General features: G+C 45.1%; 40 protein-coding genes. 31 read left to right on the forward strand and 9 right to left on the reverse strand.

Annotation, left to right across the window (positions count from 1 at the left end; all coding sequences use genetic code 11):
- From hrpA to IBX48_RS02835, 3 genes are all read left to right on the forward strand, one after another.
- A partial coding sequence (hrpA, locus tag IBX48_RS02825; protein WP_296830502.1) for an ATP-dependent RNA helicase HrpA occupies positions 1–3744 on the forward strand: 3744 nt, incomplete at its 5' end.
- Between the two features lie 109 nt (positions 3745–3853).
- Positions 3854–4357, forward strand: coding sequence for a cytochrome c (locus IBX48_RS02830; protein ID WP_296830504.1), 504 nt, complete (start codon positions 3854–3856; stop codon positions 4355–4357).
- Positions 4358–4451: 94 nt separating this feature from the next.
- Positions 4452–4604 carry a hypothetical protein gene (locus tag IBX48_RS02835; RefSeq protein ID WP_296830506.1) on the forward strand — a complete coding sequence of 51 codons (153 nt, stop codon included), beginning with the start codon at positions 4452–4454 and terminating at the stop codon, positions 4602–4604.
- Here the strand turns inward: IBX48_RS02835 and IBX48_RS02840 are convergent.
- Positions 4601–5503, reverse strand: coding sequence for a pyridoxal-phosphate dependent enzyme (locus IBX48_RS02840; protein WP_296830508.1), 903 nt, complete (start codon positions 5501–5503; stop codon positions 4601–4603). The two genes, IBX48_RS02835 and IBX48_RS02840, sit on opposite strands and share 4 nt — an antisense overlap.
- A 277-nt stretch (positions 5504–5780) precedes the next feature.
- Between IBX48_RS02840 and IBX48_RS02845 the strand changes: the two genes are divergently transcribed.
- Positions 5781–8195, forward strand: a complete 2415-nt coding sequence (locus IBX48_RS02845) for an ATP-binding protein (RefSeq protein WP_296830510.1) — start codon at positions 5781–5783, stop codon at positions 8193–8195.
- Between the two features lie 83 nt (positions 8196–8278).
- Here IBX48_RS02845 and IBX48_RS02850 read toward each other — a convergent pair whose 3' ends face one another.
- On the reverse strand, positions 8279–8866 hold the full coding sequence (locus IBX48_RS02850) for a DUF2062 domain-containing protein (protein ID WP_296830512.1): 588 nt from the start codon (positions 8864–8866) through the stop codon (positions 8279–8281).
- On the opposite strand from IBX48_RS02850, the gene IBX48_RS02855 reads away from it, so the two are divergent.
- The 8 genes from IBX48_RS02855 (at position 8865) to IBX48_RS02890 (ending at position 16986) form a co-directional block, all read left to right on the forward strand.
- Positions 8865–11285, forward strand: coding sequence for a DNA internalization-related competence protein ComEC/Rec2 (locus IBX48_RS02855; protein WP_296830514.1), 2421 nt, complete (start codon positions 8865–8867; stop codon positions 11283–11285). The two genes, IBX48_RS02850 and IBX48_RS02855, sit on opposite strands and share 2 nt — an antisense overlap.
- Positions 11286–11441: 156 nt before the next feature.
- Positions 11442–13112: a cation:proton antiporter family protein gene (locus tag IBX48_RS02860; RefSeq protein ID WP_296830516.1), complete on the forward strand. Its 1671-nt coding sequence runs from the start codon at positions 11442–11444 to the stop codon at positions 13110–13112.
- Complete coding sequence (locus tag IBX48_RS02865) at positions 13105–14058, forward strand: universal stress protein (protein ID WP_296830519.1); 954 nt, start codon at positions 13105–13107, stop codon at positions 14056–14058. The genes IBX48_RS02860 and IBX48_RS02865 overlap by 8 nt, the downstream gene beginning before the upstream one ends.
- A 149-nt stretch (positions 14059–14207) precedes the next feature.
- Positions 14208–15218: a tetraacyldisaccharide 4'-kinase gene (gene lpxK / locus IBX48_RS02870; protein WP_296830520.1), complete on the forward strand. Its 1011-nt coding sequence runs from the start codon at positions 14208–14210 to the stop codon at positions 15216–15218.
- A gap of 9 nt (positions 15219–15227) precedes the next feature.
- Positions 15228–15434, forward strand: a complete 207-nt coding sequence (locus tag IBX48_RS02875; protein WP_296830523.1) for a Trm112 family protein — start codon at positions 15228–15230, stop codon at positions 15432–15434.
- A gap of 37 nt (positions 15435–15471) precedes the next feature.
- Complete coding sequence (gene kdsB / locus IBX48_RS02880) at positions 15472–16257, forward strand: 3-deoxy-manno-octulosonate cytidylyltransferase (protein WP_296830525.1); 786 nt, start codon at positions 15472–15474, stop codon at positions 16255–16257.
- 10 nt (positions 16258–16267) lie between these two features.
- The gene (locus tag IBX48_RS02885; RefSeq protein WP_296830527.1) at positions 16268–16483 is read left to right on the forward strand and encodes a hypothetical protein; all 216 of its coding nucleotides are present in this window, start codon (positions 16268–16270) and stop codon (positions 16481–16483) included.
- Entirely contained in the window at positions 16480–16986 is a 507-nt protein-coding gene (locus IBX48_RS02890) for a hypothetical protein (RefSeq protein WP_296830528.1), read from the forward strand. The genes IBX48_RS02885 and IBX48_RS02890 overlap by 4 nt, the downstream gene beginning before the upstream one ends.
- A gap of 77 nt (positions 16987–17063) precedes the next feature.
- Here the strand turns inward: IBX48_RS02890 and infA are convergent, their stop codons facing one another.
- The 7 genes from infA to aat all read right to left on the reverse strand — a co-directional run bounded on the left by infA (position 17064) and on the right by aat (position 21684).
- Positions 17064–17282: a translation initiation factor IF-1 gene (gene infA / locus IBX48_RS02895; protein ID WP_029934638.1), complete on the reverse strand. Its 219-nt coding sequence runs from the start codon at positions 17280–17282 to the stop codon at positions 17064–17066.
- 90 nt (positions 17283–17372) lie between these two features.
- On the reverse strand, positions 17373–17630 hold the full coding sequence (locus IBX48_RS02900) for a succinate dehydrogenase assembly factor 2 (protein WP_296830532.1): 258 nt from the start codon (positions 17628–17630) through the stop codon (positions 17373–17375).
- Entirely contained in the window at positions 17627–18328 is a 702-nt protein-coding gene (locus tag IBX48_RS02905) for a succinate dehydrogenase iron-sulfur subunit (RefSeq protein ID WP_296830534.1), read from the reverse strand. The genes IBX48_RS02900 and IBX48_RS02905 overlap by 4 nt, the downstream gene beginning before the upstream one ends.
- A gap of 16 nt (positions 18329–18344) precedes the next feature.
- On the reverse strand, positions 18345–20138 hold the full coding sequence (gene sdhA / locus IBX48_RS02910; protein ID WP_296830536.1) for a succinate dehydrogenase flavoprotein subunit: 1794 nt from the start codon (positions 20136–20138) through the stop codon (positions 18345–18347).
- A complete protein-coding gene (gene sdhD, locus IBX48_RS02915; protein ID WP_296830539.1) occupies positions 20135–20476 on the reverse strand; it encodes a succinate dehydrogenase, hydrophobic membrane anchor protein in 342 nt (113 codons plus the stop codon). Before sdhD ends, sdhA begins: the two co-directional genes overlap by 4 nt.
- Positions 20473–20868, reverse strand: a complete 396-nt coding sequence (sdhC, locus tag IBX48_RS02920) for a succinate dehydrogenase, cytochrome b556 subunit (RefSeq protein WP_296830541.1) — start codon at positions 20866–20868, stop codon at positions 20473–20475. The genes sdhD and sdhC overlap by 4 nt, the downstream gene beginning before the upstream one ends.
- A 93-nt stretch (positions 20869–20961) precedes the next feature.
- Positions 20962–21684 carry a leucyl/phenylalanyl-tRNA--protein transferase gene (aat, locus tag IBX48_RS02925; protein WP_296830543.1) on the reverse strand — a complete coding sequence of 241 codons (723 nt, stop codon included), beginning with the start codon at positions 21682–21684 and terminating at the stop codon, positions 20962–20964.
- A 147-nt stretch (positions 21685–21831) separates the two neighbouring features.
- On the opposite strand from aat, the gene dnaE reads away from it, so the two are divergent.
- The 19 genes from dnaE to IBX48_RS03020 all read left to right on the forward strand — a co-directional run.
- The gene (dnaE, locus tag IBX48_RS02930; protein WP_296830545.1) at positions 21832–25311 is read left to right on the forward strand and encodes a DNA polymerase III subunit alpha; all 3480 of its coding nucleotides are present in this window, start codon (positions 21832–21834) and stop codon (positions 25309–25311) included.
- Positions 25308–26828 (forward strand): diguanylate cyclase, encoded by a 1521-nt coding sequence (locus IBX48_RS02935; protein WP_296830547.1) that lies wholly within the window; start codon positions 25308–25310, stop codon positions 26826–26828. Before dnaE ends, IBX48_RS02935 begins: the two co-directional genes overlap by 4 nt.
- A gap of 92 nt (positions 26829–26920) precedes the next feature.
- Positions 26921–28876, forward strand: a complete 1956-nt coding sequence (gene acs, locus IBX48_RS02940; RefSeq protein ID WP_296830549.1) for an acetate--CoA ligase — start codon at positions 26921–26923, stop codon at positions 28874–28876.
- Positions 28877–29100: 224 nt separating this feature from the next.
- A complete protein-coding gene (locus tag IBX48_RS02945; RefSeq protein ID WP_296830551.1) occupies positions 29101–29328 on the forward strand; it encodes a universal stress protein UspA in 228 nt (75 codons plus the stop codon).
- A gap of 1 nt (position 29329) precedes the next feature.
- On the forward strand, positions 29330–30946 hold the full coding sequence (locus IBX48_RS02950) for a cation acetate symporter (RefSeq protein ID WP_296830553.1): 1617 nt from the start codon (positions 29330–29332) through the stop codon (positions 30944–30946).
- A gap of 77 nt (positions 30947–31023) precedes the next feature.
- Entirely contained in the window at positions 31024–32856 is a 1833-nt protein-coding gene (locus tag IBX48_RS02955; protein WP_296830555.1) for a putative nucleotidyltransferase substrate binding domain-containing protein, read from the forward strand.
- Positions 32856–33476 carry a 3'-5' exonuclease gene (locus IBX48_RS02960; RefSeq protein ID WP_296830557.1) on the forward strand — a complete coding sequence of 207 codons (621 nt, stop codon included), beginning with the start codon at positions 32856–32858 and terminating at the stop codon, positions 33474–33476. Before IBX48_RS02955 ends, IBX48_RS02960 begins: the two co-directional genes overlap by 1 nt.
- A gap of 190 nt (positions 33477–33666) precedes the next feature.
- Entirely contained in the window at positions 33667–34122 is a 456-nt protein-coding gene (gene rimP / locus IBX48_RS02965) for a ribosome maturation factor RimP (protein ID WP_296830559.1), read from the forward strand.
- Between the two features lie 12 nt (positions 34123–34134).
- Complete coding sequence (gene nusA / locus IBX48_RS02970; RefSeq protein WP_296830561.1) at positions 34135–35622, forward strand: transcription termination factor NusA; 1488 nt, start codon at positions 34135–34137, stop codon at positions 35620–35622.
- A gap of 23 nt (positions 35623–35645) precedes the next feature.
- Complete coding sequence (gene infB, locus IBX48_RS02975) at positions 35646–38138, forward strand: translation initiation factor IF-2 (protein WP_296830563.1); 2493 nt, start codon at positions 35646–35648, stop codon at positions 38136–38138.
- Between the two features lie 218 nt (positions 38139–38356).
- Positions 38357–38713 (forward strand): 30S ribosome-binding factor RbfA, encoded by a 357-nt coding sequence (rbfA, locus tag IBX48_RS02980; protein ID WP_296830565.1) that lies wholly within the window; start codon positions 38357–38359, stop codon positions 38711–38713.
- 2 nt (positions 38714–38715) lie between these two features.
- A complete protein-coding gene (truB, locus tag IBX48_RS02985) occupies positions 38716–39648 on the forward strand; it encodes a tRNA pseudouridine(55) synthase TruB (protein WP_296830567.1) in 933 nt (310 codons plus the stop codon).
- A complete protein-coding gene (locus tag IBX48_RS02990; RefSeq protein ID WP_296830569.1) occupies positions 39638–40471 on the forward strand; it encodes a methyltransferase domain-containing protein in 834 nt (277 codons plus the stop codon). Before truB ends, IBX48_RS02990 begins: the two co-directional genes overlap by 11 nt.
- Positions 40468–40959 (forward strand): cyclic nucleotide-binding domain-containing protein, encoded by a 492-nt coding sequence (locus tag IBX48_RS02995; RefSeq protein WP_296830571.1) that lies wholly within the window; start codon positions 40468–40470, stop codon positions 40957–40959. The genes IBX48_RS02990 and IBX48_RS02995 overlap by 4 nt, the downstream gene beginning before the upstream one ends.
- A gap of 113 nt (positions 40960–41072) precedes the next feature.
- A complete protein-coding gene (gene rpsO / locus IBX48_RS03000) occupies positions 41073–41339 on the forward strand; it encodes a 30S ribosomal protein S15 (RefSeq protein WP_296830573.1) in 267 nt (88 codons plus the stop codon).
- 257 nt (positions 41340–41596) lie between these two features.
- Entirely contained in the window at positions 41597–43681 is a 2085-nt protein-coding gene (gene pnp, locus IBX48_RS03005) for a polyribonucleotide nucleotidyltransferase (protein WP_296830575.1), read from the forward strand.
- Positions 43682–43816: 135 nt separating this feature from the next.
- Complete coding sequence (locus IBX48_RS03010) at positions 43817–46714, forward strand: insulinase family protein (RefSeq protein WP_296830577.1); 2898 nt, start codon at positions 43817–43819, stop codon at positions 46712–46714.
- 178 nt (positions 46715–46892) lie between these two features.
- The gene (locus tag IBX48_RS03015; protein WP_296830579.1) at positions 46893–47183 is read left to right on the forward strand and encodes a GIY-YIG nuclease family protein; all 291 of its coding nucleotides are present in this window, start codon (positions 46893–46895) and stop codon (positions 47181–47183) included.
- A gap of 138 nt (positions 47184–47321) precedes the next feature.
- On the forward strand, positions 47322–48574 hold a 1253-nt coding region (locus IBX48_RS03020; protein ID WP_296830581.1), incomplete at its 3' end, for a HipA domain-containing protein.

Genomic DNA, 48574 nt, shown 5'->3' on the forward strand with positions numbered 1-48574 from the left:
GCGTTGGTGCCGAATATTCAATATGATACGGCTTTACCGGTGGTCGGGCGGCGGGCTGAGTTGGTGGATTTGATTAGCAATCATCAAGTCGTGGTGATTGCGGGTGAAACCGGCTCGGGTAAAACCACTCAGATTCCTAAGCTTTGTTTAGAAGCAGGGCGCGGTGTGTTAGGGCGCATTGGTTGTACGCAACCGCGTCGTTTAGCGGCGCGCAGTGTGGCTGAGCGTTTGGCGGAAGAACTCGGTTCGTCGCTGGGTGAGCTGGTGGGGTATCAGGTGCGTTTTCACGATCAGGTACACGAAACCAGTTTGATTAAGGTGATGACCGACGGTATTTTGTTGGCGGAGATTCAGAATGATCGTTATTTAAGCCAGTACGACACCATTATTATTGATGAGGCGCACGAGCGTAGTATCAATATTGATTTTCTGCTGGGTATCCTCAAAAAGCTGTTACCTAAACGGCCTGATTTAAAAGTTATTATCACCTCGGCCACCATTGATACCACGCGCTTTGCCGAGCATTTTAAACAACCAGGCCTGGTGGTGCCAATTGTTGAGGTGTCGGGGCGGACTTATCCAGTTGAAACGCGTTATCGGCCATTAGGTCAGGCAGAAATGGACGATGGCACGCTGATTGAGCAGGATTTAACCAGCGGTATTATTGATGCGCTGGAAGAATTGGCCGAACACGATCCGCACGGAGATGTGTTGGTGTTTCAGGTGGGTGAGCGCGATATTAAAGAAACCGCCGAAGCTCTGCGTAAACAAAACCTCAAAAACACCGATGTGATTCCGCTTTATGCGCGTTTGTCGGTGTCGGATCAAAACAAAGTTTTTCAAACCTCGCCCAAACGCCGGATTATCTTATCGACTAACGTGGCGGAAACCTCACTTACGGTGCCGGGTATTCGTTATGTGGTTGATCCAGGCCTGGTGCGTATCAGTCGTTACAGCGTGCGCTCGAAAGTGCAGCGTTTGCCGGTCGAGAAAATCTCGCAAGCTTCGGCCAACCAACGTAAAGGCCGCTGTGGTCGTGTGGCGGATGGTATTTGTATTCGCTTGTATGCCGAAGATGATTTTAATTCTCGCCCTGAGTTTACCGATCCGGAAATTCATCGCACCTCGTTAAGTTCGGTGCTGTTAAATATGGCGCAACTCAAGCTCGGCAAGGTGGAGCAGTTTCCGTTTATTGAGCCGCCGTTAGAAAAAGCCGTTAACGATGGTTATCGTCAGTTGATGGAAATCGGCGCGCTCGATGATAAAAAACGTTTAACCGAATCGGGTCGAGATTTGGCGCGTTTGCCGTTGGAACCGCGCATTGCCAAGATGGTGCTGGAAGCGGATAAAAACAATGTGTTGGCGGAAGTATTGATTATCGCGGCGGCGATTAGTATTCAGGACCCGCGTGATATCAACGAACAAACCATGCAAGCCGCCCGCAAAGCTCATAAGGCGTTTGAAGATGCACGCTCGGATTTTCTGTTTTTCCTAAATCTGTGGCGTTTTTACGAACATCAGCAACGTCACCTTAGCCAAAACAAACTGCGCAAATTGTGCAAAACCAATTACCTGTCGTATTTACGCCTGCGCGAATGGCACGATTTGTATCATCAGTTAAAAGTTAGTTTAAAGTCGATTGGTTTAAAAGTCGGCGAATTGCATTTGTACGAAGAGGTCACCGAAAACGGTCAAACCCTAGAACGCCTGAGTGATTTACATGGCATGAATGTGCATCGCTCATTATTGGCGGGTTTGTTGGGGCAGGTGATGATGCGCGACGACGAAAACGCCTATATGGGCGCGCGCGGCACCAAGTTGTTTCTTCACCCGAGTTCGGTGCTGTTTAAACGCAAACCCAAGTGGGTGATGTCGGCGGAAATGGTCGAAACCAGCAAGTTGTATGCGCGCACCAATGCGGAGATTGATGTGCATTGGGTTGAGCAGTTAGCGCCGCATTTAATCAAACATAGTTATGCCGATCCGCATTGGCAGAAAAAACGCGGGCAGGTGGCGGCCTATGAGTCGGTGACCTTATACGGTTTGCCGATTGTGAATCGCCGAGTGTGTAACTATGGGCCAATTAATCCGAAAGAATCGCGTGGTATTTTTATCCGAGCTTTGGCGCAAACCGAGGTGAATACACGCGCGGCGTTTTATTTGCATAACTTAGAGTTAATTAAGCAGATTGAGCGTTACGAGCAAAAGTTAAGACGGCCGGATTTTTTGGTGGACGAAACCGTGTTGCAGGCGTTTTATGAAGAGCGTTTGCCCGAACATATTTACAACCAACCGGCGTTAGAGACCTGGCTTAAAAAAGCCGATGCCAAAACCCAGGATAGCTTAAAACTGACGGAATCCTTGTTGTTAAAACAAGATTTGGATCGGCAATATGAGCAGGATTTTCCTGACCAAATTCAGCTGAGTCAGCGCATTCCGCTGCAGTTGGATTATCGGTTTGAACCGGGTCAACAACAAGATGGTGTGGTGTTTAAGATTCCGTTGGCGGGGCTGAACTTAGTTAACGCTGAGCAGTTTGAATGGCTAACGCCGGGCTTTTTAAAAGAAAAGATAACCTGTTATATCAAAGCCTTACCTAAACAACTTCGCAAACAGTTTGTGCCCGCACCGGCGGTGGCTGACAAGGTGTTATCGCAAATTGATGCAAGCCAAGGCGAGTTTGTACCGCAGATGATTACGGCGTTAAATCGCCAAGCCAATCAAAAAGTCCGCGTAACGGATTTTGGCGCGGTGGATTTGCCCGCGCATTTAAGACCTTGGTTTCAGTTGTTGGATGATAAAGGCAAATGTATCGCTGAAAGTGCCGATTTGGATGAACTGAAATCGCGTTATCAACATTTGGTGGAAGCGCAAATTCAGCAAACCCAAACCGAACCGAAACAAGCGATTACCGAATGGAATTTTGGCGATTTGCCGCATGAAGAATCGATTAAGTCGCAAGGTAAAAACCTGATGGCGTATCCAGGCCTGGTGCTTGAGAAAGACCAGGTGTTTTTAACCCGCAGTGGCGATGAACGTTTGGCGCAAAAACAACACGGTTATGCGGTGTGGTTTTTATTAAAGAACCAGTTAAACGACAAACAAAAATACTTGCAGAAACATTTGGCGTTAAAACAGGCCTGCTTGTGTTTTGCGCCTTATGGCAGTTGCGCGCATTTAACCGAACAGGTGATTGAAAAGGCGTTACGTCGATTAGTGCCCGAACCTCAAACGATTCGCACTCAAGCGGCTTATGAAGCGGCGGTAACTTGTTTACAAACCGACTGGGTGAAAGAAGCGCAAGCGATTGCGAGCCTAGTGAGTGAGATTTTGCAAAACCACCAAAGTTTGGCGAAGCAAATTAAAGGAAAACTAAATCCACGTTGGTTGGCATCACTAGACGACATCAAAACTCAGTTGGATGATTTGGTGAACCTGAATTTTGTGTTGGATACGCCTGATATTTGGTTGGCGCAGATTCCGCGTTATTTAAAAGCTTTGCAGATTCGGTTGGAAAAACTCGATTTAGACCCGCAAAAAGATCAGCAGGTTCAAAGGCAAATGCAAAGTTTGCTAAATGAGTTTACTGAATTGAAAACGCATGAATCGCTACGATTAAACCCTGATTTTATTGAATTACGCTGGATGTTGGAAGAGTTGCGCATCTCTTTGTTTTCTCAGCCAATGAAAACCCTCAAGCCAGTTTCTGTCGAGCGTTTGCAGAAGTTAATTAAGACACTTTAATCAAGGTGTCCATTGTGTTTAAAGCGATTTAATTTACCTGTGAATCACGTTTGAATTTGCCGGCTATCGTGCCATAATAAAACCGACTTTTTACCTAAGGAGGGTTGTCATGCAGTTTAGAACCATAATGACGGTTATGTTAGTTAGCGGCGCGAGTTTACTGGCCGCTTGTGGTGATTCATCGGATAAGGAATCGCGTTCCGGCATGGATACTCGCGAAGTAACCAAACAATCTACCCCTCAAACCCCCAGCCTTGATCAACGCTTTGAAGCCACAGCGCCCGCGCAATTCTCAGCCAAAACGAGCGAGCCAGCGGAGGCTGAAACGTCTATTGCTAAAAAGCCCGCCGAAGTAGAAGCGGCGAATACCACTGTGGCGGTGGCTTCAGGTCAGTCTTTGTATTCGACTTGCATGGGTTGTCATGGCGCGACGGGTTCGGGTGGGGTTGGGCCTCAGTTAACCGGAAAAACCAAAGACTTTTTGGTTGAGCGTATGAAAGCCTATCGCGCGGGCGAACAAGTCGGGCCAATGACTGCGATGATGGCGCCGATGGTTTCGGGCATGACCGATGAACAAATCGACCGAGTTGTAGATTATATTTTGACCTTTTAAACTCGTTTTAAGCCATTTCAACGACTTAAAATACCCCGTATGTATATGCATGTCGGGGTTTTTCTTCTGATGATTTCTTGATGGATGCTCAAGCATGACTCAAGATCAGGTGCCCATCTTATTTATTTCAGCCGCGAGTGTGATGATGGTGGTGCCCTTTATTGATTATTTAAAAATTGGCTTGCCATTGATGTTGATGATGTTTGTGGTGACGATGTTGTTAATGCCAATTTGCTGGCCGCTTTAATCAGCACAACCCTGTAAACCGCCGCTGTGATACAGAATGATTTTTTGACCTGACTTAAAGTGGTTTGTTTCAAGTAAGGTGTTAAAAGCGAATATGAGTTTGGCGGTATAAATTGGATCAAGTGGAATTTGAAATTGAGATTCGAACTGTTTGGTTTTTAACACAATTTCTGAGTTGGATTTAGCATAACCGCCGCCATGAAACTCGGTTAAAAGGCGCCAGTTTTGCTTAGAACTTCCAATCCAGTTTTGGATTTGGGGTTTTAGATAGTCGGCATTTTTTAAGCTAGCCACCCCCCAAATGGTTTGGTTAATTGAGGCATATTTCGCTAAACCCGCAAGGCTGCCACCTGTACCCACCGCACAAAATAAATCGGTCCAGCCTTTGCATTGTTGGTTGAGCTGCTTAATGACACTTTCAAACCCCGCCACCGCCAATTCATTACTGCCACCTTCTGGCAATAAATACGCATTAGGAAAACGTTGCTGTAAATGATCTAACCAGGCCTGGTGGTGTCTGAGGCGATAGCTTGGGCGATCTAAAAACTCAAACTGCATACCATGGCGTTGGGCTTGTTTTAAGGTCGGCGACCAGGCCTGGTGGTTGGTTGCCAATTCATCACCGCGAATAAAGCCGATACTTGGCCAGCCGCGTTCGTAACAAGCGGCGGCGGTGGCGGCTATGTGATTGGAGTAAGCACCGCCAAATGTGAGCAGTTGACTTTGGCCTTGCTGTTCGGCTTGTTGAAGATTCAAACGCAGTTTATGCCATTTATTGCCTTGAATCAGTGGATGATTCAGATCATCACGTTTAACCCAAACCTCAATCCCAGCCTGTTCAAAACGTTTATCCGCCAGCTTTTGCAGCGGGGTGGTTATTTCTGCTTGGTTCGAAGTCATATTTGGTACAATTGCGGCCTTATTTATTTTAATGTCTCGGCACACTTTGTTCGACAGTCAAACTGGTTTGAACAGTGCTTTAGAGCGATACGAAACATATTCTAGTGTAATTGGATCGGTTGGCGTGGCTTTTTAACGCGCTTGCAGCCCGATCTGATCAACATGAAAATTGACTGAAGACAGGCCTTTCGGTTGACAGGATAGATCGGTTTTTTTTGTACCAGAATGTTGAGCCTTTAAGGCGTTTCTGGGTATTTTTGGTTTTTTCGGAATAACTATGCGCAAACTTTCAGCTGACCAGCTTTATCGCTTTACTCACATTGATTCTTCGGCTTTTGCCAGTCATACGTCGGATATTTATAACTTTATGCAACGCTTTCATCCGCGTGCCTATCAGTCGTTAAATTTTGGCTTGCACCTAAAGCGTAATCATAATCATATATTTATTATGGGTGAACCTGGCGTTGGCCGTATTGGCATGACGAAAGCGATGTTGAATAAAGCCGCTGAAAATAAGCCCATGCCCGATGATGTCGCATTGGTATCTGACTTTAAAGAAAGCCCTAAAACCAAATATTTATATTTTCCGGCGGGCAAAGGTTATCGCTTTAAAGCCGCGATCGAAAGCTTTATTACGCAGCTTAAAAATCAGTTACCGGTGGTGTTTGATGGCCATGCCTATCAGTTGCGTTCACAGCAATTGGAGCGCAAGCTCAACGCCCGCCAGGAAGAAGTACTCGCTTCGGCATTTGAGTTGGCGGAATCACTTGGGGTCGATGTTCAGCAGACCGAAAACAATTTCGTTTTACACGCGATTGTGGATGGCGAAAAAATGCGATTGAGTGAACTTAAGTCGTTAGATGATGAGATACAAAAACACTATACGGATGCGTTGGATAAGGTCGAAGCGGCTTTAAATGAAGGGCTGACCCGTTTTCCGACGATTCAGCATGAGTTTATGGATGCGGGTAAAGAGCTTAACACTCAGGTAGCTAGCGAACACATTGAACCTTTAATCATCAATCTTAAAAAAGATTTTGGCGTTAATGATGAGGTGAATACTTACCTGGATGATCTTGAGCAAGCGGTGGTGGCTAAATTACATTTGTTCTGGGATCAAAGCGCAGATCAAGTGACCACCAGCGGTTCGGCGCAAATGACGATGGATGAAATTTTGGCCGAACAGCAAGGCATGAGTCAGTTTGGCGTAAATTTATTGGTGGATCATCGCGGTTTAAAACATGCGCCGGTGATTTATGAGCAAAATGCGGCCATGCCAAAATTATTTGGTTATGCGATTAATTCGGCGGCCTCGAGTGCGTCGGGCGATACTTTGAGTTTGGCGATGAATCACCAAGCCGGCTTGCTGCAAAAAGCCAATGGCGGTTATTTGATTTTAAGTATTCAGGCGATTTTAAAAGATCCGGAAATTTGGTCGAGCTTGAAAGCTTCGCTTATGTCGCGCCAACTCAGTTTTGAGATTCCATCTTCCAATAGCGTGGTGCCGTATCATTTACCGGATTTCCCATTAAGTTTGACCTTGGTTTTAGTGGGTCAGTCGGCGCACTTTTATGCATTGCAGGAAATTGACGCGCAGTTTGGTCGTTTGTTTAAGGTACAGGTTGAGTTTGAAGTCGAACTGGAGCGTTCGCCAGATCATGAATTGGCGTTGGCACAACAGTTGGCGAGTGAAATAGAGTCTTGGGACGATTTGCCAGTTGATTTGTCGGCGTTTGAACGTTTAATTGAATACGCATCCCGTATGGCCGAAGACGAAAACCGTCTTTATACCAATAAAGCTATTTTGCGCGATGTTTTAGCGGAAGCAAATGCCTTTGCGCGCGCCAATAACGAAGACAAAGTTACACGCGAAACCATTGAAGCCACCTTAACTCAACATGAATTTCATACGGGGTTAATGGAAGAATATTACCACCGTGCAATTGTTGAACAACAGGTGTTAATTACCATGCACGGTGAGCATGTCGGGCAGGTAAATGGCTTGACGGTATTAACGGTCGGCAAACAGTCATTTGGTCAACCGGTTCGAATTACCTCGCAAGCCTCGGCGGGGGATGAAGGCGTGGTGGATATTGAACGTGAAATTGAAATGGCCGGGCCGATCCACTCGAAAGGTATGCTGATTTTGTCGGGTTATGTGCGCGGTCGATATATGCGTTATCGTGCTTTAGGTTTTAGTGCGTCGATTGTTATTGAGCAGAGTTATGAAGGTATTGAGGGCGACAGCGCGTCCTCCGCGGAGCTGTATGCGTTGTTATCTGCAATTGCGCAAGTGCCGATGCGTCAAGATTTGGCGGTAACGGGATCGGTTAACCAATTTGGTGAAATCCAACCAGTGGGCGGCATTAACGAAAAAATTGAAGGTTTCTATAAAGTTTGTGCGGCGCGCGGTTTGACTGGCCAGCAAGGTGTGGTGATTCCAGAAGCGAATACGCGACATTTAATGTTAAATAATGAAGTGCGTTTGGCGGTTGAGCGCGGCGAATTCCATATTTATGCGATCAGCCATGTAGACGAAGGTTTGGCGTTATTCAGCAGTCTTCTAGTGGGCGAAGCGAATGAGCAGGGCGAATTCCCGGATGGCAGTTTCAATGCCAAAGTCATGCAGGCATTAGAACGAATGAATGAAAAAGAGCGTGACGAGCATGATCGTGATCATCACGATCGCTAGTTTTTTCTAACCTTAAGGGCTTAAGACAATTTTTAAATTGGTTAAGCCCTTAAATCACTCACCACCAGGCCTGGTGGTTTTGCTTAATAGTGGTCTTGTTTATGTACGTTATCAGGTGTTTGAAAAAAGCGCGGTTTTTTAAACACGACTTTATTCTTTCGAGACGACAAACGCCGACGCCAACTCAAGTTAACTTGAATGCGCCACAGCACGTGTATGCCTAAATAACCAATACTGCCTAACGCTAACCCCACCACAAAACTGCCAAGCAATAACGGTTGCCAGATCAGGGTAAAGGTGTGCAGAATCCAGTCCCAACTCATCACAAAACTTAAACTTTCATTGGCGCGTTCACCCAATAGCAGTGAACCGATTCGGTAGTTAAAGTACCAAATTGGTGCCATGGTAAATGGATTGCTGATCCACACAAGTGCGACACTTAATGGTAAATTGGCTCTTAGTAAGATCGCCGATACTGCGGCGGTCACCATTTGCCAAGGCATAGGCATAGCGGCCCAGAAGGGGCCAATAAAAAAAGCCTTGGCGACCGAATTTCGGTTTAGATGCCAAATATTGGGGTCTTGAAACCAGTGTGCAATTGAGCTAAACCCCTTGATTTTGAGTAATTTCTTGGGATCCGGTGTCCATTTCTTAAAGAGTTTTTTTGGCATGTTTATCTGGTTTTCGCTTGGGTTTATCGGGGTTATATTTGGCCTATATCAACTGGACGTTTGGCCAAGTTGGTTTTATGGCTTACCTATGGTGTTGATTTTGGGTGTAGCCGTGTGGCGTGCTTGGCCTCGTATAGCACACTTGATTTTAGGCTTTATTATAGGCTGGATTTGGTTAAGTTTGTCTGTATTTTTGACACCCAATTTGCCGGAATCCATGATGACTGAGACCCTTTGGGTAGAGGGGCGTGTAGTCGGATTAGTGCAGAGCAATGCCAGTGAGTCTAACCGCCTGCCGATTCAGCGTTTTGAAATGCGTTTATCTCAACTAGAAAACCTTGATCAAACCTACCACCAGGCCTGGTGGTTTCCCAAACCCCTGATTCGATTAAGTTGTTACCGCTGTGATTGGACGCCTGAACCAAGTGAGACTTATCGGCTGGCGGTGCGGATTAAACCGATTCACGGCAGCATGAATCCTGGCGGATTTGATTACGAAGCCTGGGCGCATCAACAGGGTTTAAAAGCCAGCGGTTATGTGCGAATCAACGAATCCGAACCGATTTTTATTAAACGCGGGTTTGATCATCATCAAATTCGCGCGGCACTCGGTCGGCAGTTAGATTCGGTTTGGGGGGACTCACGTTTTGCCGGTATATATAACGCGTTATTGTATGCGGATCGCCAAGCAATTTCGGATGATGATTGGACCCTGATGCGTGCGACCGGAACCATTCATTTGATGGCAATTTCCGGCTTGCATTTGGCGTTGGTAGCTTTAATGGGTTATGGCATCGGTCGATTGATTTGGCGTTTGCCTATTCGAGTTTTCGAGCGTTATCCGGTGCATTGGTTTGGCAGTGCAGTGGCGTTATTGTTGGCCACGGGATATGGCTTGTTAGCCGGTTTCAGCATTCCGACTCAGCGTGCTTGGATAATGGTGGCGGTAACGGTTGTATTTTTATTGCTTAGGCGTCAGTTTCAACCTTGGTCGGTGTTGTTGCTGGCGGCCTTTTTAGTGGTGGCTTGGCATCCTTCGAGTGTGTTGTCGCAAGGCTTTTGGTTGTCGTTTTTAGCGGTGGGGTTGATCTTTTTGGTCTTAAATCAGTCGGTCATTAAAACGCGACCCGTTTGGCAAAAAGCCGTGCTGATTCAACTCGTTTTGTCGCTAGGATTGGCTCCAGCTTTATGGTGGTTTTATCAGCAAGTACCGCTTTATAGTTTGGTGGCGAATTTAGTCGCGGTACCGTTTGTGAGTTTTGTGGGGTTACCGCTGTTGTTTATCACCACACTAGTGTCCTATGTATCGACTGATTTGAGCGCGATGCTGGTTTGGTTAAATGATTATTTATGGGCGGGTTTATGGTGGTTTTTGAATGCTATTTCGCAATGGCCATTAAGTGAGTGGCGTTTGTGGCCGATTGCTTTATGGCAAGTAGTGTTGGTTTATGGTTTGGTGTTTGGCGGGTTTTTATTTCGGGCGGCTTACGCTAATCATCAGTCTAAAGTCGGGCCGTTTTTAAGTCGATTAAAGCCGAGTTATGCCATTAAAATTCTGGCGCTAGGGTTGGCCATCGGAGTTTTGTTCTGGCCTAACAAAACTGACAAAGTGCCTTATGGCGAATTTTGGTTAAGTTTGTTGGATGTTGGTCAAGGCCAAGCCTTGGTGATTGAAACGCAACATAAAACCTTGGTTTATGACACTGGGCCGATTTTTGGTTCGCGATTTGATGGTGCGCAAATCGCGATTTCACCTTATTTGCATTACCGAGGTCATCAATCCATCGATTTATTAATGGTGAGCCATGCGGATCGAGACCATGCCGGTGGCGCTCCTAGACTAGTCAAGGACTGGCCAATCAAAACTCGCTTAACGGGGCAAGTTGAACGTTTAAAGCAAAGTTTTGGTTTGGGCGATTTTGAGGTTTGTCAGGCGCAACAGACTTGGGAGTGGGATGGCGTGAAATTTGAAGTTTTAGCGCCTGGCTTATTTGTGGCAGCGGATCATAATGATCATTCCTGTGTTTTAAAAGTAACCGCGGGTCAATCCAGCGTGATGATTACCGGTGATTTAAGTTCGAAACACGAAGATAAACTGATTGCGCATTATGGCGCGGACTTTCTTCAAAGTTCGGTGCTGATTGCCGGTCATCATGGCAGTCGCCACTCCACCAACCAGGCCTGGTTACAGGCTTTACAGTCCGACTTGGTGTTATTTAGTGCGGGTTATCGTAATGCGTTTGGTTTTCCGGCCCAACAGACACTTCAACGCCTTGAAACCGAAAAAATAGATTGGTTAAACACTGCGTGTGAAGGGGCGGTTCAAATCCATTTTACCCCTAAGGATTGGCAAGTTTTTAACTTATGGCGGGTCTCGAAAAAGCGTTGGTTCCATCATCAATGTGAGTTGGCGTTATAATGACTACTGGGCACCTCGATTAACGATTGCGGCAAGGTTGTTGGTGCCATTGAATAATGAGCAAATACCGCGTAAATCAGTCTGAGCTGTTGGTTTAATTTCGCTAATTGTTAGAATTAAAGCTTGTTGAGTTTTAATTCATTAGGTCGGTAACTTATGTTTGAAAGTGCGTTTGTTGAGTTTGGTATTTTATTAGCGGTTTCCGCCCTAATTGGTTTTGTTGCGATGCAACTGCGCCAACCTTTAATTGTCGCCTTTATCGCGGTGGGAATTATTGTTGGTCCGGCGGTTTTAAATTTGGTCACCATGAGTGATCAAATTGACTTGCTGGCACATTTAGGCATCGCGATTCTACTCTTCGTTGTGGGCTTAAAGCTCGATTTGCATATCATTCGTACCATGGGTGTGGTCGCTTTATTTACCGGCTTAGGGCAGGTTATCTTTACTTCGGTATTTGGGTTTTTCATCGCTTTAGCCCTGGGTATGTCTCCTATCGTTGCGCTTTATGTCGCGGTCGCTTTAACCTTCTCTAGTACCATTATTATCGTCAAACTCTTATCTGACAAACGTGAGCTGGATGCGTTGCATGGCCGTATCGCAATCGGGTTTTTGATTGTGCAGGATATCGTTGTCGTGTTGGCCATGATAGGTTTAACCGCAATTGGTCAAAACGATGGCAGCACCAACATGGGCGTGGAAGCTTTTATGGTGCTGATCAAAGGCGTGTTGATGCTGCTGGTGGTCGCCTTGTTGATGCGTTATGTGATTCCAGGGCTACTGAATCGTTTGGCGCGCTCACCTGAGCTGTTGATTTTATTTGCGATTGCTTGGGCGGTAATGGGCGCGTCAGCAGGGCAAATGCTCGGGTTTAGCCAAGAAGTCGGGGCTTTCTTGGCGGGTATTTCGTTGGCATCTACCCATTATCGTGAGTTGATTGGTGCGCGTTTAGTGAGTTTGCGTGATTTTTTGTTGTTATTTTTCTTTATCAGTTTGGGCGCGAGCTTAGAGATGGAAACGCTGGGCGCTCAAGTGACTCCTGCGCTGGTTTTATCGGTGTTTGTATTAATTGGTAATCCATTGATTGTAATGGCGATTATGGGTTATATGGGTTATCGAAAACGCACCGGGTTTTTAGCCGGTTTAACAGTGGCACAGATTTCGGAGTTCTCGTTAATCTTGGCCGCTTTAGGCTTCAATTTAGGTCATATTGATCAAGAAACTGTGGGCTTAATTACTTTAGTTGGCTTAATTACGATTTCAGCTTCTACCTATATGATTCTTTATTCACACCCAATTTATGAAAAAATCGCACCTTACATGAGTGTGTTTGAACGCAAAGTACCGTATCGAGAAACCGAGTTTGACCAAGATTTACCGGCTAAATCAACCGATGTGATTGTGTTTGGTTTAGGACGTTTTGGTATGGTGATTGCGCAAAATCTCCAAAAACAAGGTAAAACCGTTTTAGCGATTGATTTTAATCCGGATTTGGTTCGTGAAAAATTAGAGCATGGTGTACCCACCCGTTATGGTGACGCCGAAGACCCGGAGTTTATAGCGAGTTTACCGTTGCGTGAAGCCAGTTGGGTAGTGGGAACCATGCGTGATCGCAATTTAAGTTTGGCATTATACAAATCCTTAAAAGCTGATAATTATAAAGGCAAGGTGGCTTTGGCCGCGACACATCAGAAAGAGGCCACTTATTTTAAAGAACTGGGTGTTGATATGGTGATGGTACCTTATCATGATGCCGCGTTAGAAGCGGTCAACCGATTAACATCGGATAATAGCTCAACAAGCCTGGATCTAGGAGAAAAACATGTTTGAAGTTAATCGTATTTTGTTAGTTTCACAAAATCCGGCAGAAGAACAATCGTTATTCGATTGGACCTTAGCACTTGCTAAACGTAAGCAGGCGAGTATTAAATGTTTGCGTGTATTGCCGACCACGAGTTCGAGTGTCTCGATTCTGTTGGATGATGTCTCCGTTACCGGATTAGTAAATAAACAAACTCAGCACGCTTTAGAATCTATGCAGGCTTGGTCTGACCATGCGAGTGAACAAGGGGTTGAGCTTGAAACACAGGTTGAATTTGGTAAGTTGTTTTATAAAACGGTTCAACAGGTATTAAAAGATCACGTTGATCTGGTTGTTAAGCAAACGGATGAAGAGATAAAGAATTTGGCGCATCACGTGTTTGGTAGCCAAGATATGCATTTACTACGCAAATGTCCATGTCCTTTGTTATTGCATAAACAAGCTTCGCCCATAATTTTAAATAAGGTGATGGCCAGTATTGATGTAGATATTGAATCGGAAACCTTAAAAATCGATCCATTAAACCAAGTGATCTTATCGGTTGCTCAAGATGTGGCTCAAGCCGATAACGCTTTTTTACATATCGCGCATGCTTGGCAGGCGGATGCCGAAAATTTAGTGCGTTATTGGAACAGCGATTTGTCGGATGAAGATATGTTGAGCTTTAGTGAAAAAGTTCGTCAACAACATCTATCTGCCCTAGAGTATGAAATTCGTACTGTGCGTGACGCTATGCCAGCGTTACAAGTACATGCGGCTAAAGGCGATGCAAAAGAGGTTATTCCACAGTTGGTGGCTAACCTCGGCATCGATTTGTTGGTGATGGGTACGCTTGGACGAGTTGGCCTACCAGGCCTGGTGATTGGTAATACCGCTGAATCCATATTGGAACAAGTTGAATGTTCGGTATTGGCGATTAAACCAACCGATTTTGTCACACCGATCAGTGTTTAATACCTTCGCTGTATAAAGCTTGGCTAAGTCCCGCAGAATTCAACCAGGGGTTAATCGAGGTGCCCGGTATTTATTTGTAAAGCACCAGGCCTGGTATTAAGGACGTATTAAAGAATGAACGCCTCAAAAACAAACCAGGGGAATGTAAAATGAGTTGGCCAAGTTTTTGGTTAAAAGCCGATTGGCGTAGTGGTTTATTAAAGCCCTTATCTAATACGGTATGTTGGTTGGCTCGGCGGCGTTTAACTCAGTTTCGTCAGCATCCTCCGCAATCCGAAACATTGGTGGTGGTGGTCGGTAATATTGTGGTGGGTGGCGCCGGTAAAACTCCGTTTATTCAATGGCTAGGCCTTCAGCTTAGCGCGCGTGGATTATCTTACGGGGTGATTAGTCGGGGTTACGGTGGGCAAGCTAAAACCTGGCCACAAATTGTTACGCCGGATTCATCACCAGGCCTGGTGGGGGATGAACCGGTATTAATTGCACAAAGCTTAGCTTGTCCGGTGGTAGTATCGCCGAAACGTGCTGAGGCGTTAGCGTTAATGCAGAACCAATTTGATGTGGATGTGGTGATTAGTGATGATGGCTTACAACACTATGCACTTGCACGTGATATTGAAGTGGTGTTGTTGGATTCAGCTCGCCCAAATAATGGCCTAGGTAATGGGCTGTGTATGCCAGCCGGGCCATTACGCGAACCCAGTCAGCGTTTAAATGAAGTCGATTTTGTGGTATTTAACGGCGAGCAACCAGTTGGTTTTGAATTTAATAAACCCACATTAGGTCAAATGACCCTCAAACCCAATTATTTCTATGCGCTTGCTCAATCCGAAAAACGGGTCGATTTGCAGGCGTTTTCAGGCCAATCCGGTTATGCGATCGCCGGTATTGGCAACCCGGCACGATTTTATCAGAGCTTAGAAAACTTGGCTATAAAGGCCGAACCACTAAACTTTAGCGATCATCATGCTTATCAGCCAGATGACTTTAAATTACTAGACCCTCAAAAACCGGTGTTTATGACCGCCAAAGATGCGGTAAAATGTCGAGAATTTGCAGCACACAATTGGTGGGTGTTGGAAGTCGAACCTCAGTGTTCCTATGAATTCGCTCAGTGTTTATTAGAGCGAATTAGCCAACACCCCAAACTTAAAACATAAGGCAAGCACATGACGTTAAACCCCAATTTATTGGATATTCTGGTGTGTCCTATCAGCAAAACCAAGCTGGTGTATGACAAATCCAAGCAGGAATTAATTTCTACCGCCGCCAATTTAGCGTTTCCGGTGCGTGACGGTATTCCGGTTATGTTAGAAGATGAAGCACGTCAGATTACGCCAGACGAAGCCGAACACTACCGTAAGCTGAAGTCTTAATCCAAGCTTGTTATCCTCTTTTACCTAAGGCTTTATTATGTCTTTTAATGTGATCATACCCGCGCGTTTTGCATCCAGTCGTTTGCACGGCAAACCCTTGATGGATATTCACGGTCATCCGATGATTTATTGGACTTGGCAGCAGGCCCTTAAATCCGGCGCTCAACGTGTGGTGATTGCGACCGAGTCGGAGCAAGTGAAGTCGGTTTGTGAAGCCTTTGGTGCCGAGGTGTGTTTGACTGGCGAACACCATCAATCCGGCACTGAGCGTATTGCGGAGGTGATTGATCAGCTGTGTTTATTGGATAACGAAATTATCGTCAACCTGCAGGGTGATGAACCCATGTTGCCGGAAGACTTGATTCATCAGGTTGCACAAGCTTTAGAAGGCCGGCATGACGTGTTTATGGCGACGCTGTGCGAGCCGATTGAGGATTTGGATACCTTGTTTAGTCCTCATGCGGTTAAGGTGAGCCGTGATGCGCAGAATTTTGCCATCAACTTCAGTCGCGCGCCATTGCCTTGGGCGCGCGATGAGTTTGCGACCGAACCAAAGGTTTTGCCGACGAACTGGCATTATAAACGTCATATCGGTTTGTACGCTTACCGCGCCGGTTTTGTAAAACGCTATGTCGCTTGGCCGGAATGCGATTTGGAGCAGGTTGAAAAATTAGAGCAGTTACGTGTGGTGTGGCACGGCGAAAGAATTCTAGTGGAAGATGCGTTATGTGATGCTGGCGTAGGCGTGGATACTCAAGCCCAATTGGACAAAGTACGCCAGTTGATTAAACCTATTCAAGCTGATAGCCCATCAGCCAATTAAATGGAGACCTATGCTTAAATATATTACGCTGATTGCGGTCGTCATATTTTTAGGCTGGATGTTAAAGCGTCAATGGCGCTTAAAAAAGATGCAGTGGAAAGGCGAACACGTGCCTGAACAAAAAGGCTTGCGCCCGATCACGTTATTAAGTGTGGTGATGGTTGCGTTATATGGCGGTTATATGCTTTGGTATCTGATTAATCAAATGCTGCAAACGGTGACATGAGCCAATCCGAAAAAATAAAACTTGAGCATGGAGCGGCGAAGCTTTTTATGCGGCTGTATGAAGCCAAATACGGCATAAAAATGCGCCATATTTGGCACAATGAACCCCGCAAACCCGATGTAACCTGTTATTTTGACCATCAAAAACTCGACTTAGAAATCGCGCATTTATATGGCAGTGAAGCTGAAGCCATGCATTTTTTAGGGCGAGAATTGAAAGACGAAACTCGCCAAGCTTTAATCCATCTGATTCAAACCCCACCTGATCATCGCTTATTAGAAGCTTTAAATCTTTTACTTAAAAATAAAGGTGATAAAACTTATCACTCAGATCAAACCTGGTTGGTGATTCGCAATGCCAATCCGCTTTGGACACGTGAAGATTTTGAACGTAACTTACATTTGGTGAATTTACCTAAATCCCACCCATTTGAACAAATTTGGTTATTGGGTGATCTACAAGGTGAAACGGGCATTTTGCAGCTTTATGCTGATGATAAATGAGTAGAGGGGGATGCTAGTGTAAACAAAAAAGCCAGCGTTTGATCACTCAATACGCTGGCTTTTTTATGCGCAGACGTTTATTTTCCGCGGTAGGTGATGCGACCTTTGGTTAAGTCGTAAGGTGTGAGTTCAACCTTAACCTTGTCGCCCGCTAAAATGCGGATATAGTTCTTACGCATACGACCCGAAATGTGAGCTAGAATTTCATGTCCATTTTCGAGTTGTACTTTGAACATAGTGTTTGGCAAGGTTTCTAGAACCGTACCTTCAAATTCGATTACGTCTTGTTTTGCCATAAGTCCTTTCTAGGAATTGCCCTTGGATTAAAATTGTTGCGGATTATACCATGTATTTGAGTAGAAAATTTAAAAAATTGTGAAACCGATCTAAGGCGTTAAGTAAGTTTGGCGAATATGGCTTACTAGGGGTTGAAAATCGGTTGGGCAGTCATCTGGGTGCATAAGCCAGTCAAATAAGGTTTGGTCATCTTGTTCGAGCAGTTGTTTAAAATCTGCGATAAGGGCGGGGTTGTGTTGCTGACTTAATACCTTGTCGATATAAGCATTCAACAATAGTTCAGCTTCTAAATTACCGCGTCGAGCCGCGATTCGAATTGGGTTTAACCAGGCCTGGTGATTATTCATAAGGATTTTTTAAGCATCATATGTTTGATTTCAGCAATGGCTTTACTCGGATCTAAGCCTTTTGGACAACTGCTGGTGCAATTTTGAATATTGCGACAACGGAAGGTTTTGTAAGCATCATCTAAGCTTTCTAAACGCAATTCTGTGTTTTGATCGCGGCTGTCTTTTAGAAACCGACTTGCGGCCAGTAACGCGGCCGGGCCTAAAAACTTATCTGGGTTCCACCAAAATGACGGGCAGCTTGTGGTGCAACAACCGCATAAAATGCATTCATAACTGCCATCCAGCTGATCACGTTCTGCGGGGCTTTGCAGATGTTCATGATCCAGGTCTTTAATCGGCGCTTCGAGAGTGGGTTCAACCGCTTGATAGTGTTGATAAAACGTATCCATATCAATCACTAAATCGCGGATCACTGGTAAACCTGGCAGTGGGCGGATGGTAATGGGTTGGCTGAGTTCGGATAAACGGGTGATGCAACTTAAGCGGTTTTTGCCGTTCACGTTCATGCCATCCGAGCCGCACACGCCTTCACGACAAGAGCTGCGAAAGGTGAGGGTGGGATCTTGCTCTTTGAGTTTTTGCAAAGCTTCGAGCAACATCATATCGTCGGTAAACTCAGCCGAATTTAATTCAAACGTCTGGGTATAGGGCGCAGCATCGGTTTCTGGATTAAAACGGTAAATGATAAATTTCATAATGAATTCCTGGCGTTTAATAAACGCGGGCTTTAGGTTCAAAACTCTCAACGCTGAGCGGTTTGAGTTGCACCGGTTTGTAATCTAACTGATGTGAGCCTGCAAAATACAAGCTGTGTTTTAACCAGGCCTGGTCGTCACGTTCTGGAAAGTCAACCCGAGAATGCGCACCACGGCTTTCTTCGCGCGCTAAGGCGCTGTGCAGTGTGGCATAACCAATCGCTAACAAATTATCTAACTCAAAAGCTTGCAAACGTTCAGTGTTAAAGACATTGGATCGATCCTGCAAACCTACTTGGCTTAAACGTTGGCTTAAGGCATCGAGTTTTGGTAAGGCTTGTTGCATGGTGGCACGATCTCGGAATACACCGCAATGCTGTTCCATTACTTGTTGCAAATCCTGCTTGATTTGGCGAATCGAATCGGTACTGGTTGCTGAATTGTTGGATGTTTCTGAGTTTTGCCATTTTTGAATGCGTTGCTCAACCGGTGCTAAATCCAATGCGGGATCAAAGCGTTCGGGCGATTTGGTTTTTAAGCTCTGGTTTAAGTGGCGAGCGGCTTCACGCCCAAATACAATCAAGTCCAATAAGGAATTGCCGCCTAACCGATTTGCACCATGTACCGATACACAAGCGGCTTCGCCAATCGCATATAAACCTGGCACTACGTTAATTTGGCCATTTTGTTTGGTGATAACTTGGCCGTGTAAATTGGTTGGAATACCGCCCATCATATAGTGACAAGTTGGATGAATCGGGATGGGGTGTTCGATTGGGTCTTTGCCAACAAAGGTTAAACAAAGATCACGAATACCGGGCAGGCGTTTTTTGATGATGTCAGCGTCAAGATGGGTTAAATCCAGTTCAATATAATCTTTGTTTGGGCCACAACCACGACCTTGCCGAATTTCAATTGAAATCGCGCGCGCGACCACGTCGCGTGACGCCAAATCTTTCACTTTAGGTGCATAGCGTTCCATAAAGGCTTCGCCATCTGCGTTACGTAGCAGACCGCCTTCACCGCGCGCGCCTTCCGACATCAACATGCCTTTGCCCGCAATACCGGTAGGGTGGAATTGCCAAAACTCCATATCCATTAAAGGCAAACCGGCGCGTAAAGCCATGCCTAAACCGTCACCGGTATTAATCGTGGCATTGGTGTTGGTTCGATAAACCTGGCCAGCGCCACCTGTGGCAATCAGGATATGATGCGCACGCATTAAACGATATTCACCGGTTTGAATATCCAAACACATCAGCCCGGCAATTTGGCCATCTTGGTCTTTAATTAAATCAAGCGCATAGTGCTCAGAAAAAATACTGGTACCGGCTTTGAGGTTTTGTTGATAAAGTGTATGCAAAATCGCATGGCCGGTTCGGTCCGCCGCGGCGCAAGTGCGAGTGGCTTGAGATTGGCCGAACTCTTGGCTTTGGCCACCAAATGGGCGTTGATAGATTTTGCCGGAGTCTAAACGTGAAAACGGCACCCCAAAATGTTCGAGTTCGCGCACAATTTCGCTGGCTTCACGACACATAAATTCAATCGCATCCTGGTCACCTAAATAGTCACTGCCTTTGATGGTGTCAAACATATGCCAGTGCCAATTATCGGCCGAAACATTACCCAGCGCGGCATTAATGCCCCCTTGAGCGGCGACGGTATGCGAACGTGTAGGAAAGACTTTGGAGATGACCGCGACCTGGTGTTTGGATTCCGCCAGCTCTAACGCGGCACGCAATCCTGCGCCACCCGCGCCGATGATAATCGCATCAAAATGAAAATCATCCGTTTGCAAGTTGGTGTTCATAGGCTCGCTCCGATTAGTTGTGTGGTTAACCAGGCTAAATTGGCGATCACAAATAGCCAAACCAACGCCATACTAAACAATAAGCCCATTAAATAACGTCTAGGCGCATAGTCAATTAACACATCACGCAGCCCGACCCAGGCGTGAATTAAGCCTAAAGCGATCGCCACCAGGCCTGGTATAAAGATCGCAGGTGAACTAAGCAATGTGGTTAATTGATTAAATGATTGAATGGATTGGCTCAAACTTAGCCAAGCGACATAAGGAAAAAATAACGCAAGGTAAAATCCACTCAGCATTTGCCCGACATACGCACCTTGACCGCTTAATAATTTCATAACCAAATCCTCGCCAAAATCAGCAGGCCACCCAAGCCCCATAATATGAAACTGCCGAAGGCGGCTTGGTGGGTTCTTAAGGCGTTTTTAATTCGGCTATTTAGGCAAAATTCAATCAGTAAATGTCGAACTCCCGCTAACCAGTGAAACCAAAGTGCCAGCCAAAACAAACTCAAAAATATCTGGCCGCCAACACTCGACAACCAGGCCTGGTGCTTTGCAAAGTCGTCAGGCGCAAACAGCATTTGATTAACAACAAACAGCCAAATAAATAAAGTGAGGATTAAAACCACGCCACTGATGCGATGGCTGATAGAAACGAGGGCGTTGAGCGGAAAATGAAAATGCCACAAACTTAAGTTAACTGGCCGTTTATCGGTGCGCGGTATCATGAGGCTCCCTTAACTAAATGGTGTCGTGGTTTGTTGGTTTGAATCTTATTCTATGACCGTCGTTAAAGCAAATGTAAACCCGTTTTGAAGTTTTCAAATAGCATTGAGTTTCCAGGGGGAAGGGTCGGCAGGCAAGACCGTTTGGCGTTGAATAATGGCCTCAAACTCTTCACGTGGCAGTGTGGTGGCGCCCAAGCTCTTCAGATGGTCGGTTTGCATTTGGCAATCAATCATCGGCCAGTTCCAAGCTTTCAGTTGTTGACATAACGCAACCAGAGCGACCTTGGAGGCATCCGACATTAAAGCAAACATGGATTCACCAAAAAACATTTGACCCACATTTAAACCGTATAAGCCGCCAACCAGTTGTTCTTGATACCAAACTTCAACCGAATGCGCATTACCGGTTTGATGAAGTTGCATTAAGGCTTGCTGCATATCTTGGCGAATCCAAGTGCCATCTTGACCAGGCCTGGTGGTGGTTGCGCAGGCTTTTACAACGTCTAAAAAAGCTTGATCAAAGCTCACTGTGAATTTTTCAGAGTTAATGGTTTTGCGCAGGCTTTTGCTGACCTTAACCTGGTCAGTAAACAACACTGCACGCGGATTGGGTGTCCACCAAGTGATGGGTTCGTCGTCGCCCGACCAAGGGAAGATGCCAAGCGCATAACTTTTAAGCATCCACTCTGGCGTTAAAGCTTCTACCCCAACCGCCAACAAACCATCCGGTTCATCCAAGGCTAAATGGGTGGGCGGAAAATGCGGCGGCAATGAGTCATCAATCCAGATGGGCAGGTGGTCGGGGTAACTTCTCATATAGGGTGTTGGGCTCTCATTCAGTTAAACATATTGGTTAATTGCCATGTTAAAAGTTTTATGTCTGGCATTACCCGTGCATTATATTTAAAATAGCTGGCTTGTTTCGCCATGTTTAACGAGCCCCTCAACCTTTATGCAAATTCTATGAATCAATTTGTTCACCTGCATGTTCACTCAGAATACTCTGTGGTGGATAGTCTGCTGCATATTAAGCCGTTGGTTTCTCAAGCGAGTAGCTTTCAGCAACCGGCTTTGGCTTTGACTGATCAAGGTAATATGTTTGCGCTGGTCAAATTTTATAATGCCGCACGCAGTGCGGGTGTTAAGCCCATTATTGGTGCGGATTTATTAGTAGAACAGGCCAAGGGCGAGGTGTTTCGCATTTCGGTGTTATGTCAAAATCAGCAGGGTTATTTAAACCTGTCTAAGCTAATCTCTAAAAGTTATTTATCCAATCAAAAAATTTGGAATCTACAACAAGTTCCAATCATAGACCAGGCCTGGTTGTCAGAATATAACGCCGGATTGATTGTATTGTCGGGTGCACGTCAGGGTGATGTTGGTTTGGCAATTTTGGCTGAAAAACCCAACTTAGTCGCTAAACGAGTGGAATGGTGGCAAACCCATTTTGCTGGTCGTTATTATTTAGAGTTGGTGCGCACCAATCGAGAAAACGAAGAACGTTATATTCAAACCGCGTTAGAGGTTGCCGAACGGTATGACCTGCCGGTGGTCGCAACCAACGATGTGCGTTTTATGCAAAGCGAAGATTTTGAAGCCCATGAGGTGCGTTGTTGCATCAACGGTGGCTATGTTTTAGACGACCCAAATCGCCCTAAACCTTTTTCAGAAGACCAATATTTGCGTTCAAGTGATGAAATGCGGGCCTTGTTTGAGGATATTCCTGAAGCGATTCAAAACACACTTGAGATTGCTAAACGTTGTAATTTAGAGCTGGTGTTGGATGAATATTTCCTGCCGAATTTCCCGATTCCAGAAGGCATGACAATTGATGAGTTTTTCGATTTAGAATGCCGTAAAGGTTTGGATCAACGTTTAGCGTTTTTGTTTGGTCATTTAAGCGCCGAACAACAGGCCGACAAAAAACAAGAATATGTTGCGCGTTTAGAATATGAGCTTAAAACCATTTTGCAAATGGGGTTCCCGGGTTATTTCTTAATCGTGGCCGACTTTATTCAATGGGCCAAAAACCAAGCGATTCCAGTCGGGCCGGGGCGTGGCTCGGGTGCCGGTTCTTTGGTGGCTTACTCGCTTAAAATTACTGACCTAGACCCAATTGAATACGATTTGCTGTTCGAACGTTTCTTGAACCCCGAACGTGTTTCGATGCCTGACTTTGACGTCGACTTCTGCATGGAACGACGTGATGAAGTGATTGATTACGTGTCCCAGCACTATGGTCGAGATCATGTATCGCAAATTATCACTTACGGCACCATGGCGGCCAAAGCCGTTGTGCGTGATGTGGGGAGAGTGCTGGGTAATGCTTATGGCATGGTGGATGGCGTCGCCAAGCTAATACCTAACGAGCTGGGTATCAAACTGGCGGATGCGCTCGAAAAAGAAGAAGAATTAAAAACCCGTTATAACGACGATGAAGATGTTAAAACCCTGCTCGATTTGGGTTTGAAGCTCGAAGGCACGGTTCGAAATGTCGGCAAACACGCCGGTGGCGTCGTGATCGGCCCAAGACCCTTGGATGAGTTTTGCCCACTCTATTCGGAAGCCGATGGTCGGAGCGTGGTCACCCAATTGGATAAAAACGATGTCGAAACCATTGGTTTGGTGAAGTTCGACTTCTTGGGTTTGCGTACCTTAACCATTATCGATTGGGCATTGCAAGCGATTAACGAAGGCAAGCAACCTAGTGATGAAGGTTTTGTCGATATCGCACGCATTCCATTGGACGACCCTAAGGTATTTGAACTGATTAAAACTGGTCGTACCACCGGGGTATTTCAGCTCGAATCGAGCGGGATGCAGGACTTAATTCGCCGTCTAAGGCCGGATTGTTTTGAAGACATTATCGCCTTAGTCGCCTTGTTCCGTCCCGGTCCGCTAGAATCAGGCATGGTCGATAACTTTATTGCGCGTAAGCACGGCAAAGAAGCCGTGTCCTATCCTGATGCGCAATATCAGCATGAGTGTTTAAAAGAAACCCTAGAACCGACTTACGGCATTATCTTGTACCAAGAACAGGTTATGCAGATCGCGCAGGTTATGTCGGGTTATACCCTGGGGCAAGCCGACATGCTTCGCCGTGCGATGGGTAAGAAAAAGCCTGAAGAAATGGCAAAGCAGCGTGCCGGGTTTGCTGAAGGGGCGGCCAATAATAATATCAACGCTGATTTGGCGATGAAAATTTTCGACCTGGTGGAAAAATTCGCCGGTTACGGCTTTAACAAATCTCACTCGGCGGCTTATGCGTTAGTGTCTTACCAATCGGCCTGGTTAAAAACCCATTATCCGGCGCATTTTATGGCCGCGCAAATTTCATCCGATATGGATAACACCGAAAAAGTCGTGCATATGATTAACGAGTGTTATGCGATGAATTTGAATTTAGTGTCGCCGGATATTAACCAATGCCAAATAAAGTTTAAAGCCCGTTCGACCGACACGATTTTATATGGTTTGGGGGCGATTAAAGGCGTCGGCGAGGCCGCTTTAGTGGGCGTGATTCAAGATCGTACCGAAAACGGACCGTTTAAAGATTTATTTGATTTTACGGCGCGTTCGGGCAAAAAAATTAACCGTCGTTTAATTGAAGCCTTAATTCGTGCTGGTGCGTTGGATTGTTTGCACCCCAATCGCCAAGCCATGTTATCAAGCGTAACGTTGGCCTTGCATCAAGCCGAACAGCAACAAAAAAATGCCGATTCGGGTCAGGAAGATTTGTTTGGCTCGATCAGTTCGGATGAGCCAGATTTAACCCCAAGCGCGAGTTTGGTGGATGTGGCGGAAATGATTGAACGCCATAAATTAAAAGGCGAGAAAGATACGCTGGGATTGTATTTGAGCGGGCACCCAATTGAAGCTTATCGCCAAGAACTGACCCATTATGTGTCACAAACTCTGTCTAAACTCACCCCAAATAAATATGACAAACGTTGGGTTGCAGGCCTGGTGGTGGGGGTGCGTGCTAAAAATACCCGCAGTGGCGATAAAATGGGGTTTGTTACTTTGGATGACCGAACCGCACGCCTAGAAACGGTGTTGCGCCCGGCGGTATTTAGCAGTGCAAAAGACATCATTGAACCTGACGTGGTGTTGCTCATGTACGGTACGGTAGCGGAAGACAACTTTAATGGCGGCATAAAGTTGGATGCCGAGCAGGTCGTGGCCTTGTCGGAAATGCGCATTAAAGAAGCGCGCGCCTTAAAACTTTATACAGAATCGACTAGAATAACTGAATCGACGTTACAAGAACTGATGACCTTGGTCATGCCTTATAAGTCTGAAACAGGTTTACCATTAGTATTGGAATACCAAAACCGGCAAGCGAAAGCTCAACTCAAGTCGAACTGGTGGATTCGTCCAGAGGACGATTTAATTGAAGTCTTAAATGCGCTGGGTTGGCAACCGGAAGTGGTGATGAAATGACGCATAAAATAAAATGGAAATACCTCAGTATTATCTTTGGCTTTATTTTGGTCAGTGTGGTGGTGCAGACCATTAATGCCAATATAAAACACCAGAAACACTTAGAGTCTCAGGTTCAGAGTCTTGGGGTCGATGCGCATTTGTATTTTCAAGATTTGATTGAGGGTCTGACGGATAAGTATTTGATGTTGTCGTTGCATTATGCTTATGAGCCGCACATGACTCCATTAATGCAAACGCGTAATCATGCGGGCTTGTTGAGTTACGTTCAGGCCGATTATGATCGCTTGCGTTCCATGGAATCCAATCTGCACACCATGCATTTTATCGCACCAGATAATCACACTATTTTAAGACTGCATCAACTTGATCAGTATGGCGATGACTTAACAGAAATTCGACCCATTGTACGGGATGTTAATCGCGAAAAAATCGCTATGCATGGGTTTGAAGTCGGAAAAAACGGCATTACCTATCGAATTACCACGCCACTTATTAATCAAAAACAAGAGCATTTAGGTGTGCTTGAGTTTGGTGTTCGCCCCAATTATTTTGTTGAAAAAATGGTGGATCGGTTTAATGTGGAATCGATGATTTTAGTCGAGTCGACTTCGCTGGGTAAGTTACAAACTACTTATGGCTTTGAGGGCCTTAACGGCTTTTCAATTATTCAACAAACGCCGCTATTTAAAGAGTTGGCGAGCCTGGTTAACTTGAAACGACAGTCACAATTGCTGAATTATCAAGGGCGAACCTATTTGGTTTTGACCAGTTTAGATCAACCTAACCATAAAGGCGAAGTAGTGTCAAAAGTGGTGATCGCCACTGATATTACCGATATTCAAAACGAAAATCAGCATTCATTGCTGGCCGAATCCATACTTAATTTATTGGTATTGTTATTTTTGTGGATGGTGATTTATATTATTTTCAGTCGTTATACCTTCGCGCTCGAAAACTCCTACGACACGATTCAGGCCTTGCATTTAAAAAGCCATCAACTTCGCACCCAAGCCAATACCGATGAGTTAACCGGGTTGTATAATCGACGATTTTTCAACGAATCGTTGCAGAAAATGCTCGACTATGGCCAAACTGGCACCTTATTGTTCTTTGATATTGACCACTTTAAACAGCTTAACGATGCGCATGGTCACCAAGTAGGTGATGAGGTATTAGTTGAGTTCGCGCATATGTTGACCGGATTTTTCCGTCAAGACGATTTAATTGTGCGTTGGGGTGGGGAAGAATTTGCGGTATTTATTAATAATATGCCAGAAGCCGAAGCCTACCAAAAAGCCGAGCGGTTTAGGCAATTTGTTGAAACGTCGAGTAACAACCATCAGCCCTACGTGTTTACGATCAGTGGCGGGGTAGCCGCGATCAACTCGACGCGCAGACTTGACGATGCATTTAAGCTGGCTGATGCACGTCTTTATCAAGCTAAAGAAACGGGGCGAAATCAAATTATTGGTTCATTTAATCAAACCACCAGGCCAGCTGATAAAGAAGTTTAAGGCCGATACCAGCTAAAACGCGTTAGAATACGCCAAATTTTGTAGTAATAACCTATTTTTTAAATTTTTAGAATGAGTGACTGGAGGTGCAGATGTCTAACAATATTGAATCAATCCTAACCGAGAGCCGTGTGTTTGAGCCCTCAGAAATGATCAAAAGCCAAGCCGGCATCAATAAACAAATTTTGGATGCCATGTATGCCAAAGCAGATAAAGATCACGTTGGGTTTTGGGCGGATTTAGCGCGCGAAAAACTAAGCTGGTCTAAGCCATTTACTCAAGCATTGGATGATTCTAAAGCCCCGCTTTATCGTTGGTTTAGTGATGGGGAATTGAATGTCTCCTACAACTGTATTGACCGGCACTTAGAAACCAAAAGCGATAAGCTTGCGATTATTTTCGAAGGCGACCAGGGTGATGTACACCATTACACCTACCAAGAGTTGCACGATGAAGTCGCTCGTTTTGCGAATGCCTTAACCACACAAGGGATCAGCAAAGGCGATCGGGTTATTATTTATATGCCGATGATTCCGCAAGCCGTATTTGCGATGCAAGCCTGTGCGCGGATTGGTGCAATTCACTCTATCGTATTTGGTGGTTTCTCGGCGGAGGCTTTAAGAGACCGGGTTGAAAATGCCGGTGCCAAAATGATCATCACCACTGACGGCGGTTTGCGTGGTGGTAAATCCGTGCCGCTTAAAGCGTCAGTGGATGAAGCCTTAGCCAAAGGCTGCGATACGGTTAAAAACGTGATTGTGTATCAGCGTACCAAGCAAGAAGTCAACATGACGGCAGGCCGCGACATTTGGTGGCATGAAGCCGAAGCCGGCATGAGTAACTATCACGATCCGGTGATGGTGAATGCGGATCACCCATTATTTTTACTTTATACCTCCGGTTCAACCGGCACGCCAAAAGGGGTTCAGCATGGTTCGGGCGGTTACTTGCTTAATGCGATGCTCACCAACGAATGGATGTTTGACCTTAAAGACAGCGATGTGTTCTGGTGTACCGCGGATGTGGGTTGGATTACTGGCCATAGTTATGTGGCTTACGGGCCATTAGCGATGGGGCAAACCATCCTAATGTTTGAAGGGGTACCGACTTATCCGGATGCGGGCCGTTTCTGGCAGATCTGTCAGGATCACGGTGTGACCGTATTCTATACGGCGCCAACTGCAATTCGTGCTTTGATGAAGTTTGGTAAAGAGATTCCGGCCAAGTATGACCTATCAAAACTTAGAATTTTGGGAACAGTTGGCGAACCGATTAATCCGGAAGCTTGGATGTGGTATCACGAAGTGATTGGTCGTGGCGAGTGTCCGATTATTGACACCTGGTGGCAGACTGAAACCGGTGCCCATATGATTGCACCTTTTCCAGGTGTCACGCCATTAAAACCGGGTTCTTGTACACGTCCATTGCCTGGCATTGATGCGATTGTGGTGGATGAAGAAGGCCATGAAATTGGCAACAACTCAGGCGGTTACTTGGTGGTTCGTAAACCTTGGCCTTCTATGTTACAAACCGTTTGGGGTGATGATCAGCGTTATATCGACACCTATTATGCCAAGTTCAACAACAAATATTATGTAGTGGGCGACAGTGCTCATAAAGACGAAGACGGTTATATCTGGATTTTAGGTCGTATCGACGATGTATTAAACGTATCGGGTCACCGTTTAGGAACAATGGAAATTGAATCGGCTTTAGTTGCGCACCCAAAAGTCGCCGAAGCGGCGGTGGTGGGTAAACCGCACGATGTTAAAGGCGAATCGGTATTTGCGTTTGTGGTATTAAACCAAGATTTACCAGCGGGTGCTGAGCGTGACGCGATGGTCACCGAACTGCGCAACTGGGTAGCCAAAGAAATTGGCCCGATTGCCAAGCCGGATGATATTCGTTTTGGCACCAACTTGCCTAAGACACGTTCGGGCAAAATTATGCGTCGTTTATTGCGCACCTTAGCAAAGGGTGAAGAAATTACCCAGGACACCTCAACTCTTGAAGATCCAGGTATTTTGAAGCAATTTCAACAGAAATAACATGGGTTTGACCTTGTTCGGTGCACATTTAACCATTTTTTGGGCTTGGATAAAAAAAATCTGGTCAAATTGTGCACTTTTTTATTGCGAATATAACTATGAAAAACCCATAATACGCTGCCAGGTCGGCTCCAACTCTGGCTTTCAACAGAGTGAGTTGGATATTTATCAATCAAGAGAGTTTTAACTATGAATAAAACAAAAAATATCGCGGGAGGTTTCTTGTGAATACAAGTAAAGTGAAATTTGCCGCCATTTTATTGGCGATCTACACCGTCTTATATTTTGGTGTAGCGTTGATGACATCGGCCACTTTTAAAGATGTTGCGGCGCTAGAAATAATTGGTTTACCATTGGCTGTCTGGGGTGGTTTGCTTATTATTATTGCTGGCGTAGTCATTACTGGCCTATATCTTAAAAAAACAGAGCAACTAGAAGAAGGGGCTAACTAGTATGGAAAATATTGTAGCTCTAGGTGTCGTGATATTCGGCATCCTGTTATCACTGTATATCAGTTATTACCACCGCCGTTCAACGGCTAGAACCGCTGATTTTTATGTGGCCGGTGGCGGGATTTCTCCACGTGTAAATGGTATGGCCATGTTTGGTGACTATGCCAGTGCCGCCAGTTTCTTAGGTGTGGCTGGTGCCGTTGCCTTAATGGGGGTTGACGGCTGGTGGCTTGCACTTGGTTTCTTTGCCGCCTGGATTGTGGTTTTACTGGTGATTGCCGGTCCACTAAAGAATGTTGGTAAATTTACGGTTGCCGATGTTTTAAACTCTCGTTATCAGGGTAGTGAACGTGGCATTCGTATGGTTGCGATGATCTCAACTCTAGTATTGTGTGTTATGTATTTGGTTCCACAGATCGTGGGCGCTGGTTTGTTATTTGGTTTATTACTAGACTGGGATTACCTACCGACCGTTATCGTTACCGGTTCGTTGATGGCGATTTTTGTGATCATGGGCGGTATGAAAGGTACCAGTTATAACCAGGCAGTACAGGGCGCGATCCTGTTCGGTGCACTTATTTTCTTACTCATTTTCGGTATAGTTCACTTCTTTGGTGGTAACCCTGTTGGAATGGTCATCGAAGGTAAGGATATGGTGCCTCCAGTTTTAGCCGCGGCTAATTCTGAAGCGGTCGCCGCCATTGCGGGTATGACTAACGCTGAAAGCGCGGTTGCAGTTGAAACGGTTCGTGGCATTATGTCAGAAGCACCTACTGCGATTACACCGGGTGTACAGCTACGTAGCTTGATGGATAATGCCAGTTTGGTTTTGGCCTTGTTCTTAGGTGTGTTGGGTTTGCCACATATTTTGATCCGTTTTTATACGGTATCGAATGCAAAAGCGGCACGTAAATCTGCTCAGTTCACGATTTGGGGCTTAGCCATCTTCTACGGTAGCGTATTCTTTGTAGGTTTGATTGCGATGTATGCGTTGTACCCAACCTTAGTTGAGTTGATCGCTAACGGTCAACGTGGTGTTGCAACCAACATGACCATGCCAATGCTAGGTGAGTTGATGGGGGGTCAATTGCTAATGGGTGTGATTGCAGCCGGTGCGATGGCCGCGATGTTAAGTACCTCAGCAGGCTTATTAATCTCAGCCACAACCAGCTTGTCACATGACTTATATAAAGGTGTTTTGCGTCCAAACTCAACCGATGCGGAACAAGTTCGTTTTGCAAAGTTGGGGGCTGCTGGTCTAGCGATCATCGCGATTGCGATGTCGATTTGGCTAAAAGAGCAAAACGTCGCCATGTTGGTTGCGATGTGTTTTGGTATTGCAGCGAGCACTTTCGCTCCAGCCCTAGTATTTGCTGTTTGGTGGCGCAAGCTGACTAGCCAAGCGGTAATTTGGGGTATGGCGGCTGGCCTTGTATCTTCATTGTTGTTTACCTTTGCACGTTTCTTCGGCGAAGCGTCAATGCTTGGTTTAGATGTACTGGTTAACCCAGCTCTTTACTCTGTGCCGTTTGCTGTATTGGTGACCGTTGTTGTCAGCTTTATGACAAGTGACCGTGGTAATACTGAAGAGTTTATGGCGCAAGCCCATGGTAAATAAGTTTCTTAACTCAGAAATTTAAACCATAACAAGGGGAGCTTCGGCTCCCTTTTTTTGCTTTTTTTTAGGATAAAAGTATGTCAATTATTGAACAAGTCAACTTTATACAAAAAATTCATCCATTTGATCGACTAAGCCAGGATGGGTTAAATGAAGCAGCAGGGGCATTGGATGTGGTGTATTTTCCATTGGAAACAACGATTCCTTTGAATCCAACGGAAAGTGCATTTATCTATATTGTCATTAAAGGGCGGGTGGCTGAGTGCATCGGTGATGAAGGTGACGCACAGTGCGCACTTTATGGAACTCATGCCCAGTTTGGGGCGTCAACTTTATTAGATCAACAAGCAAAACTGAGATATCACACCATTGAAGAAACCGTGGCTTATCGTTTGCCTTTCGCTACTTTTCAGCGATTACTTAAACATAATCCCGAGTTTGAATCCTTCTATTTTAACGATATCACTCAAAAACTTAGTCATTTTCACCAGCAATTACAAATCGAATCATCCAGTGAAGCGATGATGGATGCGGTCAAAATTGCGCCATTGCATGCGCTGGTTGAGATTGCTAGCCAAACCTCGATTAAGCATTGTGTCGAGCAAATGGAAGCTCAAAAAACCGATGCTTGCTTAGTGCGTGATGGTGATCGCCTTGGGGTGATTACGTCGTCTGATCTTTTACGAGGTTTGGCGATTCACGGCTTTGATTTGAATAGTCCGGTTGATGATATGGTGAGTTATCCGGTGATTTCAATTCATCAAAATGATTATTTGTTTAATGCGTTACTCAAAATGACGCGATACGGTGTAGATCGCTTGATGGTGCGTGATAAACAGGGCTTTATCGGGGTGTTACACCAAAAAGAATTGATGAGTCTGTTTGCCAACCAATCTGGTCTAGTGATGTTAACGTTAGAGCGTGCTGAGTCGTTTGACGACCTCAAAAAAGTGACTCAGCAAATTGATGATTTGGTCTCAGGTTTGTCAAATAAAGGGGTTAAAACTCACTATATAGCCAAGCTGGTGAATGAATTGCACCGCAAGTTGCAATCCAGGCTCTGGCAGATTTTGGATGCAGAGGGCCAGTTTTCTGCCACCACCTTTATTGTGATGGGAAGTGAAGGGCGCTCTGAGCAAGTGGTAAGAACCGATCAGGATAATGCGGTGATCCATGCCGATAGTATGGATGCAAATGCGCTGACGGCATTTTGCCAAACCTATTCGGCTAAGTTGATTGAATTGGGTTTTCCGCCTTGTCCCGGTGGTATTATGGTGTCAAATTCACAATGGTGTTTAAGTGAGAGTGCGTTTGAATCACAGGTTATTCGCTGGTTTGAACAACCGTCATTGGAAAGCTTTATGAGTTTGGCTATTTTATTTGATGCCCAGGCGGTGCATGGTGATGAAGCACGTTTAGCACGCATTAAAGCGGTAATGCAGCAACAGGTTCAAAAACGCCAAATGTTTTTAGCGCAGTTTGCACGCAGCGTGTTTCAGTTTGACACGCCCATTAGTTTATTTGGTCGTTTGATTACCGAAAAAGATGATGGCCATTCAATTGATCTAAAAAAAGGCGGTATTTTCCCAATTGTGCACGGTGTACGCTGTTTAGCGATGGAAAAAGAAATTGAAAAAACCAATACACATTGGCGAATTAGAGAATTAATTAATCATAATGTATTCGACGAAGCCTTTGGTGTTGAGTTGGGTGAAACCCTGAATTTCTTAAACACCCTAAGGCTGCAATCCATGCTGGAAAAAAAGGCACGTCGAAAACCCATCGACAATTCAATTGAAACCGATCATTTAAATCATTTTCAACAAGACCTTTTAAAAGATGCGTTTAGCGTTGTACATAAGTTCAAAAAAGTGATTGAGCAACACTTTAAAATGGATGGCGTGATCTGATGTTCGCAAAGTTGCACCAGGCCTGGTTGAAGAAACGACTTAAAGAGCCCGCTTATGAATTTTTACTTGAACCGGCCGCCGATACCGATCTAGTGTGTTTTGATTGTGAAACCACCGGGCTGGATACTAAAACGGATAAAATTGTATCGCTTAGTGCGATAAAAATTCGCGCTAATCAAATTCTCACCAGTCAAAGCTTAAACCTTAAATTTAAGCAGCAGGTTAAAATTAACCCTGAAAGCATTGTTATACACCGTTTACGTAATGTGGATGTTGAAGTCGGTCTGGAAGAAGCCGAAGCGATTAAGCAATTTGTTGAGTTTATTGGTTCACGTCCTTTGGTTGGCTATTATCTAGAGTTTGATGTGGCGATGGTGAATGCGGTGATTAAACCTTGGTTGGGTATTAATTTACCGAATCAAAAAATTGAAGTATCAGAGCTTTACCATAAACAATTTTATCAGGACTGGTTGCAACCTGAACATGAAATTTTCGATCTCAGCTTTAATGCCATAATGCAAAAGCTTAAGCTGCCGAAAGTAGGTCAGCACGATGCGTTTAATGACGCCTTAATGACCGCGATGATTTACGTTAAGCTACAGAATTTAGCTAAGCCATAGATCGGTAAATAAAGGCTTTCATCTTGACAGAATGCGATTCTAGGAGTATTCTTAGCGCAGTTTTTCTGAAATGTATTTTTCAAAAAGCGGTTTATAGGTAAGTTTTAAACTTAATTTAACCGTTTTTTGGCCTTAGAGAACCCCGTTTTTACGGGGTTTTTTGTTGGTTTTTTTTGACTATAGGTGAAGTGTGACGTTAGAACAAAAAATTGAATCGCTTGTCGCGCCCGCGATTGAAGCCCTAGGCATGGACTTATGGGGTTGTGAATATATCCCGGCTGGCAAAGATTCTACCTTACGTATTTATATTGATCGACCTGGTGTCGGTGTAACGGTAGATGATTGTGCAAAAGTGAGCCGTCAGGTGAGCGCAATAATGGATGTTGAAGATCCGATTTCAGCGGCTTACCTGCTCGAAATTTCATCTCCGGGTATGGATCGCCCTTTGTTCAAACCCGAACATTACACACCCTATATTGGTAAAACCGTAAGTGTACGGGCGCGCTCACCTATTATGGGACGCCGCAAGTTTAAAGGGGAATTGATCCAAGCGGATCAAAACCAAATCGAGGTGGAAGTGGATCGTGAAGTTTATGAGATTCCATTTTCGAGTATTGATAAAGCAAATTTAGTCGTAGAACTGTAAGGCGGTTGAATCATGAGTAAAGAAGTATTATCCGTTGTTGAAATCATGTCTAACGAAAAAGGCGTGGATGAAGAAATCATTTTTGAGGCGATTGAAACCGCTTTAGCGATGGCCACCACCAAAAGTTATGATGACAAGATTGATGCACGTGTTGAAATCGACCGTCATACAGGTGACTATAAAACCTTCCGTCGTTGGTTGGTAATTGAAGACGATGTAGCCATTGAAGGTGAAGTTGGTTTGTATATTCGTATGATGGATGCGCTGGATGAAGATCCGCATATCCAGCCAGACGAGTATATCGAAGAAGAAATTGAATCAATTGAATTCGGTCGTATTGGCGCGCAAACTGCTAAACAAGTGATTATTCAAAAAGTCCGCGAAGCCGAACGCAAAAAAGTGGTTGAAGATTATTCAAGCCGTGTAGGTGAAATTTTAACCGGTCAAGTCAAACGTGTTGATCGTGGTGATGTGATTCTGGATATGGGCGATAACGTGGATGCCATCATTCAACGTAGCGATTTGGTGGCGCGTGAAACTTTCCGCATCGGTGATCGCGTACGTGCTTATTTAAAAGAAGTCAGCTTCCGTCCGCGTGGCCCTCAGTTGTTTATGTCACGTGCTTCTAAAGAAATGCTGATGGAATTGTTTAAAATTGAAGTGCCTGAAATTGGTGACGATTTAATCGACATTATGGCTGCGGCGCGTGATGTTGGCTACCGCGCTAAAATCGCAGTACGTGCAAATGATCCACGTCTAGACCCAATCGGCGCTTGTGTAGGCATGCGCGGTGGCCGTGTTCAGGCGGTGACTAACGAGCTAAATGGTGAACGCATTGATATTATTCAGTGGGATCCAAATGATGCACAGTTTGTTATTAACGCGATGGCGCCAGCCGAAATCACCTCAATCATGGTGGATGAAGATCGCCACGAAATGGATTTGGCGGTTGAAGATGAGCAGTTGTCGTTAGCAATTGGTAAAGGCGGTCAAAACATCCGTTTGGCCTCTGAACTAACCGGTTGGGAACTGAACATTATGTCGAAAACCGACATGGAAGAAAAACACAATAACGAAGCCGGTAAACACATTGATGGCTTTGTGACCCTGCTTGAGGTTGACGAAGAGTTGGCGCAAGTTTTGGTTGAAGAAGGCTTTACCACGATCGAAGAAGTGGCGTATGTACCAACCGCAGAAATGCTTGAAATTGAAGGCTTTGATGAAGACTTAGTCAACGAGCTGAAACAACGTGCAAAAGACGCGCTGTTGACGCAAGCTATTGTAAATGAAGAAAAAACCGCGCTTGCCGAGCCCGCTGACGATTTGTTGGCGCTTGAAGGCATGAACGATGACATGGCCAAACAGTTGGCGTCTAAAGGCATTGTGACTCAGGAAGATTTAGCCGAACTTGGCACCGATGAGTTACTTGAGCTAGTAAATTTAGATGCGGACGCCGCTGCCGCGCTCATTATGAAAGCACGCGCACCATGGTTTGAATAACAGGAAAAGGGAGAGGCGAGATTATGGCCGAAGTATCGATATTAAAGTTTTCAGAAACACTCAACCTTTCTGTAGATAAATTATTAGCGCAGCTTGAAGCATCAGGCGTCAAAAACAAGACAAAAGATGATGTTATCAGCGAAGACGAAAAACGCAATCTACTGACTTACTTAAAAAGCCTGCATGGTGATGTGGCTGAAGAAGAGACGACTAAGGTGACTTTGCGTCGTAAAGAAGTCAAGACACTTAACTTATCATCGGGTTCTAACAAACGCACAGTAAATGTTGAGGTGCGTAAAAAACGTACCTATGTCAAACGTTCTGAATTAGAAGAAACTAAGCCGGAAGAAATTGAAGAAGTGGCCGCCGTCGTCACTGATGAAGTTAAAACGCCAGATGAGACACCGGTGACCACGACTGCTGCAGTTGAAAATCAATCGACACCTGAAGCAATAACTGAATCTAAAGCCGCTGAAACGGATAAGCCGACAGTAGAAGCGCAAGCTGGTGAGCCGGAAGCCGTTGTGGACGCTAAGAATGATAAAAAGTCAAAAGCCAAAAAAGGCAAAACACTTGATAGCCGTTTGGAAGATGGCCCACCCAAAGCTAAGAAAACCATTAAAACTAAAATTGTCAGCGATGATAACGACAAAATGAGCCTAGGTCGCCGTAAGTCTAAGAAACGTTTCGACCATAGAAAGCCGAGCAATTCGAAAGCCGCACATGATAACCAGCACGGTTTCCAAAAACCAGTTGGTCCCGTTGTGCGTGAAGTTGCGATTCCTGAAACTATTCAAGTTGCCGAATTGGCTGACAAGATGTCGGTTAAAGTCGCCGAAGTGATTAAGTTTATGATGGGTATGGGCACTATGGTAACCATTAACCAAGTGTTAGATCAAGAGACCGCTGCGATAGTGGTTGAAGAGTTAGGTCATAAGCCCATCTTGTTAAAAGAAAACGCGCTTGAAGAAGAAGTGCTTCAGCAAGAATATCATGGTGAATTTGTTCACCGTGCGCCAGTGGTCACCATTATGGGTCACGTTGATCATGGAAAAACCTCTTTACTTGACTATATTCGTAAAGCCAAAGTAGCGACAGGCGAAGCCGGCGGGATTACCCAGCATATCGGGGCTTACCATGTTGAAACACCGAATGGTGATATTACGTTTATCGATACGCCGGGTCACCAAGCCTTTACCGCAATGCGTGCACGTGGTGCCAAGGTAACCGACATTGTAGTAATTGTCGTCGCCGCCGATGATGGTGTGATGCCACAAACCAAAGAAGCCGTCCAGCATGCCAAAGCGGCCGGTGTGGGTATTGTGGTTGCGGTTAATAAAATGGACAAAGAAGGCGCGAATCCAGATCGTGTTATGCAAGAACTCGCTAACGAAGAAGTGATTTCTGAAGAGTGGGGTGGTGACATCCAGTTCGTTCCAGTATCGGCTAAAACCGGGATGGGGATTGATGCTTTACTGGAAGCGATTCTTTTAAGTGCCGAAATTCTTGAGTTAGATGCGCCAACAGAAGGCCATGCTAAAGGGGTCGTTATCGAGTCGCGTCTTGATAAAGGACGTGGCCCGGTGGCCACCGTATTAATTCAGTCTGGTACCTTAAGAAAAGGCGATATCGCCTTGTGTGGTATGGAATTCGGTCGTGTACGTGCATTGGTTAATGAGCATGGCAAAATTGTCGAAAGCGCAGGCCCTTCTTTCCCAGTTGAGATTTTAGGTCTATCGGGTGTGCCGGCCGCGGGTGATGAAATGATCACGGTCGAAAACGAACGTAAAGCGCGTGAAGTGGCGCTGTTCCGTCAAGGTCGTTATAAAGAAGTCAAGATCGCACGTCAGCAAAGCACTAAGTTGGACAATATGTTCAACAAGATGGCTGAAGGTGAAATGAAAACCGTAAATATCGTGCTAAAAGCCGATGTACAAGGTTCGATTGAAGCCATCAGTAACGCCTTAACCGATTTAAGTAACGAAGAAGTTCGTGTAACGGTTGTAAGCAGTGGCGTAGGCGGCATCACCGAAAGTGATGTGAACTTATCAATTGCGTCTGATGCCTTAGTATTTGGTTTCAACGTGCGTGCGGATGCATCGGCTAAGCGTTTGATTGAACGCGAAGGTGTGGGCTTATACTACTACAGCATCATTTATGAAGTTGTAGACGAAGTTAAACGTGCGATTGAAGGCAAGTTATCGGCTGAACAGCGTGAAGAAATCATCGGTACGGCTGAAGTACGCGATGTGTTTAAAGCGCCAAAAATCGGCTTGATTGCTGGTTGTATGGTTATCGAAGGCATTGTTGAACGTAGTCAGCCAATTCGTGTATTGCGTGATAACGTGGTTATTTACGAAGGTGAACTTGAATCTTTACGTCGCTTTAAAGACGATGTGAAAGAAGTTCGTCAAGGTATGGAGTGCGGTATCGGCGTGAAAGACTACAATGATGTTAGAGTCGGCGATCAAATCGAAGTCTTTAAACGTTACGAAGTGAAACGTACGCTCGATTAATTTACATAATATTTCACCGATTAAATGCACTGACACGCCGTTGAAAAATGATCATTTACACTTGTAAACTCACATTTTTCGTCTAGTTTCAGCAGATTTTCTCGGCAAACTATTTATGTAAACTCAATAAATACATATAGATTTAAAATGCCCTTCGGGGCATTTTGTTTTTACAAAAAAAATAACCAGGCCTGGTGGTCTGATGGATATGGAAAATTATGAGTCAAGAATTTAGCCGCACCGATCGCGTGTCGCAAGAAATATTTCGTTTATTATCAAACATGTTGCGCCGTGAGACCAAAGATCCACGTTTGCAAGGCTTGACTCTGACTGAATGCAAAGTCACAAAAGATATGAGTTTGGCCAAAATCTACTTTACCGTGCTGGGTGCTAAATCCGGTGATGTGGAAGTAGTGGAAGCCATTAAAGCCTTGGAGAAAGCCAAGGGTTTTTTCCGCACGGAGCTGGGTAAACAATTACGCTTGCGTATTACGCCGAATTTGCGTTTTTACCACGATACCGTACCAGAACATGTCGATCACATTGAACAGCTGATCAAAAAGGCTCTATATTAAACATGGCGGCGAGAGGTAGGCGTAAAAAAGTCGTCAATGGCATTGTATTGGTCAATAAAGCCGCAGGTTTGACCTCGAGAGATGTGGTGCAAAAGGTCACTAGAATATATTCGGCCAAAAAAGCCGGCCATACTGGTACCTTAGACCCATTTGCTACTGGTTTGTTGCCAGTTTGTTTGGGGGAAGCGACCAAGGTGTCTGGGTTATTGCTCGCCTCTGATAAACGTTATATTGCTTCTTTAGGATTGGGTATCGAAACCGATACCGGCGATCATGATGGTGAAATCATTGAGCAAATGGCGGTTCCGCTATTAACCCAAGACAAGATTGAAGCGGTGTTAGAAACGTTTCGTGGTGAGATTTTACAAGTACCGCCGATGTATTCGTCGCTTAAATTTGAAGGGCAATCCTTGCATGTGTATGCCCGCAAAGGCATCGAAATTGAGCGCGAGCCGCGCCAAGTTCAGATTATGGAATTAAGCCTATTGGATTTTGATCAACACCAAATCCGTTTTGAAGTGCATTGCTCAAAAGGCACATACGTACGGGTGTTGGGTGAGGATATCGCCAAAGCTTTAGGTACGGTTGGTCATTTAACGGCCTTGCACCGTACACAAACTGGTGTGTTTAAAGCCGATATGATGCGTGATTTGGATGAAATCGCCATGTTTCGCGTCACCAACCTATTGCCGATTGATATTGCTTTAATCGATTATGAAGCGATTTATCTTACGCTTGAGCAAAAAAACCACCTCTGGATGGGTGGATTTTTATTTGATGTAAAACCGCAAAACCCACAAGAGGATTGCTTGGTTCGGTTATATAACGAGCATCAGCAGATTTTTGCAATTGGCGAATGGCGTGCAGATAAACAACGCTTAAAAATAAAACGCGGTTTTAACGTCGATCCAAGCCTCGATTCACATGCTCAATAGCGTCCCCCTGGCCTGGTTAGACTGCCGTTCGGCGCAAGATTATAGCGCTGGACATTTTCCCAACGCGGCGCTTTTTAGCTGGCCCGAGTTACAGCATCGTTTAAATGAATTGCCAGCCGCACCGGCGAACTTGGGTGTAATCGCGCCTGAAACTCAACTGGCCTTAATCCGCCGTTTTTTGTGCGAAAAAGGCTATCACATTGGCGCGTGTTTAACCGATGTTGAATTTGCTAATTTGGCTGAACCAGGCCTGGTGGTTGGGGGTAATTCTTCCATGCGGCTATGGTCGCCAAATCCTTTTCTTGAAACGGCTCTAAATCAGTATTTAAACCTTGAACCCTATCTAACATCGCGTCACGCATTAGATTTAGGGTGTGGTGGTGGACGTGATGCGGTGTATTTAGCGGAGCAGGGCTGGCAGGTCAGCGCGATAGATCAACAGGCCCGTGTTATCGAGCGTGCCAAAACCCTAGCTAAACACAACCGGGTAGAAGTGAATTGGCGTTGTTGTGATCTGCGCTCGCAAGATTGTTTGCCTAATCAATCGTTTGATTTAATTCTGATGAATCGCTTCCTGAATCGCAGTTTATATCCTTATATGCGCGCTCATACCAGGCCTGGTGGTTATGTCCTTATTTCCACCTTTGTTGAGGGCGTCGAAGTTTTTGGTTCACCCAAGAACCCAAATTTAATTGTAAAAAAACATGAATTAGCAAAAGAATTTGCCGAGTTTGAAGTGATAGTTGATAAAATAAGTCGCATTGAAGATGGGCGTCCGGTTGCGTCCTTCTTGGCGCGCCGATTAGAGGAGAATAAAACATGACAAGTATGACCGCCACCGAGCTTTTTGAGTTTTTCCAGCAACACTTTATTTGCGAGTCATTAACTCGCAACGAAGTCGAAACCTTAACCAGCTATTTGCAAGAAAAAACCTTTGAACGCGATCAGATTATTTCTGATTTGGGCGAAGTCGGGGATTGCTTAATGTTTGTCATCCAAGGTAAGGTCGGTTTTACCAGTTATGATGGCCAAAACGAAGTTAATGTTGGTAATCAGGGTGAGGGCAGTTTAATTGGTGAAATGTCATTTTTTGACCGTAAACCACGTAATTTAAGAATGTATTGTTCCTCCAAAAAAGTCATGTTATTGGCCTTAACCCGCCCGATGTATGACCGCTTGAAAGTAGAGCATCCTTATATTGCGGTAAACATTCTTGAAAATGCGGTGGTTAGTTTGGATCATTTGGTGCGTGCGATGAGTGAATCCATGGCGCAGATTGAATATTACATGCATGGCTACGGTAAGCATTAATCACGAATTAGATTGAAAACTTCAATAAAATCTGTATAGTACGCGGTTCAGTTTCTGCTATCGGTTGCGGAAGTTGATTTTTAATAGTAAACCGATCTCTAGGAGAGAAGATAATGTTTGATGCTGAAGCTAAAGCAAAAATCGTCGCTGAGTATGGCGCAAATGCAAACGACTCAGGTTCAACTGAAGTTCAAGTTGCCTTGTTAACACACCGTATTCAATACCTAACTGGTCACTTCAAAACGCATAAGCAAGACAATCACTCACGTGTTGGTCTATTGCGTTTAGTTGCTCGTCGTCGTAAGTTGTTAGATTACTTACACAGAAAAGACGGTCAGCGTTATTTAGATTTGATCGCACGTCTTGGCTTACGTAAGTAAGTTTTCAAGCTGCTAAAAAAGCCCCGCTTAGTCGGGGCTTTTTTGTAGGCGAAAGCCCAACAAAGTCTGTACAATATGTAGCTGAATATAAAGCTGATGCTTTTGATTATTTAAACGATTTAACTGAAAACCCTTTATAACCTGAATCCCTAAACCCATTCGCTTTTAACCCGCCACCAGGCCTGGTTAATCGGACAATTAGCCGGTGGTTTTAGGGATTCAGGTTTCCAGTTAAAGCAAGCAGAAAGGAAATTCTGATGGCAAAACATGTAAAAAGCTTCCAATACGGACACCACACCATTACGTTAGAAACTGGCGAAATTGCACGTCAAGCGGATGGTGCGGTTGTTATTGGCATGGGTGATACCCGCATTTTAGTAACGGTAGTGAGCTCAAAAAAAGCCAAAGAAGGTCAAGATTTCTTCCCTCTGACCGTAAACTACCAAGAAAAAGCCTACGCGGCCGGTAAAATCCCAGGTGGGTTTTTAAAGCGTGAAGCACGCCCATCGGAATTTGAAACCTTAACCTCACGCTTGATTGACCGTCCTATTCGTCCATTGTTCCCGAAAGGTTTTATGAACGAAGTCCAAGTGGTTGCCACCGTTTTGGCTTTAGACCCAGATGCGGGTACGGAAGTGGCCGCTATGTTAGGCACCTCAGCCGCTTTAGCAATCTCAGGCATTCCGTTTAATGGCCCAATTGGCGCGGCGATTGTCGGTTTCCGTGATGGCGAATACATCTTAAACCCATCGGTTCAACACCTTGATGAATCTGACTTAGAATTAAGTGTTGCAGGTACTGAAGCCGCCGTATTAATGGTCGAATCTGAAGCCAGCGAGTTACCGGAAGACGTGATGTTAGGTGCGGTTATGTTTGGACACCAGCAAATGCAAGTTGCGATTCAAGCGATTCGTGAGTTAGCAGAAGAAGTCGGTAAACCACGTTGGGATTGGCAGCCAGTCGCAGAAAACACCGAATTAAAAGACCAAGTATTTGGTTTAATTCGTTCAGATGTTGAATTGGCTTATAACATTGCCGACAAAATGGCGCGTTATGCGGCGTTAGATGAAGCTAAAACGAAGTTAATGCAAGCCTTGGCGGTGACCGAAGAAAACCCAGAGGGCGCGCCTGAGAAAGTATTAGAAGGCTTATTTGGTAAGTTGCAGAAAGACATTGTGCGCGGTCGTAGCGTAGCGGGTCAGCCACGTATTGATGGCCGTGATAACCAAACTATTCGTGCAATTGATTGTAAAGTCGGCGTGTTGCCAAGAGTTCACGGTTCAGCTTTGTTTACGCGTGGTGAAACTCAGGCGTTGGTTGTCACCACCTTGGGTACAGAGCAAGATGCTAAAATTGTTGACGAATTAACTGGCTCTTATAAAGACCGCTTTATGTTGCATTACAACTTTCCTCCTTATTCAGTGGGTGAGTGTGGTCGTATGGGCACACCAGGTCGTCGTGAAATTGGTCATGGTATGTTGGCGCGTCGCGGTGTCGCGGCCATGTTGCCAACCTCAGACGAATTCCCTTATACCGTTCGTGTGGTATCAGAAATCACCGAGTCAAACGGTTCAAGCTCAATGGCGACGGTTTGTGGTACCAGCATGTCCTTAATGCATGCAGGTGTGCCAATCGCCGCACCAGTAGCGGGTATTGCGATGGGTCTGATCAAAGAAGAATCCGGCTTTGCGGTGTTATCTGATATTTTGGGTGATGAAGATCACCTAGGCGATATGGACTTTAAAGTGGCCGGTACCGAACAAGGCATTACCGCACTTCAAATGGACATTAAAATAGAAGGTATTACCGAAGAAATCATGCAGATCGCGTTGGATCAAGCGAAAGCCGGGCGTTTGCATATTTTGGCTGAAATGACCAAAGCGATCACCTCATCTAATACCGATGTGGCTGAAACCGCACCCCGTATCACCACGATTAAAGTGAAGCCAGAAAAAGTGCGTGAAATCATCGGTAAAGGTGGCGCAACCATCCGTATGTTAACCGAGCAATCGGGCGCGGTCATTGAGCTAGACGACGATGGTACGGTACGTATCGCCGCGGCCGATCAGTCGTGTGCAGATGATGCGATTGCACGTATTATGCAGATTGTCGCGGAACCAGAAATTGGTAAAGTGTATGACGCGAAAGTCGTGAAAATCGTTGATTTTGGTGCGTTTGTGTCTTACATGCCTGGTCGTGAAGGTTTGGTTCACGTTTCGCAAATTTCTGAAGAACGTGTGGAGAATGTCGAAGACTATCTAAAAGAAGGTCAAGACATCCAAGTGCGCCTAACTGAAATTGATAAACAGGGCCGTGTTAAGCTGTCAATCAAAGCGGTTTGAAGGTAATGTTTAATTATCAATGTTGAATGTTAAATCCGACTCGTTTGTTTTAACGGGCGGAGATTCAATATCAAAAATTAATAATTTAAAATTAAAGAAACCGTTGCAAAACGGTTTTTTTATATGTGAGGTGTTATGCAACCCAGTCACACAACATTCGAATTCATCAGTGAACATGCGATAGAAAGTCTGTCGGTTAACGTGCTGACTTATCGCCATAAAGTAACCGGTGCAATGCATTATCATTTAGCCGCAGACGATGAGCATAAAGTCTTTTTGGTGGCGTTACGTACCGTCCCTGAGGATTCAACCGGAGTGGCGCATATTCTGGAACACACCACCTTGTGCAGCAGTGAACGTTTTCCGGTGCGCGATCCATTTTTTATGATGATCCGTCGATCCATCAATACTTTTATGAACGCGTTTACCTCAAGTGATTGGACCGCTTATCCGTTTGCGACTGAAAACGACAAGGATTATCAAAACCTGCTGCAAGTTTATATGGATGCGGTGTTTTTCCCTAATTTGGAACCGCTCGATTTCGCCCAAGAAGGTCATCGTTTTGAGTTTGAAACCATGGACGATGCCAACTCAGCTTTAACTTATAAAGGTGTGGTGTTTAATGAGATGAAAGGCGCGATGAGTTCGCCAATTTCCACACTTTGGCAAGCGTTAACCACCGAGCTTTATCCAACTTCCACCTACCACTACAACAGTGGTGGCGACCCTGAGGCGATCCCAGATTTAACCTATCAACAGCTGGTTGATTTCCATCGCACACATTATCATCCGTCTAATGCGGTGTTTATGACTTATGGCAACCAAAATCCGGCTGAACTGCAAGCCGATTTTGAAGGCTTGGCTTTGGCACGTTTTAAAGATCAAATCGAACCGACCTATGTCGGCACCGAGCAACGTTTTAACGCACCTAAATCCATCGAGCAAACCTATGCCTTAGAGGAAGAAGACACCAGCCAAAAAACCCACGTGGTATTAGGCTGGTTGTTAGGTCTGAATAAAGACCCAATGGATGTACTAAAAGGTCATTTATTGTCATCGGTACTGTTGGATAACAGCGCGTCACCATTGCGTTATGTATTGGAGCAATCCGAGTTGGCGACGGCGCCATCACCGTTATGTGGAATCGAAGATTCTAATAAAGAAATGGCGTTTGTGGTGGGTTTGCAAGGTACCGAACCAGAACATGCGCAAGCGATAGAAGACCTAATTATCAACGAGTTAGAGCGCGTTGTTAAAGAAGGGGTGGATCAGTCTCACGTTGAAGCCATGTTGCACCAACTTGAATTGTCGCAGCGCGAAGTCGGTGGTGATAGTTATCCTTATGGCTTAGAGTTAATGCTAGCGGCTTTGCCGGGTGCGTTGCATCAAGGTGATCCAGTGGCTTTGTTAGATGTCGATAAGATTCTGTTGGAATTGCAGGCCGAAGTGCGTCAACCTGAATTTATTCCGAACCTAATACAAACATGGTTGCTTGATAACCCGCATCGCGTGCGTTTAACTCTAAAACCTGATCCTAAATTGGCGGCACAACGTGAGCAGGCTGAAAAAGCGAAATTAGCTAATATTCAGGCAAGTTTAACGGCCGAGCAGAAACAAGCGATTATTGATCAAGCCAAAGCGTTGGAAAAACGTCAAGCGCAAGAAGATGATCCTGACATTCTGCCAAAAGTCACCAAGCAAGATGTTGATCCTGACGTACCCAAAATTGAAGCCAAACATAAGCAAGCGAACCTAACAAGCTACGAGCGCGGAACTAATGGTTTGGTGTATCAACAGCTGATTATGGATATGCCGGATTTAACGGAGCAAGAGCAGGTGGTGATGCCGCTGTTTAACAGTTGTGTAACTGAAATGGGTAGCGGCGGGCGTGATTATTTAGCCACCCAATCGCTGCAGGCTTCGGTAACCGGCGGTTTAAGTGCACGTTCAGCGGTGCGCGCAGATTTAATCGATCCAAGTAAGTACAAGAGTCATTTTGTGCTGGCGGGTAAAGCCTTAAATCGGCATCAAACCGATCTAAGTCAATTGATGACCGAAACTTTGCATCAGGTTGATTTTAAAGAAACCCAGCGTTTAAGAGACTTAATCGCCCAAATTCGCTCATCAATGGAGCACCGTATTACGGGTGCCGGTCATAGCTTAGCCATGAGTGCGGCTTCGCAAAGTTTCTCGGTTGCGGCAAAATGGAGTTTCGAACGTTCTGGTTTAGCCGGTATTCGCTATATCAAACAACTGGATAAAGACCTAGCCGACGACGAAAAACTAACTCAGTTTTCCAAAACCTTGGCGCAATTGCGCGACAAGATTGCACATGCGCCCAAGCAAGGTTTGTTGGTCGCGGATGAGCAGGGTTATGAGTCGGCGAGAACTGGTTTTGCTGATATGCTGGCCGATCCGGTTAACAGTCAATCGGGTGCTTTAAACTTAGCCAAACCTGATTTAGTTAAGCACCAGGCCTGGTTAACCTCCACACAAGTTAACTTCTGTGCGCAAGCTTATCCGGCCGTAATGTGGGGGCATGAAGATGCGCCAATATTATCGGTTTTGAGCGCTTGTTTGCGTAATGGCTTTTTGCACAGCGCGATCCGCGAAAAGGGTGGAGCTTACGGCGGTGGCGCGAGTTTTGATGCCGAAGCCGGTGCATTTGTGTTCTTCTCATATCGTGATCCACGTTTAATGGAAACCTATGCGGATTTTGAACGCGCCTTAAACTGGTTAATGACCGATGCCACTCAAGCACAAGTAGACGAAGCGATTTTAAATGTCGTGAGTGCAATGGATAAACCCGGTTCACCCGCTGGTGAAGCCAAAAAGACCTTCTATCAAGAACTTTATGGCCGCAGTCACGAAAAACGTTTTGCTTATCGCCAGGCGGTCTTGAATGCTGAATTGGCGCAATTGCGTGAGGTAGCCCAGCGTTATTTAAGCACGCCTTATACACGTGCGGTAGTCACTCAGTCGAGTCACTCTGAATTGCTCAGCTCACAAGGCTTTGAGTTAATTAAGCTATAAGACGTGACGGATTCCAAACCGGCTTGCCAGGATTCTAGCGTTGTAGGTCGGCTTAGCGCAAGCGTAAGCCGACAACTGGCTGGTGTTAGCGTTGGTTAGATTAGGGTCTGCGACCTAATCTAACCTACTAACTGGTTTGCAATAGGTTACAAAACAAAATGGCGTGAAGAAGAAATTTATGGCTTTAGAAAATGAGCACCAGGCCTGGTGCTCTTATTTGGTCGCTTGTGCGGATGGTTCACTTTATTGTGGTGTGACCAATAATTTGGCGCGCCGTCTTAAACAACATAATGGCGAATTAGTCGGTGGCGCCAAGTACACGGCCACTCGTCGTCCAGTCGAAATCAAAGCTTTTTGGCCGCATCAAAATCGTTCCCAAGCATCACAGCACGAATACCAAATCAAACAACTTACCCGTCCGCAAAAACGGGCTTTAATCCAGCAGTTTTTAATCGAAAACCCAGTTTAATCAGTGCTTTTTAATCTATTCATTATTTTTTTTAATTTTATTAAATAGTATTTAACTTGTTATTTTTAAACAAATTATGGTATTTTAAATCTATTCACCAATCTATTCATTTTGCAAGTATCGAATTGGCCCTTAGATATGAAAGATAACCGTATTAAAATTCAGAAAGCCTTGGCGTTTGACAACTTAAGCAGCGTGCAAATCGCCAACAAAACCGGCTTAAGCCAACCCACAGTGAGTCGAAGTTTAGCTGATTTACCCGTTAAGAAATTAGGTGCAGGTCGAGCTTCACGTTTTGCTTGGATCGAAGATTCGGTTGAGCCTATTTTTCAAATTAGCCCACAAGGTCAAGCTGAAAAAGTCGCGATTTTTTATCAACAACCCAACCAACGTTGTTTGCTGGAATTTAGTCAAAATAACAAAACCCAGGCCTTTAACCACTTGCCGCATTTTATGCTGGATTTAATCCCAAGCGGTTTTTTGGCCGAAATTGGGTTAGAGCAAATTCATCGGTTAGATAGCCGAGTCACGCTGAATTCATTGCACTGGTCACACGAAGATTTGCTGTATTTTTTAACCCATTACGGCACAGACTTAAGTGGCAATTTACTGTTTGGTCGCCATAGCGTTGAAGCCTGGTTGCATACTGAAACGCCGATTGTAAAAGAAGCTGATTACGCCCGAATGGTTAAGGAGCTCGCCAGTGGTATTAATCCTGGCGGTTGGCTAGTGGGCAAACAACCCAAGTTCACTTGCTTTAACGGCACCGAGCATTTGCTGGTTAAATATTCGCCTAAGTTAGATGCGCATGATCCGTTAGCGATGCGTTATAAGGATTTATTGGTGTGTGAGTTTTTAGCCTTGCAAACTTTGGCTCAGACCGGCTTAGCGGTATCGGAAGCCAAACTGGTGCAGTCAGAACGTTTGTATTTGCAACTTAAACGTTTTGATCGAGTTGGCCAAAAAGGGCGGCGGGGTCTGATTTCATTAAAAGCTTTGGCGGATCACTATATCGGCGAAATTCAAAACTGGGCATTAACGGCGGATGCGTTATTTCAGCAGGGCGTGATTAATGAAGACGAAAAAACCACGATTCATTTGTTGTATGCGTTTGGCGCATTCATCGGAAATAACGATCAGCATTTGGCGAATATTTCATTCTATTTTGAGGATTTTGAACTGAAAGGACTCGCGCCCATTTACGATATGTTACCAATGCGATTGATGCCTAAAAATGGTGAGTTACCGACTCCGAAATGGCAAGAGCCAGCTTTATTTGACGTCGAGCCCGAGTTGGTAAACCAAGCAAAAGAACTAGCTAAATACTATATAAAGCGGGTGTTTGAAAACTATCTAATTTCTTACGATACTAAAAAACTGTTTAATCAGGG

The sequence above is a fragment of the Thiomicrospira sp. genome (assembly GCF_014859555.1).
Classification (GTDB): Bacteria; Pseudomonadota; Gammaproteobacteria; order Thiomicrospirales; family Thiomicrospiraceae; genus Thiomicrospira.

Bases quoted from the DNA above. Each gene is read 5' to 3' on its own strand.
- IBX48_RS02875 (WP_296830523.1), top strand. From the start codon at position 15,228: ATGACGTTAAACCCCAATTTATTGGATATTCTGGTGTGTCCTATCAGC.
- IBX48_RS02865 (WP_296830519.1), top strand. From the start codon at position 13,105: ATGTTTGAAGTTAATCGTATTTTGTTAGTTTCACAAAATCCGGCAGAA.
- kdsB (WP_296830525.1), top strand. From the start codon at position 15,472: ATGTCTTTTAATGTGATCATACCCGCGCGTTTTGCATCCAGTCGTTTG.
- IBX48_RS03010 (WP_296830577.1), top strand. From the start codon at position 43,817: ATGCAACCCAGTCACACAACATTCGAATTCATCAGTGAACATGCGATA.
- IBX48_RS02885 (WP_296830527.1), top strand. From the start codon at position 16,268: ATGCTTAAATATATTACGCTGATTGCGGTCGTCATATTTTTAGGCTGG.
- IBX48_RS02955 (WP_296830555.1), top strand. From the start codon at position 31,024: ATGTCAATTATTGAACAAGTCAACTTTATACAAAAAATTCATCCATTT.
- IBX48_RS02850 (WP_296830512.1), bottom strand. From the start codon at position 8,866: ATGCCAAAAAAACTCTTTAAGAAATGGACACCGGATCCCAAGAAATTA.
- truB (WP_296830567.1), top strand. From the start codon at position 38,716: ATGGCGGCGAGAGGTAGGCGTAAAAAAGTCGTCAATGGCATTGTATTG.
- IBX48_RS02995 (WP_296830571.1), top strand. From the start codon at position 40,468: ATGACAAGTATGACCGCCACCGAGCTTTTTGAGTTTTTCCAGCAACAC.
- acs (WP_296830549.1), top strand. From the start codon at position 26,921: ATGTCTAACAATATTGAATCAATCCTAACCGAGAGCCGTGTGTTTGAG.
- IBX48_RS02890 (WP_296830528.1), top strand. From the start codon at position 16,480: ATGAGCCAATCCGAAAAAATAAAACTTGAGCATGGAGCGGCGAAGCTT.
- IBX48_RS02855 (WP_296830514.1), top strand. From the start codon at position 8,865: ATGTTTATCTGGTTTTCGCTTGGGTTTATCGGGGTTATATTTGGCCTA.
- sdhC (WP_296830541.1), bottom strand. From the start codon at position 20,868: ATGATACCGCGCACCGATAAACGGCCAGTTAACTTAAGTTTGTGGCAT.
- IBX48_RS02840 (WP_296830508.1), bottom strand. From the start codon at position 5,503: ATGACTTCGAACCAAGCAGAAATAACCACCCCGCTGCAAAAGCTGGCG.
- IBX48_RS02960 (WP_296830557.1), top strand. From the start codon at position 32,856: ATGTTCGCAAAGTTGCACCAGGCCTGGTTGAAGAAACGACTTAAAGAG.
- sdhD (WP_296830539.1), bottom strand. From the start codon at position 20,476: ATGAAATTATTAAGCGGTCAAGGTGCGTATGTCGGGCAAATGCTGAGT.
- IBX48_RS02950 (WP_296830553.1), top strand. From the start codon at position 29,330: ATGGAAAATATTGTAGCTCTAGGTGTCGTGATATTCGGCATCCTGTTA.
- nusA (WP_296830561.1), top strand. From the start codon at position 34,135: ATGAGTAAAGAAGTATTATCCGTTGTTGAAATCATGTCTAACGAAAAA.
- sdhA (WP_296830536.1), bottom strand. From the start codon at position 20,138: ATGAACACCAACTTGCAAACGGATGATTTTCATTTTGATGCGATTATC.
- dnaE (WP_296830545.1), top strand. From the start codon at position 21,832: ATGAATCAATTTGTTCACCTGCATGTTCACTCAGAATACTCTGTGGTG.
- lpxK (WP_296830520.1), top strand. From the start codon at position 14,208: ATGAGTTGGCCAAGTTTTTGGTTAAAAGCCGATTGGCGTAGTGGTTTA.
- rpsO (WP_296830573.1), top strand. From the start codon at position 41,073: ATGTTTGATGCTGAAGCTAAAGCAAAAATCGTCGCTGAGTATGGCGCA.
- IBX48_RS02900 (WP_296830532.1), bottom strand. From the start codon at position 17,630: ATGAATAATCACCAGGCCTGGTTAAACCCAATTCGAATCGCGGCTCGA.
- IBX48_RS02830 (WP_296830504.1), top strand. From the start codon at position 3,854: ATGCAGTTTAGAACCATAATGACGGTTATGTTAGTTAGCGGCGCGAGT.
- infB (WP_296830563.1), top strand. From the start codon at position 35,646: ATGGCCGAAGTATCGATATTAAAGTTTTCAGAAACACTCAACCTTTCT.
- IBX48_RS02845 (WP_296830510.1), top strand. From the start codon at position 5,781: ATGCGCAAACTTTCAGCTGACCAGCTTTATCGCTTTACTCACATTGAT.
- infA (WP_029934638.1), bottom strand. From the start codon at position 17,282: ATGGCAAAACAAGACGTAATCGAATTTGAAGGTACGGTTCTAGAAACC.
- aat (WP_296830543.1), bottom strand. From the start codon at position 21,684: ATGAGAAGTTACCCCGACCACCTGCCCATCTGGATTGATGACTCATTG.
- IBX48_RS02905 (WP_296830534.1), bottom strand. From the start codon at position 18,328: ATGAAATTTATCATTTACCGTTTTAATCCAGAAACCGATGCTGCGCCC.
- IBX48_RS02935 (WP_296830547.1), top strand. From the start codon at position 25,308: ATGACGCATAAAATAAAATGGAAATACCTCAGTATTATCTTTGGCTTT.
- pnp (WP_296830575.1), top strand. From the start codon at position 41,597: ATGGCAAAACATGTAAAAAGCTTCCAATACGGACACCACACCATTACG.
- IBX48_RS02990 (WP_296830569.1), top strand. From the start codon at position 39,638: ATGCTCAATAGCGTCCCCCTGGCCTGGTTAGACTGCCGTTCGGCGCAA.
- IBX48_RS02860 (WP_296830516.1), top strand. From the start codon at position 11,442: ATGTTTGAAAGTGCGTTTGTTGAGTTTGGTATTTTATTAGCGGTTTCC.
- IBX48_RS02835 (WP_296830506.1), top strand. From the start codon at position 4,452: ATGACTCAAGATCAGGTGCCCATCTTATTTATTTCAGCCGCGAGTGTG.
- rbfA (WP_296830565.1), top strand. From the start codon at position 38,357: ATGAGTCAAGAATTTAGCCGCACCGATCGCGTGTCGCAAGAAATATTT.
- IBX48_RS03015 (WP_296830579.1), top strand. From the start codon at position 46,893: ATGGCTTTAGAAAATGAGCACCAGGCCTGGTGCTCTTATTTGGTCGCT.